Below are 57,671 nucleotides of genomic sequence, written 5' to 3' on the forward strand. Positions count from 1 at the left end.
TCCGGGTAGTTCCCCAGGGTGTTCTTCACTTCACCCGTGGCAGAGAATGCGTATCGCGCCATGGGCGTTACCAGTACAGGAATTCCACCTTCTGCACGCACATACTCCACGAACAATCCCAGGAGTTCTTTGTATTCCGGGACCGGAACGTAGCGCATTCCATTGTGGATCATATGATCCACGCACCCGAAACCAATTAGTACAACATCCCCTTGGACCATTCTGTTGAGCAGTGCGGGAAGACGCTCGGTGAAATACTTGCGAGTCGTCATTGCACTGCGCGCGTAGTTGGCCACTTCGATGGGGCCGACGATCAGCTCCTGGAGTTTCTGTCCCCATCCAGCCATCGGTGCTTCTTCGTCGCTTCGAGGCGCCGGAACAGAATCCCCGAGGACAAATATGGTGCGTTCCATTTGATTACTCATTCGTGGATTGTTCTAGCGGTCGACGACGTTCATGGCCATACCCCCGGACACGGAGCAGTACGGCCGAACCCGGACCGGCTTCGCAGGATGGACGAGAGAGAATTCCGATACTTCGTCCCCCACGAGGGGCACGGCTGGGTAGATATAGGCGCCCTTGACGTCGGGAAAGTCTTCCAGGAGATGGCAGACACGAATCTTGCGCCAGCTGTCCGGAGAGGGCTGGAGCCACCAGTCCCAGTCCTCCCAGCGTTCGAGGCGATGGTCCACGACCGTGCGCAGCGGAACCTCGACGCGGAAGGAGTTGTGGGCCAGAACCTGCACCGGCACCGTGAGGTTCGCCGAGTGCGAGCCACGCCGGCTCACCACGAAGAGCGCACCCGGCTCGATCCGGCTGCCTCCGCAGAGCACCGCGCTCAGCCTGATAGCGTCCTCGCTCACGTCCACGGCCGTGGCCTCGACATGGTCCTGTCTGAGCACCGTGCGCAGCATCAGTTTGCCGTTGGGCTGGGCGTACGGCAGGTTCCAGCCCACCGGTGCGGTCTCGGGTCGCGACAGCAGCACGGACCGGGCACCGATCAGCTTGCGGGTGTCGCGGATGCCCGCCTTCATATGAACGTTCACGGATTTGGCGGAGGACATGGTCACCCTCCACCGCCCGTCACCGAGCTTGTCCAGTGCCGAGGGAGTGAGAGCTGCGGTGTATCGAGTTCCGCCGTTTCCGAGCGGTTTACGGGTGGTGCGCAGCCGCATGTCGGGAAGCCGTTTGCCGTTGGACGGGTTGTGCCGCAGGACGAATTGCCACCGGTCCTTGCCGTCGGCCGGACCGTCCACGGAGAACCGCAGCCAGCAGGCGTCGTCCGCTGCGACATCGACCGTAGCGGCGTTGATGGAGAGCGGGGGCACAGTGTGCTGTACCGACGTTCCGTTCCTCGTCGTCGGACGTCGGTAGTGTTTGTCCGCGGCCGCCCGGCGAGCTGCCGCCTCCTCGAACAGGTCAACGTACCGCTTGGCTACCGCCTCCGGGTCGTACCGCGTGGAGTTCCGCAGCGCTGCCGCGCCCATGTGACGCCTCAGCGCCTCGTCGGACATCAGTAGGCGCAGCCCCTGGGCCACCGCCTCGGCGTCCTCGGTCCTCACGAGAAGTCCGTCCTCACCGTGCCGCAGAATTTCCCGCGGCCCGACCGGACAGTCGGTCGAGACCACGGGCAGGCCGCACCTCATGGCCTCCACCAGGGTCATCCCGAACGACTCCGCGCTGGAGGTGACGGCGGCGATCGATCCCTTGGCCCATTCGGACTCGATCGGCGAGAACCCGCCCATGAGCAGGGCCCGGCCGGCCAGTCCGAGTTCAGTGACCAGGGCACGCAGTCCGGCGGCCTCGCCGCCATCACCGTAGATCCGCAGCTGCCAGTCCGGGAACTCCTCCGCGAGCATGCCAAAGGCCCGGATCAGCAGGTCGTACCGCTTGATGCGATGCATACGCCCCGCGCTGACGATCACTTTGTGCGTACCGTCGGCGGGTTCGACGGACGGGCGCGGCACGCTGTTGGGAATGCCTACGACGGGGATCCCCGGCACCGGCGTGTTCCTGAGGAAGGATTCGGCGTCCGCCTCCGTGACCGTGGTGACGGCATCGAGTCTCGGGTAGACACGCGCCATCTCTGCCCTGACCGCCGGCGGAATGCCCAGGTGCGTCATGTGTTCCTGTGCCACCCGCAGGGTCGACTCACGCGTGTACGCGGCCACGAAGAGGTTCAGGCTGGGGCGGGTTCCGATCACGACGTCGGCGGTCGTACGGCTCAGATCCTGGATGATCCGCCGGTCGGTGAAAAGGCTGTACTGAGCGTAGAACTCCTCCTGGCGTGGCACCACCTCACTGGGCACATCGCTGTCCGGGGCGTTCTTGTCCCCCGAACCGGGGCGCAGGTCCACCAGTGCCCGGACAGCGATACGCGGAGAGATCTCGAACTTCGTCGCTGTCGTCCGCCGGAAGACCGAGACGATCTCCACGTCGTGGTGCAGGGCGAGCGCTTCGGCGAGGTTGATGACCGTACGGTTCGTACCACCGATTCCGTAGATGTTGTTGATCAGGAAGGAGATCTTCATCGAATTCCACTCTCCTTCTGCTCGAACGGACTGGGCACGGGATAGTACGACTCCAGGAAGGAATTGATCATCAGCGTCTGACGATTCACGTCGAACGTGTCGGAAACGGTGTCATTGATGCAGAACGCCTGTCGGTCCCGTCGGGCCAAGAGGATACCCAGCCGTCGCGCGATCTCCGGCCTGGCGAGGTCGAGGTAGGCAAAGCCAATATTCGAGGGAACAGCTCTGCCCGTGAAGTACGCGTAGTAGTGGTAGAGCGATGACGGTATCGAGATGTCGGTGGCGCTACGGAATCTGCTGTGCGAAGTCGCGTGATGCGCTTCGGCGAATTCTTCTTCCATCTCGTAGAGCACGCTTCGCCTCAGGGCGTACGGCGCGTGCCGCAGCTTCTGAATGATGGCGGACCCGAAATTCTCCAGGATGATCCTGCGATTGTTCTTCCCGGCGGCGTCAACAGGCCGGTCCCCGAGGGTGAGTTCAGATCTGGGTACTTGCGAAGGGGAGAAGAAAGTACGCGTCATACCATTGGACAGGAAGAAGTCCTGGGGGGTCACAGGCTTACCGAGGAACATGTCGTCGTTGAAGTAAAGAAAATGCTCGGAGAGCCCGTCGATGTGGTGCAGTTGACTTTCGATGGCATGCGAGTTGTACGTGGGAAGGGCCGCCGGGTCGTCGAAAATCTCCGTGTGGTCGACGACAGTGATACGGGAGCTGCGAAGGCTGAGCCAGTACGGTCGCTGACGGTCAGTCACCAAATAGATATGACGCACCCAGGGTGCGTTCTGCTCCAACGCGCGTAGTGAGTAACGCAGTTCGTCCCTGCTGATGTAGCGGGCCGCGTTCGCCGACTCGGCGTGATAGCCGCCGTGGCCGAACTCGGCACGCCGCCGTTGCCAATCGGGAGCCGACCCGTCCACCCAGGTATAGACGACATCGACGGGGAAACGCACATCCTCGGGCAGCACGTCCGCGCACGCCTCGATCGTCCGCACCGACTGGGTACGGCGGGTATGAAGAGAAGCAAATCCCGTGAGTCGGCTGATGGGTACGGTCACCCGCGGTTCATCGAAGGCGATCTGCTCCATGACCCGGTTGGGGCGGGGTGCCACGAGTTGCCCGTTCTCACTGCGCCAGAACTCGATGTCGCAGCCGTACCGCAGGCCCAGCACCAGTGTGTTTCCCGGATCGCTCCAGACCATTCCGGTCCGCAGAACCGCTGCATCGCCGATGGTGCGGCGGGCTCGCGCGGACCCACAGAGCGCAGCTCTCCCGACGAGCCGCTCGCCCGAACAGACAGCGGCATACACAGGTGCGGTTCGCCTCGTACTGCTGAGTGCGTCCTTCACTCGCTCCCGGTCCGCCTCCGAGACGGCGAGCACCGAGCGGAAATCGGAATTGCCACGGACCGCGAAGTAGTCGATGCCCGCCCCGTCCAGAAGCGAGATGATCAGCTCAAGATTGGCCTCACGCAAGCCCAGTGGAGAGGCGGTGGGCCGCACGAGCGCGATCATCCCGCCCCGTCCCGAGAGCACGGCCAGGCTCTCCGACGCACGGAAGAGGTGCGGCCAACTGCGCCGGGCACGACGTCCACGGACGAACCGCGCTGCCAAGGTGAGGACATGGAGCCGCCGCAAGAACCCCTTGAGGCCACTACGCAGCCGCATCGGCACCCTCCGCGCGACGCGGCGTCTGAGGGATCTGGGGACGAAGGTGCGGTACACCCCGACAACGGCCGACGCCTCGGGATTTCCTGTGCTCACGTGTAGTTGTCCGGGTCCTCTGGGTTCCCGTGCTCGAACGGACTGGCCACGGGGAAATAACGATGCAGGAATGTGATGACGGCGTCGTGGCCGCCACGGCTCAGAGCTTCGTCGCTCCCGAGACCGAAGAGTTGCAGCTGCTGGGTGTCCCTGCGTACCAACAGTCTGTTCAGACTTCGCTGAATGGCGGGCATGGCAGCGTGGAGCGCCACCGTGGTCTCACCGGACGGATCTGCCAGACCGCGCGCGTACGCGAAGTGGTGGACGAGTCCGTCTCCCGGGTGCGCGCCCGGGAGATTCGGGCGGATCTGCCCGTCGGGTGTCGGCTCCGGTACCGAACCGCTCTCGGCGAGTTGATTCAATACCTCGCAACTGTACGGCTGAGGGCCGGGCGCGAAGCTCTGTGTCACGGCGCGGCCAGTGGCCGCGTATGCCGCGACGGTCCACGACGCGAACGACTCGTCGGCAGTCCACAGCCCTCGTCGGGGCCGGGTCGTGCCGTGCGGGGTGAAGTAGTCGAACGGACGACACGGGCGGCCGATCAGGGCACCCGGGCGCAGCAGCAGAAAATGGTCGGCGATGTCCGGCAGCCAATGCAGCCCGGCCTCGGCACCGGGGCCGGCTGCCTGGTGCACGGCGAGCCGTCCGTCGACGCCCCGCAGCCAGTCGGGCACCGGAGGCTGTGCCACCACATGGACGACATCGATCCATGGGGCGTACTGATGGAGCGAACGCAACGAGGCGCGCAGCAGTTCCTCTCCCCAGGCATCGGCGTGCTGCCACAGCAGGACCGCGTCGATCGGGAAGGTGATCTCCTCCAGCCGCGGGATGTCGAACTGCTCCAGGGAGATGGCCGGAGCGAGGTCCCCATCGGTGTCGGCGTAGCCGGAAAGTCGTTCGAATCCGATCTCGATGCCCATCGCATCTCGGGGGACAACCCTCTGAACCCGGTTCGGGCGAGGGCCAACAAGACGTTCGTGCGCCAGTTCGTTGTTCGCGGTCCAGAACTCGATCTCGATGCCGTGGTCCTCACCGACCCAGAGACTCTCGGTGGGCTCGGTGCGCAGCCAGGTGAGCCGGACAACCTTGGCCTTGGCATAGTTCTTCCATGCCTTGAGGTGGCTGCCCGGAATCATCCGGGTATCGCTGTTGGACGGCGACACCGAGATGACATACCCGGTGTGCTCCTCCAACAGGGCCCGCAGCACCCGCCGGACCTGGCCCTTGTCCTGCTGTTCCACCGCGATGCAGTAGTGCCGGTCATCGAGGGCGGGGACCGCGAACCACGCGATGTCCCCCGCGTCGAGCGCCGAGGCGACCAGCCCGAAATCGACCCGGCGCGCAAGGTCGACGCTCAGCCCCTGGTGCACATGGCCGACCCTGCCGTCGGGGGTACGGGTACGGCGTTCGGAGGCACCCACCACGTCCGACTTGCGAACCAGCCGCAGAGCCCGCCGGTGGAGCCTCGCCTCCCGGCGGTCCAGGGTGCGAGCGATTCCACCCTTCACCTTGCGCCGCACACGGGGCGGCACCCGGTTTCCGGCAACGGTGCGTACGGGTTGGGGAACGATGCGTCGGTAGACCCGGCTCGCGGAGCCCAGCGCCGTCGGATCGGCCATATCAGAGTCTCCGCTTCATCGCTCGTAGGGGCTGGCGGCCGGGAAGTACGAGTTGAGGAAGCCGTCGAGCAGCTCCTGTTGGGCCTCGATGTCCTCGGGGGTGGAGAACGCGTCGTTGAGACAGAAGGAATCCTGGTTCCGGCCGTCAAGCAGTCGCTGCAGCCTCTCCGCGAGATCGGGAACGGCCAGCTGAAGGTAGGTGAAGGGCATCGAGGCGGGCTGCGCCCTGCCGGTGAGCGCCGCGTAGTACAGCCCGAACGACGACGTCGTCGACAGGTCGGTCATGGCCCGGAACCGACTGGCCGCCGTACGCGCCCAGGCCTCGGGGAAGTCACGCTCGGCCTCTTCCATCGCGCTGCGCCGCAAGGCGTACGGGATGTGTTCCATGGGTTGGGTGATCACCCTGCCAAAACGTTCCCTCAGTAGGGCGCGGTTGTTCTTGCAGGCTGCGTCCACCGGGGTATCGGTCTCAACGACCGGCCCTTGGGGAATGCGGTTGCGGGAGGGGAAGTAGCGCGCCGTGCCGCTCGGGGTGAAGAAGGCGTGCGGCGTCACAGGACGGCCGATGAACATGTCGTCGTTGAAGTACAGAAAATGTTCGGACAGTCCGTCGATATGGTGCAGTTGGCTCTCGATCGAGTGCGAGTTGAACGTCGGCAGATCCGACGCATCGCGAAAGATCTCACGGTGGCTCACCACCCGGATGCCGGGAACGTCCTCGCGCAGCCACGCGGGTACCTGGTCATCGGTGACGATGTAGATATTGGCGATCCACGGCGCGAACATGTACAACGAGCGGACCGAGTAACGCAGTTCGTCCCGGCTGATGAAGCGGGCATCACTCGCCGACTCGGCGTGATACACCTCGCCCTTGGCCGATGCCTTGCGCTGCTGCCAGGCAGGGTCGTTCCCATCAACCCAGGTGTAGACAGCATCCACCGGGAAGGCGATGTCCTCGATACAACTCACCAGGAATTCGGGGCGGGTTGCCAGCGGCGGCGCATCGCGGTGCGGAGTATGGTCGGAGACGAAACGGCTGAAGAGCCGCGGCGCACCGAGGACGTTCCCGCCCACACCCGACACCGCCCAGACGGCCCGGTTGGCGCGAGGGGCGACGAGATGGGTGCCCTGACGGCGCCAGAATTCGATCGCGCAGCCGTATTCATGGCCGTACGTGATGTGCCGGCCGATATCCGTCCGGTACCAGCTGACGTGCACAGCGCAAGCGGTGCGGACCCCGCGCCACGCCTTCGGGTCGCGCGTGGAACGGGGAGCGGCAGCCCCCCGGGACTGCGGATCGATGACGCTGATGTGGCCCGCGTACTGTCCCATGCCCCGGAAGAGAGCATCCAGCACACGTTCCCGATCGTCCTCGCAGACGGCGACCACGGACCCGTGGTCCGACTCTCCGCGCACCGCGAAACAGCCGACACCCACGGACTGAAGCAGGTCGACGACAGCAGAGCGATTCGCTTCCCTGGCACGCAGGGGCGTGATCCCACGTTCGACGTAGACGTCCTCAGAAGATCCGGCTGCCGCACTCCGCCGCTCCGCCGGAGCCGGTGGAATGCTGGAGACGGGCCTGCGGACGGAGTGGGGGGCAATCTCTGGAACGGGACGTACAGCCGGGCCCGGAATAATCGTCAAGCCCCTTGCCCTCCGTCAAGGCAGGTCGCGTACCGCCACCACACTGCCATCACTCCCGTTCAGCCCGCGGTCGACGACCGGCGGAGCCGTTCCATCAGCAGTCCGCGTTCTCAGCCCACGCGCCGACCCAACAAAAACGCGCCAGACCGAACCAAGCAGAAGAACGTTCAACCTTTACAGCGCAACCACATCTTCATCAGATATAAGGCTCGTGTCAATGTGCGAGACAGAAGGCAAAAAATGCCAATAATGCGGACATGATTCAAACATGAGCTCGATCGCAGGTTGCGTGTGAGTGACGCCGCAGCTTCACACCTCGTTCAAAGGTCCGTCTATATCACAGACATCACGACGGTTCACAGACTAAGGCGCTGCGCGCCGACAAGGAGATCCCGGAGTCGGCGAAGAAGTCGCCGGCGACCGGTGGCGGCAGCACGTCCTGGGTGTTCGCCCGGCCCCAGGGGCCGAGTACGGCGGCGCGTGCGAAGGGTCTCACCCAGTCGGGGAGAGAACCTTCGCAACTGCCGAGGAAGAAGCGTTTCAGCTGATCCGCTCCGCAAGTGCCATCGCCAAACCCGGTTCGGGGCTCTGCCGCGCGATGTACAGCGCCCCGTCCACCCCGATCATGCCGAGCACCACGCGTCCGTGCGCGTCGAGGGCAAGTGCCGGTGTCGCCACGGTCCGTTCGCCAGCCGGCGACCACCACAGGCCGGCGCCCTCGTTCTCCGTACCGCACGCCGCGAGCATGACCTGACCGTCGAGGTCCCGATGGGCGAGCACCGTGCAGTCGTATCCATCAAGCGTCGCTCGCAGCACTGCGACCGGGCCCTCGGCGGGGGTGCCGCCGACCGGGATCAGCCAGGTTCCGGGGCGGTGGGTCACGATGCCAGAGCCGGACGGATCGGTCCAGTAGAAGGTGTGCCGACCGGGGGCGGTCTCCAGTGCGGCGACGCCACCGGGGGCGATCTGTACCGGGATGCTCTGTGCCTGCTCGAACGGTCCGTCCTTCTCCGCCTGGACCCAGCGCATGGCCTGGCCATTGCCCGGAACGAACAGCTCCATGCCGCCGGATGCCGAGACCGACACGGCCATGAAGTCCTGGGACTGACTGCCTTTCAGATCTGTCCAACCCTCCCACTTGCCGCCCTTGCCCTCTCGCCGGAGCATGATGCCGCCACCGGAGTTCCGTACGAAGACATGAGCCGCACCGGACGAGCTGACCGCAAGCACCGGCGGTCCCACCCGAACCGCGCGGTCTTTCTCCTTGTGCGGGTTGCCGAGGGACCGCCACGGGCCGAGCGGGCGGCCTGTCTGGTACTGGATCGCATGGGCGAAGTCGACGGCCGGCGGCCCGTCGCCCTTGGCCACGGACCGGCGTGCCACGATGTGCACATAACCGTCGTCCCTCTGCGCCACGCAAAGGTGCGTCAGATTCGGTACCTCGATGAGCGCCGGTCCCGTCCACTCGGATCCGCCCGGCCTCGACTGGGTCCAGCGCAGCAGTCCGTCCCGGTGACGGGCGTAGGCGGTGAGCCTGCCGTCCTTGCCCCTGGTGATCCATCGTCCGTCAGCCGGGAGCTCGGCCCGGTATCCGCTTGCGGCATGTGCGCCGATGCCCGCAACGGCGTTCTTCCCCCGGGCGGCGCGCCCTGACCTGACCAGCATGTTCTGGGGTCATCCTTCCCTGGTTCCCGACCCCGACCCCGATTCCGCGGTGGCCCGCATCTCCGGCAGCCGATAGGTCTGGCGCGCCCATCATAGAATCCTCGTTCGATCGCCACGGAATCGCCACTGCGATCCCAGGCTGATGTCACCTCGCGGACCTCGACACCCGACTGTGCCCCACCCAAATGTGAAGTAGATGATCACGCCGTTGATCACCCAGATGGCAAACCGCAGCCAGGTCTCGGCCGGCAGATTGAGCATCAGCCACACCGAGGCGGCCACCGAGAGGATCGGGACCAGCGGCACCCACGGGGTCCGGAACGCGCGGTGCAGATCGGGGCGGGTGCGGCGCAGCACCATGACGCCGAGAGCGACGACGACGAACGCGAAGAGCGTGCCAATGTTCACCAGCGTCGCCAGTTCATTGTCGCGTTGTAGGCCGGAACGACCACCGACACGGTGAAGAGAGACGGGTCGACAGGCGGACTCATCGTACGGACCCTTCAATTTCCGCCCAGTAAGGCAGCGTCCTGAGCTGCTGCGTCTCAATGTCCTGAGACCGGAGCGAATACAGCTGAGGATACGGCTGGAAGCCCAGGTCGTCGTCCTGCTCGGGCAGCGGGAACTGCTCGGCCAGGACCGCCCGCTGCTCCTCCACGGCGTCGGGCCCGCGGCGGTGGTGGCCCTTGTGCAGATGCTCGGCGATGACTCCCGCGGTGGACGGCGTGGGCGCGAGCTTCTCCGGATACGGCTGCGCAGCAGTGCTTGGCGGAACCGGGTGTACCAGGGAAACCGGTGGATGCGGTCGAAGACGTGCGGGACAGTGGCTCACATGGGTCGCGGGGTCCAGCGCCCAGTCCCCGCCGAGCGCCTCCTGGTGCCGGCGGACCGCGGCGCATGCGCGGGATCGGGATCGGGATCGGGATCGAGGGTTCGCACCGTCAGGAGGCGCAGCTCGCGCAGCGCGTCGAGCACCAGCGCTGTGATCTTTCCCACCTCCCCGTCGATCATCAGGGATCGCTCGCCACCCGGACGCCTCGCCGGCCGCAGTCCGCCGCGGCGCGGTCGAGCGCCGCACGCTCGTCAGCCGTGCCCGGCCGGGCGCAGACGATGTCGACCACTGGGCCGTGGTCCTCGGTCGCCAGCAGTACCAGGGCATCTCCGGGCGTCGCGACCACGATCGCCGCACCTCCCCGGCCCTCGGCTGGCGCCGTTCCCGCAGGGTCCGGCGCAACCGTGCCGTGCCCCCCTCGGCGGTCCCTTCAGCGTGCCATCCGTCCGGTGATCCCCTCTGAAGTGGAACCAGGGATTCAGGCAACTCCCAGCTTCCAAGAAGATATGCACTCTCCCTTCCCGTCAGGAAATCTGTCTATAGTGCTCCAGCATCCGCTCGATCAGCACGCGTGCGATCAGTCAACACGTGTGCGATCAGTTGGTGCCCGCCTGCGATTCCGTCGTCCGGAGAACCCTCGACGACGCGGTCGGCGGACCCGTACCATCCCCCCTCCTCCGGCTCCGGCAGCCGATCGACAGGGAGGGGCCGACTCGCCTCAGTGGTTACCCCACTGACCCAGGGGCCCAGACGATGACGAGCTGTGTGTATGTCTGACGACTCCGATCTGCAATCCCGCCGCAAGCCCAGGAGCCGCAAGGCCGGGAAGGTGCGCACGCGCGGGCAGCGCATCAGGCGTGGCATCCTCTTCACCCTGCTCGCGCTCGTGGTGGCCGGGGGTGGAACCGCCTACTGGCTGTACAGCCGGCTCGACGGGAACATCACGGGCGTCGACATCGACAAGGCACTCGGCGACGACCGCCCCGAAAAGCTCCCCACCAGCGGCCAGAACCTCCTGGTCCTCGGTTCGGACTCCCGGGCCGGTGCGGAGAACAAGGAGCTGGGCGGCGGCGGTAACGTCAGTGGCGCGCGCTCCGACACCGCGATGGTGGTCCACATACCCGAGGGCCGGACGAAGGCCGTCGCGGTGTCCATACCCCGCGACACCCTGGTGACCCGGCCCGAGTGCACCAAGGCCGACGGTTCGACGACGCCGTCGGCGAACCGCGTGATGTTCAACGGCGTGTACGCCGGTTTCGGTCCGGCCTGCGTGGTCAAGACCGTGGAGAGCATGTCAGGGGTGCGCATCGACCACTACGTGGAGATCAACTTCGCCGGGTTCAAGGACCTGGTCGACGCGATCGGCGGCGTCACGGTCGACGTACCGCAGGACATCCACGACAAGTCGTCCGGGCTGAACCTCACGGCCGGCCCGCACAAGCTCGACGGCACCGAGTCCCTCGCCTACGTCCGTACCCGCCACGGCATCGGGGACGGCAGCGACCTCGGCCGCATCGGGCTCCAGCAGCAGTTCCTGCTGGCCCTGCTGAGCGAGGTGAAGTCCCAGGATCTGCTGGGCAGTCCGACGAACTCGTACAAGATCGCCAACTCGATCACCAAATCGCTGACCACCGATTCCGGGCTGGCCTCGCTGACGTCGCTTGCCGAGTTCGGCCGTTCGATGAACGGTGTGGACCCGGGCTCGATGGAAACGATCATGCTGCCCGTGGCGTACGACAAGCTGGATCCCAACCGGGTCGTGGCGGCGGAGCCGCAGGCCGGTGAGCTGTGGAAGGCGATCCGGAAGGACGCCACCATTCCCGAGTCCGCGAAGAAGTCGCCCGCCACCGGCGGTTGATGGCCCGTTCGGCGACATGCGATGCGGCGATGCCCCGGGGTGAAAACACCCCGGGGCATCGCCGCATCATCCGTTCCGGGCCGCCCTCAGCGACGCGCCTCGGGGTGGTACAGGCACCAGCCCTCCCAGGCCGACGCAACCATCTCGCGCACGTCGTGCCGGGCCGTCCAGCCCAGTTCCTCCCGCATACGGCCGGCCGAGGCCACCACCCGGGCCGGGTCACCCGGGCGCCGGGGGGACACGGTCGGTTCCGCCGCCGGTCCGTATCCCGTGACCTCGCCGATCAGCGAGATCATCTCGCGCACCGAAACCCCCTCACCCAGGCCGACGTTGACCGTCAGGTCGGTCCCGTCACCGCGCTCCCCCAGAGCGCGCGCCACGGTGACGTGGGCGGAGGCCAGGTCCTCGACGTGGATGAAGTCGCGGACGCAGGTACCGTCCGGAGTCGCGTAGTCGTCGCCGAAGACAATCGGAGCACGGCCCTCGGTGAGCTTCTCGAACACCATCGGGATCAGGTTGAAGACGCCCGTGTCGGCGAGCCGCGGTCCGGCCGCACCCGCGACGTTGAAGTAACGGAGCGAAGCGGTCGCCATGCCGTGGGCGGCACCCGCCGCGCGCACCATCCACTCACCGACGAGTTTGGTCTCGCCGTACGGATTGATCGGAGCACATGGAGTCTCCTCGCTGACCAGGTCGACGTCGGGGAGGCCGTACACGGCGGCGGACGAGGAGAAGAGGAAGCGGCGCGCGCCGGCCGCCGTGACGGCTTCGAGGAGGTTCTGCAGCCCGTGCACGTTCTCCCGGTAGTAGTGGAGCGGGCGGGCCACGGACTCGGCGACCTGCTTCTTCGCGGCGAGGTGGACGACTCCGTCGATGCCGAACTCCGCGAGGCTCCGGTCCAGGGCGACACGGTCGAGCGTCGAACCCTTGACGAAGGGCACGCCCTCGGGAACCCGGTTCGGGTCACCCGTGGACAGGTCGTCGTACACGACGGCCTGCTCGCCCGCGTCGAGCATCGCCCTTACGACGTGTGCCCCGATGAAACCCGCACCACCCGTGATCAGCCAAGTCATACGGTCATGGTATCCGCGAGGCAGGACACGCCGGACTCTCCGCGACTACCGGGCATCGCCCCGCGCCAGCCTGCTGTGGCCGCGCCCGTACGCGAAGTAGATGATCACGCCGACGATCATCCAGATGGCAAACCGCAGCCAGGTCTCGGCCGGCAGATTGAGCATCAGCCACACCGAGGCGGCCACCGAGAGGATCGGGACCAGCGGCACCCAGGGGGTCCGGAAGGCGCGGTGCAGATCGGGGCGGGTGCGGCGCAGCACCATGACGCCGAGGGCGACGACGACGAACGCGAAGAGCGTACCGATGTTCACCAGCGTCGCCAGTTCGTTGATGCTCGTGAACCCCGCGACGATCGCGATGATCACGCCGAGCAGGATGGTCGGACGGTACGGGGTGCGGTAGCGCGGGTGCGTCACGGAGAAGAACCGCGGGAGCAGCCCGTCGCGGCTCATCGCGAAGAACACCCGGGTCTGGCCGAGCAGCAGGATCAGACAGACCGTGGTGAGGCCGATCGCGGCGCCGAAGCTGATGAACCCGGCATAGACGGGATGGCCGACGGCCTTGAAGGCATCGGCCAGCGGGGCTTCGACGGACAGTTCGGTGTAGTGCTCCATGCCCGTGACCACCAGCGAAACGGCGACATAGAGCAGGGTGCAGATGAAGAGCGAGGCGAGGATGCCTCGTGGCATGTCACGTTGCGGAGCCTTCGTCTCCTCGGCGGCGGTGGCCACCACGTCGAAGCCGATGAAGGCGAAGAAGACGATGGAGGCGGCGGTGAAGATGCCCATGACGCCGAAGTTCGTGGGCGCGAAACCGAACATCAGCTGGACCAACGGCGCGGTCAGTCCGGAACCGGAGGGCTGTGGCTGAGCCTCGGGGATGAAGGGCGAGTAGTTGGCGGCCTTGATGAAGAACAGTCCGGCGATGATCACGATAAGCACCACGGCGAGCTTGATGGCGACGACAACCGTCGTGACCCGGGCCGAGAGCTTCATGCCGAGCACCAGCACGACGGTCAGGACGAGCACCAGCACGAAGGCCAGGATGTCGAAGCCGAATCCTTTCGCCACATCGGTTCCGGAGAGCGCATCGGGCAAGGTCCAGCCGAAGTTGTCCAGCAGCGAGCGGACATAGCCGGACCAGCCGACCGCCACCACAGCCGTGCCGAGCGCGAACTCCAGCACCAGGTCCCAGCCGATGATCCAGGCGACGAGCTCGCCGAGCGAGGCATAGGAGAAGGTGTACGCGGAGCCGGCGACGGGGACGGTGGAGGCGAACTCGGCGTAGCAGAGCGCGGCCAGGGCGCAGACGGCGCCCGCGACGACGAAGGCGAGTGCGGTCGCGGGGCCGGCGGTCTCCTTGGCGACCTTGCCGGTGAGCACGAAGATGCCGGTGCCGATGATGACGCCCACTCCGAAGACCGTGAGGTCCAGCGCGGAGAGGGACTTCTTGAGCGCGTGCTCCGGCTCCTCGGTATCGCGGATGGACTGTTCGACCGTCTTGGTCCGGAACAGTCCATCACTGCTGGGTGGTGTGTCCTGCTGGGCAGTCACCGGCGTACCTCCACGCACTCGTCGTGTACGCCATGATTGGGACCACGCCTGCCACGGAGGGCTCCGGACCGGGCGATTTCACGCGAATGGGCCCTTCGGACCACCCGTACGGGGTGCTCCGAAGGGCCCATCGGCCGTATCGCGGTTCGCTCGTACGGCCCCGTGGCACCGAGGTCCGGAGGCCGCCCGTGCCCTTGGTCCGCGACCGAGAGCCCGACAGGCTCTCAGTCGCGGACGGGCTCGACGGCGACGGAGGCGTCGTCCGCGCCCGGCTCGTAGCGGCCCTCCAGCCTGGCGACCAGGCCGGTGACCTGGCGGGCGATGTCCGGGGCGGTCAGCCCGATCTCGGCCATGACCTCCTTGCGGGAGGCGTGGTCGAGGAAGCGCGGCGGGATGCCGAAGTCGCGCAGCGGTAGGTCGACCCCGGCGTCGCGCAGGGCCTGGGCGACGGCGGAGCCGACGCCGCCGGCCCTGCTGTTGTCCTCGACGGTGACCACGACCCGGTGCCGCTCGGCGAGCGGGGCCATGGCCTCGTCGACCGGCTTGACCCAGCGCGGGTCGACCACGGTCGTCGAGATGCCCTGGGCGTCCAGCAGACCGGCGATCTCCAGGCACATCGGGGCGAGCGCGCCGACGGAGACGAGGAGGACGTCCGGCCGGGTGGTGCCGGGCTCGCGCAGGACGTCCATGCCGCCGACCCGGCCGACGGCCTTGACCGCCGGGCCGACCGCGCCCTTGGAGAAGCGGACCACGGTCGGCGCGTCGTCGACCTCGACGGCCTCGCGCAGCTGGGCGCGGACCTGGTCGGCGTCGCGCGGGGCGGCGATCCGGAGCGTGGGCACGCACTGCAGGATCGACATGTCCCACATGCCGTTGTGCGAGGCGCCGTCGGTGCCGGTGACGCCGGCCCGGTCCAGGACGAAGGTCACACCGCACTTGTGCAGCGCGACATCCATCAGGACCTGGTCGAAGGCGCGGTTGAGGAAGGTGGCGTACACCGCGAAGACGGGGTGCAGTCCGCCGGTGGCGAGGCCGGCCGCGGAGACCGCGCCGTGCTGCTCGGCGATCCCGACGTCGTAGATCCGGTCCGGGAACGCCTTCTCGAACTTGGTCAGACCGACCGGCTGGAGCATGGCCGCGGTGATCGCGACGATGTCCTTGCGCTCCTTGCCCAGCTTGACCATCTCCTCGCCGAAGACGGAGGTCCAGTCGAGGCCCGAGGTGGCGACGGGGAGGCCGGTGTCGGGGTGGATCTTGCCGACGGCGTGGAAGCGGTCGGCCTCGTCGAGCAGGGCGGGGGTGTAGCCGCGGCCCTTCTCGGTGAGGCAGTGCACGATGACGGGCCCGCCGAAGCGCTTGGCGCGCTGGAGCGCGGACTCCAGGGCCGCGATGTCGTGGCCGTCGATCGGGCCGACGTACTTCAGGCCGAGGTCCTCGAACATGCCCTGCGGGGCGATGAAGTCCTTCAGCCCCTTCTTGGCGCCGTGCAGCGTCTCGTACAGCGGCTTCCCGACGACGGGGGTGCGCTCCAGGATGTCCTTGCCGCGGGCCAGGAAACGCTCGTAGCCGTCGGTGGTGCGCAGCGTCGCGAGGTGGTTGGCGAGGCCGCCGATGGTCGGCGCGTAGGAGCGCTCGTTGTCGTTGACGACGATGACGAGCGGGCGGTCCTTGGCGGCGGCGATGTTGTTCAGCGCCTCCCAGGCCATACCGCCGGTGAGCGCGCCGTCACCGATGACCGCGACGACGTGGTCGTCCTTGCCCAGCACCTCATTGGCCTTGGCGAGGCCGTCGGCCCAGCCGAGCACGGTGGAGGCGTGCGAGTTCTCGATGACGTCGTGCTCGGACTCCGCGCGGGAGGGGTAGCCGGAGAGGCCGCCCTTGCTCTTGAGCTTCGAGAAGTCCTGGCGACCGGTGAGGAGCTTGTGCACATAGCTCTGGTGACCGGTGTCGAACAGCACCTTGTCCTTCGGCGAGTCGAAGACCCGATGCAGGGCGATGGTCAGCTCGACCACACCCAGGTTGGGGCCGAGGTGTCCGCCGGTCTTCGAAACGGCGTCGACGAGGAAGGTCCGGATCTCTTCGGCGAGCTGGTCCAGCTGCTCGGGAGTGAGCCGGTCCAGGTCGCGCGGTCCACCGATGCGGGTCAGCAGAGCCACCCGTTCCTCCTTAGCGTTCGAGCTGGTCGAGCATGCCGATCCGATGAGTCTAGTGTTCCGTCCGCGCGCGAGGTCATCGGGCGGGGGGTGTGCTGCCCCACCCGTCCCGCAGCCGACAGTGCCCGGCGTCTCGATCGGGGCGCCGGGCACTGGGTGGGGCGGCCGCGATGTCAGGCGCGACCTGCGGTCTTCTGGGTGCGACGGGAGACCGAGTCGATGACCACGGCGGCCAGCAGAACTGCGCCGGTGATCATGTACTGAATGGCGTTGGCCATACCGATCATGTTCAGGCCCTGCTGGATCGACTGGATCACGATCATGCCGAGCAGCGCGGACCAGACCTTGCCCCGGCCTCCGAAGAGGCTGGTGCCACCGATGACGGCGGCGGCGATGACCAGCATCAGCGTGTTGCCGCCGCCGACGCTCTTCGTGGCGCCGCCGGAGAGGCTGGCGATGAAGAGGCCGCCGAAGGCGCCCAGCATTCCGGAGAGCGCGAAGACGGTGATCCGGACCCGGTCGACGTTGATACCGGCACGGCGCGCGGCCTCCGGGTTGCCGCCCACCGCGAAGACCTGGCGGCCGAAGGTGGTCCGGCGGGCCACGAAGTCCGCGACGACCAGCACGGCGAGGAAGATCACCAGGGCCAGCGGCAGGCCGCGGGCGCCGGAGGGCTCGTTCAGGACGTACGCGACGGCGAAGCACAGGATCGCGACGATGCCCGTGCGGAGCAGGACCTCAGTGGTGGGACGGGCCGGCAGGCCCGCGGCCCCGCGGCGCCGGCTGTCCATCAGGAGCGAGGCGGCGTAGGCGAGGACGGCGACCAGGGCGACACCGTATGCGACGGCCTTGTCCTCGAAGAAGTAGTTGGTGAGGTTCTCGACGATGCTGCCGGACGGCGTGTTGATAGAGCCCTCACCGCCCATCATCCACTCCTGCAGACCGCTCCAGCCGAGGAAACCGGCCAGGGTGACGACGAAGGCCGGCACCCCGATCTTGGCGAAGAAGAAGCCGTGCAACGCGCCGAGCACCATGCCGGAGAGCACCGCGACGAGGACCGCCGACCAGTCGTTCCAACCGTGGTTGACGTTGAGCACGGCCCAGACGGCCGCGCCGACACCGGCGACCGAGCCGACGGACAGGTCGATCTCGCCGAGCAGCAGCACGAAGACGATGCCGACCGCCATGATGCCGAGGCCGGAGCTGTAGACGGCGACGTTGGCGATGGAGCTGGCGGAGAGGAAGTTGCTGTTCTGGAACTGGAAGACGACCGCGATGACGATCAGGCCGACGAGGACCGGCAGCGAGCCGAGCTCGCCGCCGCGCACCTTGCGGGTGAACTCGGACCAGTAGCCCTTGAAGCCCTCCTCGCGGACGAGCAGGCGCGGGTCCACCGCGGGGGCGGGGGCCGCCGAGGGCTCGGCCGCGGGTGTCGCCGCGGCGGACTCGTCGGTGGCGGTTTCGGGGGTCTTGGCGAGGTCGCTCACTTCGCGTCCTCCTTCGTGGCTGTGCGGGCCTGACGGCGCGTGACGGCGTTGTCCGTGGCACCGGTGATCGCGGAGATGATCTCCTCGTGGGACGTGGTCGCCACGTCGAAGACTCCGTTGTTGCGGCCCAGCCGCAGCACCGCCACCTTGTCGGCGACAGCGCGCACGTCGGCCATGTTGTGGCTGATGAGGATGACGCCGTGGCCGCGCTCGCGCAGCCGCTCGACGAGGTCGAGGACCTGGGCGGTCTGCTCCACGCCGAGAGCGGCGGTCGGCTCGTCGAGGATGACGACCTTGGGGTCACCGATCAGGGCGCGGGCGATGGCCACGACCTGGCGCTGACCGCCGGAGAGCGAGGCGACCGGGATACGGACGCTGGGTATCCGGATGGACAGCGTGTCCAGCAGTTCCTTGGCGCGCTTCTCCATCCCGATCTCGTCGAGGACGGAGGCCTTGCGCAGTTCGCTGCCGAGGAAGAGGTTGGCGACCACATCGAGGTTGTCGCAGAGCGCCAAGTCCTGGTAGACGGTGGCGACTCCGAGCTCCTGGGCGTCGTTCGGCCGGTTGATGCGGACCGGTTCACCCTCCCACTCGATGGTGCCTTCGTCGATCGGGTGAACACCCGAAATGGTCTTGACGAGGGTCGACTTGCCGGCGCCGTTGTCGCCGACCAGGGCGACCACTTCGCCGGAGCGAATCTCCAGGTCCACATCGGTGAGCGCCTGGACGGCGCCGAACCGCTTGGAGATTCCGCGCAACGCCAGCACGGGCGTAGCGGACACGTGAATCATCTCCTTCGCCGCCTGACCGGCGGGGATGGTACTGCTGAGCACAGGGGGCGGTGCCGGTCACCGGGCCGCCGGGAAGACCGGAACGTCTCCGGGGACCGCCTCGGAACGTCGTCGCCGGGGGACGACCACGCGCCGAGACCGCGCCCGGGGAGGGGGTTCCGTGCCGGCCGGGGCTTCGCGCCGCGCCCCTGAGGGCAGCCGCGTGCGGTGACCGGAACCGGTGGGAAGTCCGGCGCCCGCCCCTGCTGCGGGGCATGTGACGGGGCGGGCGCCGGACCGGACCGGGGTGACGTCTGCCGGCGGGTGACTACTTGACGCCGGCGGCGTCGCAGGCCGCCTTGTACTGGGCGGTGCAGATCTCCTCGACCTTGTAGACCTTGTCGGCGACGATCGTGGAGGCGATGTTCTCCTTGGTCACGACCGAGGCGTCGTACAGCTTGGACGGGGTGCCCTTGAACTCGCCCGAGAGGCTGTCGACCTTGACCGGGGCCAGGTCGTCGATCTTCTCGCCCTTGAGCAGCCGGACGGCGATCTCGGCGGTGGTCTCGGCCTCCGGCTTGATCTGCTTGTAGATCGAGAAGGCCTGCTCGCCCGTGAGGATGCGCTGCAGACCGGCGAGCTCGGAGTCCTGACCGCCGACCGGAACCTTCACACCCTGCTTCTTCAGGGCCGTGATGATGCCGCCGGCCATGCCGTCGTTGGCGGAGTAGACGCCCTGGAAGCCGTCCTTGCCCAGGGAGTCGATGGCCGCTCCCATCTTCTTGTTGGCCTCGTCCGCCGACCAGTCCGGGATGTCCTGCTCGTAGACGACCTTCTTGACCTGCTTGTCGAGGACGCTGTGCGCGCCCCTCTTGAAGAAGGGGGCGTTCGGGTCGGTCGGCGAGCCGTTGATCATGACAACGTTGCTGTCCTTGGCCTTGGCGCCCATCGCCTTGACCAACGCCTCGCCCTGGAGCTGGCCGATCTTCTCGTTGTCGTACGACACATAGGCGGAGATCGGGCCCTCGGCGAGACGGTCGTACGCGACGACCTTGACGCCCTTCTTCGCGGCCTGCTGGACCCAGGACTTCGCGGCCTTGTAGTCGACGGTGTCCAGGATGATGACCTTCACGCCCTGCGTGACGAGCGCGTCGAACTGCTTCTTCTGGGTCTCGCTGTCCTGCGCGGCGTTGTTGTACTTGACCTTGCAGTCACCGCACAGCTGCGTGATCTTCGCCTCCATGATGGGGCGGTCGAACGTCTCGTAACGCGTGGTCTTGTTCTCCGGCAGGAGCAGGCCGATGGTCTTGCTGTCGCCGCCGCTGCCGGAGTCCTTGTCGTCGCCGGCCTTGCCACAGGCTGCGAGGGAGACGGCCATGGAAACTGCGGCCGTGCCTATGACGATGCGTCGCGTCGTTGCGTTCATGTGGGGTTGCCTCCCTGACGAGGCCGCGACGGTGCGGCCGAGGTGGCAGGAAGTCAACTCGGCTGCGACGTCAGCGTCAAGGAGTAAATCCTTAACGAGATGACAACGGTGCCATTCGTTATCTAAGTGAAGCCGGGGCGGTTGACGACAAGGTGCTTTCCAAAAGGGTTGAATCCCCCATCTCACTCAGCACCAGGGCGAGCGCACCCAGCACTTCGGCCCGGCCGCCGAGCGCCCCCGGCAGCACCGAGAGCTGCCGGGCCGCGCTGGGAATGGCGTAGCGGGAGACCGAGTCGCGGATCGGTGCGAGCACCAACTCGCCGGCCTCGGCGAGCGAACCGCCGAGCACCACCCGGCTGGGGTTGAGCAGATTGCAGAGGTTGGCCACCCCGCTGCCGATGTGGCGCCCGACGTCCGCGATCACCCGGCGGCAGCCCGGATCGCCCTCGCGGGCCAGCTGGACCACCCGTTCCATGGTGAGATCGGCCCCGTGACCGGGCTGGAGCAGCGGCAGGACGTAGCGTGCGGCGGTGAACGTCTCCAGGCATCCGCGGTTGCCGCAGCGGCAGACCGGGCCCGATTCGTCGATCGTGATGTGCCCGATCTCGCCTGCCGTGCCGCCCGGCCCCCGGTAGATGTTCCCATCGATCACCAGACCGGCGCCGACACCGCTGGCGACCTTGATGTACGCGAGGTCCTTGACCCCGCGGCCGCTCCCCCAGACCAGCTCGCCGAGCGCGCCCAGGTTGGCGTCGTTGTCGACGTGTACCGGCACGCCGAGCCGGCCCGCGAGCTCCTCGCTGGGGTTGATGCCCGTCCAGCCCGGCAGGATCGACGTGGAGCCCAGGGTGCCGGACTCGACGTCGATCGGGCCGGGAACACCGAGGCCCACCCCGATCACCTTGTCCGGGCTGACCCCGGTCGTCTCGATGAGCCGTTTGACCAGGCGCTCCGCCCGTCCGAACCCCTCCGCCGCCGAGGCGTCGACATCCATCGGTTCGGACTCCTCGGCGAGCACCTGGTGGGCGAGGTTGCCAATCGCCACCCGCAGATGCGTATGACCGAAGTCGACGCCGATCACGATGCCGGCCTCGCCGCTGAGCGAGACGCTGCGGGCCCGCCGGCCGCCCGCCGAGGTGGGGGTCACCTCGACCGTGCCGCCGTCCTTCAGTTCGCGAACGATGTTGGAGACGGTGGCCGCTGACAGGCCGGTGCTCCGTGCGATCTCCGCCTGGGTGAGCGAGCCCGCCATGCGTACCGCGCGCACCACCCGCTCAAGGTTGGCGCGATGCAGAGATGTCTGCGAACCCGGAGTCTCCATCGACTCTCTCACTCCTACCGATTTCTCTAACATGTGAACTCTAAGCTGAGCGTTTTGAGGTACTCCCCGTCAAGACCTTGAGCATGCGAAGCCTCGGATGAGCACGGTGCCCTCACCCGGGGCGGCCTCCCGCACACACACGAACCGCCCGCCGGCGCGTGGCCGACGGGCGGTTCGTGTGTGCGGAGGGTACGAGTGCTACTTCACCGCACCCGCGGTGAGCCCGGCGACGACCTGGCGCTGGAAGATGATGTAGGCCGCGAGGACCGGCAGCATCGCCATCACCAGACCGGCGAAGAGACCGGACCAGTCACCCTTGTACCCCTGACTGGTGGCCAGTTCGACCAGACCCTGGGAGAGCACCCGGTGGTTCGGATCGGTGTTGAGCACCGTCGGCAGCATGTACTGGTTCCACTGCCCGAGGAAGTTGAAGATACCGACGCTGATCAGGCCGGGCTTCGCCATCGGCAGCATCACCTGGAAGAACGTCCGGGTGTGCGAGGCCCCGTCGATCATCGCCGCTTCCGCCACCGAGCTCGGCAGTGTCCGGAAGAAAGAGGTGAGGAAGAAGACGGTGAACGGCAGCGAATACGCGATGTAGACCATGATCAGTCCGTGCCGCGTGTTCAGCAGGCCCATGTTGTTCATGACGAAGAACAGCGGGACCAGCGCCAGGATGATCGGGAAGCTCATCCCGCCGATGAACAGGTAGTAGATGAAGCGGTTGCCGGGGAAGTCGAACCGCGCCAGTACGTACGCCGCCATCGACCCGAGCAGCAGGGTTCCGACGAGCGAGCAGCCCACCACCACGACGGTGTTGAAGAAGTAGTCGCTCATGTGCGCCTGGGTCCAGGCGCGCGACCAGTTTTCGAAGTGCAGCTTGTCGGGCAGCGCCCACGGCGTCGACAGGATCGAGTCGTCCGTCTTGAAGGACGCCATCACCGCCCAGAGCAGCGGCAGGACGACCAGGATCGCCCAGATGATCAGCACACCGTGCGAGAAGACATTGAGGACCTGGCCCTCGCCGCTCTTCTCCTTGACGGCGGACGCGGGCGCCTTGGCCACCGGGGCCGGGTCGGCCGCCGGTGCCGCGGGAGGGGTGTCAGTCGTCTTCACGTGTACTCACCTCGTACTTTCGAGCCGGACACGGAGACCGACCTGTGGTGCCTGCCGGTGATCCGGGGGCCGGCCCCCGTCAATCGCAGCATCAGAACTCCAGCCGCTCGCGCCGGCCCAGTCGCATCACGATGGCGGCGAAGGCCATGGTGACGACGAGCAGTCCGACACCGATCGTTGTCGCGTATCCGGCCTGCCCGTCGCGGAAGGCCGTCTGGTACACGTACAGCGGAAGGACCGTGGTCGAGTAGTCGGGACCACCGGGGCCCACGGTCATGACCTGTACGGCGGTGAACGCCTCCACGCCGAGAGCCAGGATCCCCATGTACACCCAGCCCGACTGCACCGTGTCCCAGAGCAACGGAAGCGTGATGCGGAAGAACGTGGTGAAGCGGTTGGCGCCGTCGAGGAGCGCCGCCTCGTAGAAGTCCTTGGGGATGGATGCCATTCCCGCGGAGAACAGGACGACGAAGAATCCGACCGTCGACCAGACCAGCACCGACATGACGCAGACCAGCGCGAGACTCGGATCGCCCAGCCAGTCCGGCTGGATGGACCCCAGACCGATCGCCTTCAGTGTCGAATTCAGCATCCCGCTGGTGGGGTTGAAAGCGAACTGGAAGAGCAGGGCGACGATGACGATCGAGAGCACCTGCGGGAAGAAATAGGCGATCTTGTAGAAGGACGAGCCCCGCACGCCGGAGACCGCGGCGTTCTTGCGCCGCCGGCCTCCGACATTGAGCATGAAGGCGAAGAAGAGCGCCAGGCCCAGCGTCACCAGCGGCAGCAGCAGCACGAGCAACACGCTGTGCTGCAACGACTTCCAGAAGATGTCGTCCTTCAGCATCCTCGTGTAGTTGTCGAACCCGACCATCTTGAAGTCCGGGCTCAGGCCGGTCCAGTCCGTGAACGAGTAGTAGATGGACTGGATGAACGGCCAAATGACGAAGACCGCGTACAACGCCAGTGGGACTGCCAAGAACCCCACGATGAAACGGTACTTGCCATGCTGCATCGTTTACCGACCCCGATCTTTCCGCGGGTGCCGCCGCTGGTGACGGTTGCTCACTGGTGCTTGAAGTGCTTGATGGACTGGTCCTTGGCCGCCGCGTCGGCGAAGGCCTGGATCTTCTTGAGGGTCTCCGCCGGGGTCGCGCGGCCCGCCATCATCTCGCCGATACCGGCGACACCGATCTGCTCCTTCTGGAGCTTCACGTACCAGTCCTGCAGACGCGGGTTGACCACGTTGTCGCCGGCCTTCTTCAGCGAGTCGACTCCGGACTGCATGGCGGTCGACAGGGTCAGACCGTCGGTGCCGCCGTTGAACGCGCTGAGCGACTTGACCTGCTTGGTGAAGTTCTTCGAGGACTCCTCGGAGAGCATGATGCGCAGCTGTTCCATGGCGCCCTCGCTGTTCTTCGCCTTGGCCGGCACGATGAAGGGCTCGCTGCCGGAGGCCCAGATGGTGCCGAACGGCATCTTGTCGGACGAGTCCAGGCCGGACGGCGGCGCGACCATCATCTTGAAGTCCTTGGGCGTGGTCGGCGCCGCCTCGTTCTCCACCCACGAACCGTTCGGGATGAACAGCGCCTTGCCCTTGGTCCACTCGGTCTGCGACTGGATGTGGGTCAGGCCGGGGGTGCCCTTGAGGATGTAGCCCTTCTGGTACAGCTCGTAGTACGCCTCGAACGCCGCCTTCACCGCGGGGTCCATCCAGGCGTTCGGCTCCAAGTTGTCGATCTTGTCGAGTACCTCCCGGCCACCGATCTTGGCGATGAACGGGTAGAGCGAGAACGGCAGGTAGTACGGGTACTTGCCGGGGTACGTCCAGCCGGCGATGCCCTTCTTCTTCGCCTTCGCGCAGAGGGCGAGCATGTCGTCCCAGTTCTCGGGGTACTGCGCGTCGAGGTTGTCGAGGGCGGTCTGCGAGTACCAGACGCCGTACACGGAGTACGCGTAGTACATGATCCAGACGGGGTCGCCGTCGAACTGGCCCATCTCCAGGACACCCGGGCGCAGCGTGTCGCGGACCTTCTTGCTCGGGTCGTCGATGGACGGGGCGTCCATCAGCGGTGTGAGGTCGAGCAGCTGCTTCTTGCCGACCAGGACACCCATGTCCATCTGCTCGGCGCCGGAGTTGTCGATCAGGTCCGGCGGGGTGCCGCCGTTGAAGCGCGGCTGCAGCTGCGACTGGATCTTCTGGGTCGCGGTGTGCTTGACCTTCGGGGCCTTCGGGAACGCGGCGTTGTACTTCTTCTCCGCGTCGAGGGCGTACTGCTGGCCGAGACCACCGTCGAAGATGACTACGTCGAGGGGAGCCGTCTCGTTGACGCCGAGCGGGTTCGCCTTGCTGGTCTTGCCCTTCTCGACCTTCTTGTCGCTGCTGCTGTCGCTGCTTGCACACGCCGACAGGAAGCTCATCGTCGGCACGGCGATCAGACCGAGTGCGGCAGATCGCTTGATCACATCGCGACGGCCAAGGCCCTCATTCTTGTGGGCGGAGGTGGATCCCATGCTCAAGTCCTCGCCTTCTCCAGGACTCAGGCGGTGTGTACCGGTCGCCCGTCGATATTCGCCAGACAGGCGAAGGGCCCCGCCACCGCGGTCAGTTGCGCTTGGGTGGTGCTGATTTCAGGCTAGCCATGTGCAGTGGGGGGTTGAGGGAGTTCGGACATCGGATCGCACCTCTTGTGCCGTCCTCGGCCGTTCCCCCGTGTCCCCCTGTCCGCGTCGCCGGAAACGGCTGTGCAGACGCCGACAGGTATAGTCCACTTGCGACCAACTGAGCAAGATCGAATGCAAGGTTGAGCAGCAGTCTTTCCCGAGTTGAGACCTCGCGGATACCTGGACCCCGTGCGTCCCGATCCGGGTGTAACGATTTCCGCATTACGGTCGATTCCACCGGCGATTCACGCCCAACACTCTTGACACATACCGGCACTTGACTCCCTACTGGACCTTGCGCAACTGCTTGACAACGTTGTCCAAGCGCACTTCCTCGGGAGGAATGGCTCCGCATGCAGCCCCGACATGGTTCTCGCAAGAGACAAAGCCGTACGGCCGCACTGATCGCGGCCTCGCTGGTTCTGGTCGTGACAGCCCCCGCCGCGGCCGCCGCGCAGTCGGCACGGACCGGAGAAAGGAGCCAAAGCGCCCTGGGGGAACGGACATTCAGTTCTTCTTTCGAAGCAGATGAAAAGCAGCCGGACTGGCGCAACACCGTCGAAGAAGGCCCCGACGGAAAGAAGCGGTCATCGGGTGTCGATGGCGGCTTCTCCGCTGGAATACCGGGCAATGTGACCGACAAGGTGACAGACGTCCGCGCCAGCGGCGAGAACACCGGCGGCGGGGAGGTGAAGGAGAACCTGATCGACGGGGAGCCCGGCACCAAATGGCTGGCCTTCGAGCCCACCGGCTGGGTCGAGTTCGATCTCGTCGAACCGGTCAAGGTCGTCACATACGCGCTGACGTCGGCCAATGACCACGACGAGCGCGACCCGAAGGACTGGACCCTGCAAGGGTCGGCCGACGGCAAGACGTGGAAGGACCTGGACTCCCGGACCGGTCAGACCTTCACCGAGCGGTTCCAGACGAAGTCGTACGACATCACGGCCGACACGGCCTACCAGCACTTCCGTCTGGACATCACGAAGAACAACGGCGCCTCGAACATCACCCAGCTCGCCGACGTCCAGTTCTCCGACGGCAACACAAGCACGCCGGCGCCCGCCGAGATGCGCAGCCAGACCGACCGCGGTCCGTCCGGCTCCCCCACGGCCAAGGCCGGCGCGGGCTTCACGGGCAAGAAGGCCCTGCGCTACGCGGGCACGCACAAGGCGGACGGCCGGGCGTACTCGTACAACAAGGTCTTCGACGTCGACACGGCCGTCACCCGGGACACCGAACTCTCCTACCTCGTCTACCCGCAGATGGGCGAGACGGACCTCGCGTACCCAGCCACGCATGTGGCGGTCGACCTCGCGTTCACCGACGGCACGTACCTGAGCGATCTGGGTGCCACCGACAGCCACGGCGGTCCACTGACCCCGCAGGGCCAGGCCGACGCCAAGCGGCTGTACGTCAACCAGTGGAACAAGGTCGCCTCGCGCATCGGCACGGTCGCGGCCGGGAAGACCGTCGACCGGATCCTGGTGGCGTACGACTCCCCCAAGGGCCCGGCGAAGTTCCAGGGCTGGATCGACGACATCAAGATCGCCCCGAAGGCACCCGAGAAGCCCCGCCCGCACCTCTCCGACTACGCGTCGACGGTCCGTGGCACCAACTCCAGCGGTGGTTTCTCGCGCGGCAACAACTTCCCCGCCACCGCGGTCCCGAACGGCTTCAACTTCTGGACGCCGGTCACCAACGCCGGGTCGACCAGTTGGCTGTACGACTACCAGCGCGCCAACAACAGCGACAACCTGCCCACACTCCAGGCGTTCAGCGCGAGCCATGAGCCGAGCCCGTGGATGGGCGACCGGCAGACGTTCCAGCTGATGCCGTCGGTGGCCAAGGACACCCCGGACGCCTCCCGCACGGCGCGCGCGCTGCCGTTCAAGCACGAGAACGAGACGGCGAAGCCGCACTACTACGGGGTGACGTTCGAGAACGGCCTCAAGGCGGAGATGACGCCGACCGACCACGCGGCGCGGATGCGCTTCGCCTACCCCGGTGACGACGCGTCCGTCGTCTTCGACAACATCTCCAACGACGGCGGACTCACCCTCGACCCGGGGACCAGCTCCTTCACCGGCTTCTCCGACGTGAAGAGCGGTCTCTCCACCGGCGCCACCCGGCTCTTCGTCTACGGCGTCTTCGACGCGCCGGTCACCGCGAGCGGCAAGCTCAAGGGCGGCGGCGGTGACGACGTGACGGGCTATCTCCGCTTCGACGCCGGCAAGGACCGTACGGTCAACCTCCGTCTGGCCACCTCGCTGATCAGCATCGACCAGGCGAAGCAGAACCTCGCCGCCGAGATCCCCGCGTCCCGCTCCTTCGGCCGCGTCGAGGACCGGGCGCAGCAGGCCTGGGACGACATCCTGGGAAGGGTGGAGGTCGAGGGCGCGGACGCCGACCAGCTGACGACGCTCTACTCCAGCCTGTACCGGCTGTACCTCTACCCGAACTCGGGCTTCGAGCGGGTCGGCGGCAAGGACCAGTACGCCAGCCCGTTCTCGCCGCAGATCGGCTCCGACACCCCGACCCACACGGGCGCGAAGATCGTCGACGGCAAGGTGTACGTCAACAACGGCTTCTGGGACACCTACCGGACGACATGGCCCGCGTACTCCCTACTGACACCGGGCAGGGCCGGTGAGATGGTGGACGGCTTCGTCCAGCAGTACAAGGACGGCGGCTGGATCTCCCGCTGGTCCTCCCCCGGTTACGCCGACCTGATGACCGGCACCTCCTCGGACGTCGCGTTCGCGGACGCGTACGTCAAGGGCGTGAAGTTCGACGGCGAGGCGGCGTACGACGCGGCGCTGAAGAACGCCACCGTGGTCCCGCCGTCCTCGGGCGTCGGCCGCAAGGGCATGGCGACGTCCCCGTTCGTCGGCTACGCGAACACCGCCACGCACGAGGGCCTGTCCTGGTCGCTGGAGGGCTACCTCAACGACTACGGCATCGCGCAGATGGGCCGGGCGCTCTACAAGAAGACGAAGAAGGAGCGGTACAAGGAGGAGTCGGAGTACTTCCTGAACCGGGCCCGCAGTTACGTCGAGCTGTTCGACTCCAAGGCGGGCTTCTTCCAGGGCAAGGACGCCAAGGGTGACTGGCGGGTCGCCTCCGACACGTACGACCCTCGGATCTGGGGCTACGACTACACGGAGACGAACGGCTGGGGTTACGCCTTCACGGCCCCGCAGGACAGCCGGGGCCTGGCGAACCTTTACGGCGGGCGCGCCGGCCTGGCGAAGAAGCTCGACACGTACTTCTCCACCCCGGAGACGGCCGGCCCCGAGTTCGTCGGCTCGTACGGCGGTGTCATCCACGAGATGACGGAGGCGCGTGACGTACGGATGGGGCAGTACGGCCACAGCAACCAGGTCGCGCACCATGTCACATACATGTACGACGCGGCCTCGCAGCCCTGGAAGACGCAGGAGAAGGTCCGCGAGGTCCTGAGCCGCCTCTACACCGGCAGTGACATCGGCCAGGGCTACCACGGCGACGAGGACAACGGCGAGCAGTCGGCCTGGTACCTCTTCTCCTCGCTCGGCTTCTACCCGCTGGTGATGGGCAGTGGCGAGTACGCCATCGGCTCCCCGCTCTTCAAGAAGACCACGGTCCACCTGGAGAACGGCCACGACCTGGTCGTCAGGGCGCCGAAGAACAGCGCGAAGAACATCTATGTGCAGGGCCTGAAGGTCAACGGCAAGAAGTGGACCTCCACTTCACTGCCGCACGACCTGCTGGCCAAGGGCGGTGTGCTGGAGTTCGACATGGGCGCCGAGCCGTCGTCGTGGGGCACCGGCAAGGACGCGGCACCGACGTCGATCACCAAGGACGGCCAGGTGCCGTCGCCGAAGAAGGACGTGCTGAAGGGTGAAGGCGCGCTGTTCGACAACACGTCGGCCACGACGGCGACGGTCACCTCGGTGGATCTGCCGGTGACCTCCGCCACGGACGCGGTCCAGTACACACTGACATCGAGCGCGGCGGACAAGGCCCCGACGGGCTGGGTCCTCCAGGGCTCGTCGGACGGCACGACATGGAAGGACCTCGACAGGCGCTCGGGGCAGTCGTTCGCCTGGGACAGGCAGACGAGGGTGTTCTCGGTGGGCACACCGGGCTCGTACGCGCACTACCGCATCGTGTTCGCCGGTGAAGCGGCGCTCGCGGAGGTGGAGTTGCTCTCCTGAGACCCAGGTGTTCCGCCCTCGTCACGGCCGACGGCCGGTACCTTGCCCCGAGGTACCGGCCGTCGGTCCACTCGTGGACAGCCGCGCGACGGCACGACCGGGCTCCCGCTCAGTCCCGCTCCGGGCTTTCCGGAACGGGCCGGCGGAACAAGCTCTCGGGCAATGTCACGTTCCACGCCGTCAGAACCGGATTGCCGTGCTCCGTGCCGAGCCGCGAAACCGCCCCCGTGGCGAGCTGGAACAGCGTGCCCTCGGCCGGGGTCAGGCCGAGATAGCGGGCGGTGAGTACGCGCAGGAAATGGGAGTGGGCGACGAGCGCAATGTCCTCGTCCGTATCGCGGCTCGCGTCCCGCACGTCCGCCAGCACCCGGTCGGCACGCGCACCGACCTCGGCGGGCGTCTCGCCGGGATGCGCCTCGGGGCCGGGGGCGACCCCGTCGGTCCACAGATTCCACGCGGGTCGGGTGAGGCGGATCTCCTCGGTGGTCACCCCTTCGTAGCCGCCGTAGTCCCACTCACGCAGCTCGGGTGTGATGCGGGGCGCGGTGAGCCCGGCGAGCTCCGCGGTGCGCCGGGCGCGAACCGAGGGACTGACCAGGGTGAGCGCGATATGCCGGTCGGCGAGCAGCGGAGCCAGGGCGCGGGCCTGGCGTTCGCCGAAGGGGGTCAGAGGCAGATCGGTGTGACTCGTGTGCTGCCCGGACCGCGACCACTCGGTCTCGCCGTGCCGGATCAGGATCAACTCGCCCATGGGTGTCATCCGTTCTCTGTGCCGTTCGTTCCGCGTAGGTCGCAAATCTGCGAACCCGCTGGTCCACCATCGCATTCCGTGCGCCCACGACGAGGTGGGCGGTGGCTCGCTTCCGGGTACGGCAGCCCTATGGTCCGCGACATTCCGTCAAATGCCTCAGACGGAGGAACCCACGGCGAGCGCCGCGCCGGTGTCCACGGCCTCGTGCAGTTCCGCGAGCGCGGCTCGCGTCGCGGTGCCGCGGGCCGCCAGGGACTCGCTGCGGGGCGACGGTTGCGGACCGGGGTTCACACGATCTTTCCGGGGCCTCGCCGGTCAACTCATTCCCGACACCACGTCATCGTGGCCGAACAGCGAGGCCAAGGGGGCCGGACCGTCCGGATCCGGTGGACTGTCGAGTTCGCGCAGGAGTACACGGACCCGCTCCACTTCGGGATTGAGAACATGGAGGTCGAGGTAGATATCGAGGGCCTCGCGCAAGGCGCCCCTGGCCGATTCGACGGCTTCCGTCGCATGGTAGGTCTGGCCCAGGTGGGCCAGCGTCAGGGCCTCGTTGTAGCGGTGATGCAGTGCACGGTTGAGGTGCAGGCTGTGCTGGTAGCAGTCGATGGCCTTTGCGTGTTCGCCGAGTTGGTGGTAGGCGTAGCCGAGGGTGTCCCAGGTGTTGGCCCGGCCTCGTTCGTCGCCCAGTTCCCGCTGGATGGCCAGCGCCTCCTGGCAGCGGCTTACCGACGCGGCATGGTCCCCGAGTTGGCCGTGGTCCCAGGCCACCGCGTTCAGAGCGCGGGCCCGTCCTGGGAGGTTTCCGACCGAGGTGAACTGTTCGACGGCACTCTGATCGTGCCGCAGAGCGGCGTACTTGTCGCCCTCGCGCTCGTACAGCCAGCCCAGGGCGAGGTGGGTGTGGGCGGCGGAGAGGAGATCGCCGTTCGTCTCCGAGAGGGCCAACGCATGGGCCAGTTCCTGGTGTGCTTGCGCGAAGTGGCCGGTCTCCGTGCAGGCCCAGGCGAGCGCGCGATGGGACTCCGCCTGGGCAGCCGGATCCCCGAGGCGAGCCACGGCGGCGAGCACGGTGCTGTGCACGGCGGTGACGTCCGCCCACCGCCCGCGCCGAGCGAGGAAGGTGGTGATCGCCCATGCCATCCGCCATGCCTGGGCATCGCGTCCGGCGCGTACCGCGTGGTTGACCGCCGCTGCCAGCACGGAGTGCTCGCTCGCGAACCACGCCATGGCCTGGTCGGCGTCCGCGAATTCCTCAAGGCGCGTGCCGTCTGCCGGCGATGCCGGCGGGAGCGGGTCGCGGTAGGGCAGCAGGAGTCGGTCGGCTGCGTACGCCGTGTGCGCGTAGTGGTCGAGAACGCGGCTCAGTGCCGCATCCGCTTCACTGGCGAGGGCGACGGTTTCCGTCATCTCAAGGGCGTACGCACGCAGCAGGTCGTGGCAGGTGAAACGGCCGGGGACCCGTTCTTGAACGAGGTGGTGGGCCTGGAGTCGGTGCAGCCGTGTACGGAGGCGGGCAAGGGGCAGACCGGTGAGGCTGGCAGCGGCGGGCAGGCTGATATCGGCACCGGGTGCCTGGGCGATCTGCCGCAGAACCCGGGCGGAATCGGTATCGAGTGCAAGGTAGGAGGAGGCGAAGACGATCCGTACGTCACTGTTCGCCTCGCCCGTCTCCAGGGCGTCCAGCGGAGTCGCCGCTTCTCGCAGTTCGGCCGCCAGCGCGATCAAGGTGAGCATCGGGTTCGTGGTGAGCCGGGCGGCGAGAACGCTGATGGCGATGGGGAGCCCGGCGCAGTGGTGGAGGAGTTCCGTCGCCGCCGCGGGTTCCGCGGCGAGCCGGTCGGAACCCAGGCGGCGGACGAGCAGGTCGCGCGCCTCTGCGCGGTCGAGCGCTTCCAAGGTGAGCTGGACGGTGCCGTGGGAGGCCGCGAGGCCGGGGAGTTGGTGACGGCTTGTGATCAGAACCGTACAGGTGGGGCTGCCTGGTAGCAGCGGCACCACCTGGTCGGTGTCACGAGCATTGTCGAGCATGATGAGCAGTCGTCGGCCTGCCGTGAGACTTCGGTACAGCGCGGCCTGGGACTGGGGGGTAGCGGGAAGGCTCCCGGCATCGGTGCCGAGGGCTTCCAGGAAACCCCGCATGACCGTGTATGGGTCCGCCGGTTCACCGGAGGGGGTGAATCCCTGCAGATCAGCGAACAGCTGACCGTCGGGAAAGCGCTCTTGCCGGCCATCGGCCCAGCGCAGTGCCAGCGAGGTCTTGCCGACGCCGCCGATGCCGCAGATCGCGGCGATCGGCAGGGACCCGTTGTGCGGCTCGCCTTGCGGAGCCAACAGTTTGTCCAACCAGACCAGTTCATTGTCGCGGCCGGAAAACAGAGGCGGCAGGGCGGGCAGTTGTCTGGGGTGTGCTGCCGTGGTACGCACCGGGTTGGGCGTGGCGTCCCGCGCCGGTGGCGCGAGTTGCGGATCCGAGATCAGGATCTGCTGGTGCAACTTCCGCAGCGGCGGCGCCGGGTCGATGCCCAGCTCCTCGGCGAGACGACGACGGAGGTCCTGGTAGTGGTTGAGGGCGTCGGCGGGGCGTCCGCCGCGGTAGAGGGCAAGCATCAGCTGGCCTACAAGCCGTTCGTCCAGAGGGTTGTCCTCGGCGAGGGCGGCCAGCACTGTCACCAACTCGGTCTGGAACCCGCGGCGTAATTGGAGATCACCCCAGTCCAGAACGGCCGCGAGGCGTTCGACTTGCGCCGCCTCGCGCTGGGAGCTGAACCACGGGGTGTCCATGCCAGGACACACTTCGCCCTGCCAGCTCGCGAGGGCCTTCTCGAAGAGGCCCGCCGCCTCGGTCTCGTCCCCTGCGTGCGCGGTGGTTCGAGCCCTGGCAGCGAGACCCCGGAAGCGGTGCAGGTCGACAGCCGTGGCGGCTACGGCCAGTACGTATCCTCCCGACCGCCGCGCGATCTGCGCCTCCTCGGCCACGGTGCGTAACGCGAGGCGCAGCCTGGAGAGGTAGCTGTAAAGCGTCGACCGGGCGCGCTGTGGGGCTCGCTCTCCCCAGACCCGGTCCACGAGTTCGTCCACCGTGACCGCTTGGTCGGCTTCGAGTAGCAGCACCGCCAGAACGCGCTGCTGCCGTGCGGGCCCCAAGTCCAGCCGGTGGCCGTCGACCCGGACCTCGACCCCTCCCAGCACACGGAACTCCACCTCCACACCAACCACCCCCGGGGCGCGATCCTAGACCGAAGCCAGCGGCTCCAAGCAGCTGTTTCAAGCTCTTTTCAAGGTTGGGACACGGTCGGTCGAGCAGGGTGGTGGCCATCCCGTCGGACAGGCCCGGTGACGGGCTGCCGGAGGAGACAACGAAGCCGGCCGACGAGGACCCACCTGCCGAGAAGCAGGACAACATCCCGATCTGAAGGAGCACACATGCGTATTCGCCATGCCCTGGCGACGGCCGGCCTCAGCACCGCGCTCACCCTGGGGGTCACGACATACCCCGCGACCGCGGCCTCGGCCAACGTGATCGGCGACAAGATAGCCACCCAGGCGCTCAGCCAGTACACCAGCACCAACTCCGAGGTGAAGAAGCGCAAGTACGAGGGCGCGGCCAACGGCGTCAACGCCAAGAACAACTGCAACTTCTACACCGGCTTCTGGACGGACCCGCGCAACCGCCGCTTCGACGGGACGAGCGCCCCGCGCACCGGTACCAACGGCGCCACCTGCGGCACGAGCAAGGGCTACATGTACGTCAAGGGAACCAAGACCTGGACCCCCGTGAAGTGGAAGTCCCGCGCCTGGTGCTCCGACTTCGCGAAGTACACCTGGTACTGGGGCGGCGCGAAGGTCACGGGGCTCAACGCGTCCGCCGGTTCCTTCCGCACCTACGGGCTTGCCAACCACACCTGGCACTCTCGCGCCGACGTGGCCAAAAAGGGCGGCTACGTGCCGAAGAAGGGCGACGTCGTCAGCTACGACTTGGACAGGAACGGTGTCATCGACCACGTCGGTGTCCTCACCGCGTACAGCACCAAGTACAAGGCGTACTTCTCCGTCGAGGGCAACTCCAGCGAGAAGCTCAACTACAAGAACACCAAGCAGTCGGCGGTGGCACCGTACGTCGTCGGCTACACCTCGCCCAAGAAGCTCTGACGGTGGCTGCGGAACGGTGAGCCGGTACGGGAAAGGGCCGCACCCCTTCGACGTGCGAAGAGGAGCGGCCCACTGCCCTGCCGGATCGCCTACTTGCGGATCAGGCTGCGGAGCACGTACTGCATGATGCCGCCGTTGCGGTAGTAGTCCGCCTCACCGGGGGTGTCGATGCGGACGACCGCGTCGAACTCCACACCGGTGTCGGTGGTGACCTTGACCGTGCGCGGCGTGGCGCCGTTGTTCAGCTCGGTCACGCCGGTGAAGGAGAAGGTCTCCTCACCGGTCAGGCCGAGGGTCTCGGCGCTCGCGCCCTCCGGGAACTGGAGCGGGAGGACGCCCATGCCGATGAGGTTCGAGCGGTGGATGCGCTCGTAGGACTCGGCGATGACGGCCTTGACGCCGAGGAGCGCGGTGCCCTTGGCCGCCCAGTCGCGGGACGAGCCGGAGCCGTACTCCTTGCCCGCCAGGATGACGAGCGGGATGCCGGCGGCCTGGTAGTTCTGCGAGGCGTCATAGATGAACGACACGGGGGCATCGCCCGCAGATGCAGCCTGGGTGAAGTCGCGGGTGAAGCCACCCTCGGTGCCCGGGGCGATCTGGTTGCGCAGGCGGATGTTCGCGAAGGTGCCGCGAATCATGACCTCGTGGTTACCACGGCGCGAGCCGTAGGAGTTGAAGTCACGGCGCTCGACGCCGTGCTCCGTGAGGTACTTGCCGGCCGGGGTGTCGGCCTTGATCGCACCGGCCGGGGAGATGTGGTCGGTGGTGACCGAGTCGCCCAGCTTGGCGAGCACCCGGGCGCCGGAGATGTCCGCGACCGGGGTCGTCTCCATCGTCATGCCCTCGAAGTACGGGGGCTTGCGCACGTAGGTGGACTGCGGGTCCCACTCGAAGGTGTTGCCGGTCGGGATCGCGAGCGCCTGCCACTGGGCGTCGCCCGCGAAGACGTCCTGGTAGGACTTGTTGAACATGTCCTCGCCGATGGCGTTGGCGACGACGTCGTTCACCTCGGCCTCGGACGGCCAGATGTCCGCGAGGTAGACCGGCTTGCCGTCCTGGTCGATGCCCAGGGCGTCCTTGGTGATGTCCACCTTCATCGAACCGGCGATGGCGTACGCGACGACCAGCGGCGGGGACGCCAGGTAGTTCATCTTGACGTCGGGGTTGATCCGGCCCTCGAAGTTACGGTTGCCGGAGAGCACCGAGGTCACGGCCAGGTCGTGCTCGTTGACCGCCTTGGAGACCTCCTCCGGGAGCGGGCCGGAGTTGCCGATGCAGGTGGTGCAGCCGTAGCCGACGAGGTTGAAGCCGACCTTGTCGAGGTACGGGGTCAGGCCCGCCTTGTCGAAGTAGTCGGTGACGACCTTCGAGCCCGGGGCGAGGGTGGTCTTGACCCACGGCTTGCGGGTCAGGCCCTTCTCGACCGCCTTCTTCGCCACGAGCGCCGCGGCGACCATGACGTACGGGTTCGAGGTGTTGGTGCAGGAGGTGATCGCGGCGACGGTGACGGCGCCGTGGTCGATCTCGTACGTCGTGCCGTCGGGGGCCGTGACCGTGGTCGGGCGCGACGGGACACCGTTGGCGGAGGCCGGGGCGTCGGAGGCCGGGAAGGACTCCTTGCCCGCCTCCTCGTCCTCGGAGACGTAGTTGCGCACGTCCTGGGCGAACTGCTCCTTGGCGTTCGCGAGGACGATGCGGTCCTGCGGGCGCTTCGGGCCGGCGATCGACGGGACGACCGTCGACAGGTCCAGCTCCAGCTTCTCGGAGAAGTCCGGCTCGGCGGCCGGGTCGAGCCAGAGGCCCTGCTCCTTGGCGTACGCCTCGACGAGCGCGACCTGCTGCTCGTCACGGCCGGTCAGGCGCAGGTACTTCAGCGTCTCGTCGTCGATCGGGAAGATCGCGGCGGTGGAGCCGAACTCCGGCGACATGTTGCCGATGGTGGCGCGGTTCGCGAGGGAGGTGGCGGCGACGCCCTCACCGTAGAACTCGACGAACTTGCCGACGACGCCGTGCTTGCGGAGCATCTCCGTGATGGTCAGCACGAGGTCGGTGGCGGTGGTGCCGGGCTTCAGCTCGCCGGTCAGCTTGAAGCCGACGACGCGCGGGATGAGCATGGAGACCGGCTGGCCGAGCATCGCGGCCTCGGCCTCGATGCCGCCGACGCCCCAGCCCAGCACGCCGAGGCCGTTGACCATGGTGGTGTGCGAGTCGGTGCCGACGAGGGTGTCGGGGTACGCCTGGCCACCCCGGACCATGACCGTACGGGCCAGGTGCTCGATGTTGACCTGGTGGACGATGCCGGTGCCCGGGGGGACGACCTTGAACTCGTCGAAGGCGGTCTGGCCCCAGCGCAGGAACTGGTAGCGCTCCTTGTTGCGGCCGTACTCCAGCTCGACGTTCTGCGCGAACGCGTCGTTGGTGCCGAACTTGTCGGCGATGACGGAGTGGTCGATGACCAGCTCGGCCGGGGCGAGGGGGTTGATCTTGGCCGGGTCACCACCCAGCTCCTTGACGGCCTCACGCATGGTGGCGAGGTCCACGACACACGGCACACCGGTGAAGTCCTGCATGATCACGCGGGCCGGCGTGAACTGGATCTCCTGGCTGGGCTGCGCCTGGGAGTCCCAGCCGCCGAGCGCCCGGATGTGGTCGGCGGTGATGTTCGCGCCGTCCTCGGTGCGGAGCAGGTTCTCCAGCAGCACCTTCAGGCTGTAAGGGAGGCGCGCGGAGCCCTCGACCTTGTCCAGCCTGAAGATCTCGTACGACTCGTCGCCCACGCGCAGCGTGCTGCGGGCGTCGAAGCTGTTCGCCGACACGACAGTCTCCTTCATCAATGTGCGCGTACTCCGCGCCGCGCCTCATTACGGCGGGCGCCGCGTGGTGCCGCCTACGGCTCCTCGACCATCCGCTAAGGTAAGGCTTAGTTAGGTAACCCTTACTCGATGGCGGACTGCGGTGCGCCTTCGGCATGTATCTCGATGTCGAGATAACTCTAGTACATCACCGCAGCGCGGTCATGTGCGGGCGCCGCTGTCCGCTGTCATCCAATCGAGGCGTTTGACAGCGAACCCAGTCGTTACGGCTTCCTTGCCGGCGAACCTAGTCGTACGAGGGGACGTACTGGGGGTGCTGGGTGGCCGTACCGGTCGGGGTGGAGTTTGCGGAGCCGTACGTCGACCTGTCGTACGTGGATGCTGCGCGCGAGTGTCGGCGGCGTCCGCTGCTGGACTGCGTGACGGCACGGTTCGAGGATGCGGCCGCGGTACGGCCGTTTCGCTGGTCTCGTGGTGAGCGTCACTTCTCGGGCTGGTACTGGGCGGCGACGACCGGGCGGCATGTCGGTTTCGAGTCGTGGCTGGAGCGGGACCGGCTTGTGCTGATGGACTTCGATCCCGGGGTGGTGGGGATCGCCTCGCAGCCGTTCTGGCTGCACTGGCACGACGGCGAGCGTGAGCGTCGGCATGCTCCGGACTACTTCGTGCGCCGCGCGGACGGCTCGGCGGTGGTCGTGGATGTCCGCGCCGATGAGCGGATCGAGGCGAGGGACGCGGAGGCGTTCGAGGTGACGCGCCGGGCCTGCCGTCAGGCGGGGCGGGGCTTCGAGCGGGTCGGGGTTCCGAAGGAGGTGCTGCTGGCGAACGTGCGGTGGCTGTCGCATTACCGGCATCCCCGGTGCCGACGCGGGCCGGTCGTGGACCGACTCCGGGAGGTCTTCGCGGCACCGGTCCCCCTGATGGCCGGGGCGGATGCGGCCGGTGACCGGCTTGAGACGCTCCCCGTCCTGTTCCATCTCCTCTGGCTGTGCGAGTTGGATGCCGAGGGCCCGAACGCTGGCAGGCGATCAACTCCTACGGCATCCCGATCAACCACCGCACCTACGACGACGCCGAGCTGACCCCGCTGCGCCGACAGCACTCCGGGGTGGCGGAGAAGAAGGGCCTGTGGGAGATCCACTACGACCCCTACGACGTCTCCCGTGTCCGGGTACGCGACCGCCGCAGCGAGCCGGCCCGGTGGATCACGGTGTTCTGGAAACACCTGCACCGCGTCGGCGTCCCGTTCGGCGAGATGGCCTGGGACCACGCCCGCGAACAGGTCCCGGGAGGGACCGAGGAACAGATCGCCGATGCCGCCGCCGACCTGCTGCGGCGGACCCAAGACGGACCTGCCCAGCGGAAGGGCCGTGCGGCAAAACGGTCCCGGCGCGTCGCCGCGCGGACCCGGGCCACTGCCTCCGACCGGCCGGTCCCCGATCCGCCCGCCACCGAAACAGCCCAGGACGACCAGGCGGACACCGAGTCCGCGAAGGTCATCCCGTTGGGCCTGTTCGACCCGCTCGCCAACCCCTGGAGGCGTCCGTGACCATCTCCGAACCAGCGACCGGACGCACATCGCTGAAGGAAGCCGATGCCGAGGCCAACCGGCAACTGACCACCCTGGAGGGGTGGCGGAGGTTCGCCGCCGGCCCGCCCAGCCCCCCGGTCCTGCTGACCCCGGCCGAACTGGACTGTCTGTCTGCGGTCGAGCGGGCGCTCTATGACGAGGACCGGCTCGACCATCACGCCCGCATGCTCGCCGCCACCTCGTTCGTCGAGAAGACGGTGGTCTGCGGGCAGCTGCTGGTCCTGCTCAACCGGCACACGATCAGCGCCCGCCGCGGCCTGATGGTCTCCCGGCTGCCCGGCACCGGGGACCAGTGCCCTCACCCAGCTCGGGCTCGCCCACGAACTCCTCGACCGGGCCCGCCATCCGAACGTCGCCGACCGCATCCCGGTGGTTTACATCACCGTCCCACCCGCGGCGACCGCGCGCATGATCGCGGCCGAGTCCGCTCGCTTCCTGGGCCTGCCGGTCCGGGCCAGGTGGAACATGACCGACATCACCGAAGCGGTGGTCGGCGTCTGCACGGACACCCGCACGGGCCTGGTCCCGGTCGACGAAATCCACAACGTTTCGCAGGTCACACGGGCTGGTGCTGAGGTCTCCGACACTCTGAAGTACTTCTCGGAACGCCTCCCCGCGACGTTCGCCTACGCAGGCATCAACCTCGAAACCAGCGAACTGCTGGCCAGCACTCGCGGCGCCCAGATCGCGAGCCGCTTCACCCTTGTCCCCACCCGCCCCTTCCCCTACGGCGCCGAATGGAAGAGTCTGGTCGCGACCATGGAGGAGACCCTTCTCCTTCACGACCCTCCACCGGGAAATCTGGTCAAGCTGGACCGCTACCTCCACAAACGAACCGACGGCATGATCGGCGCACTCTCCCACGCGATCCGGGGCGCCGCGATCGACGCGATCCTCAACGGCACAGAACGCGTGACCAAGGCAGGCCTCGACGCCGTCCCCCTGGACCATGCCGCGGAAGCCCCGAAGAGGGGCCCTCTGAAGTGACTCCCCCGGTGCTGCCCGAGCTGCCCCGCCCGCTGGCTCCACTGCCCGTTCGACTACGCCCTCACGCCGGTGAGATCACCGACTCCTACGTCCGCCGCCTGGCACGCGCGAACCATCTCAAGCCGAGCTACCTGCACTGTCGATCTGTTCACGTTGGCGCTCTGTCGGTGAGGGCGACAAGCGATCGCCTCTGCCACGGCCTACGATCGGGGCGACATCACTTCGTCGACTCCAGAATGCGGTCGAGTGTCCGGCGCCCCGTTCTGCTCATCGTCGGATTGCTCTCGGCGTAGTACCAGACAAGACCCATCGCCTGTTCGAAGGCCCATGCCTTGCCGCGCTCCCACTCCAGATCGTCGCAGGCCAGTGTCCGCCGGAGCACTTCCCGTGGACCCGGTTGCAACAGGTGCCAGCCGCTGACCAGATCCAGCGCGGGGTCGGCCGGGCCGAAGCCGCCGGTGTCGAGTACGCCGCTGAGCCGGTCTCCCGTGACAAGTACGTTGCCGGGAATCAGGTCACCATGGCTCATCACGTCGGCAGCCGTGCGTGGCAACTTCCGGAGGTGGCTCCACACCTGGCGCAGCCGGGGCACGTCCAGCAGCCCCTTGCTCTCCTCGAAGCACTTCGCCATCCAGTCGTCATGGTGTGCGAGAACGCCGCCACGGTTCTCGCCGCTGAAACGCCGCCCCCGCGTCTCGGCGTCCCGCAGGGCTGCGATGAAGGCCGCAAGGTCCTCGGCGAAAGCGTCCGACCCACTCGGGTCGGCATCGAAGGCGACCGTTCCCGGCAGCCATGTCTGGACCGACCACGGCATGGGGTAACCCGCTCCAGGCTTTCCCAGGGCGACGGGTTCCGGAACGGGGAACCGAGACACCTGTGCCAGCTCCGCGCTCGCCTGGGCTTCCCGTTCCAGAACCGCCAGCGCCTCCGCGGCATCGGTCAGACGCAGCGGGAAACGCGCGGAGAGGCCGTCCCCGATGCGGAAGATCGCGTGGACCGTCCCGGTCGACGACAGGAGTTGGATCGCCTTGCCGCTCCACTGAGGGAACTGTTCTTGGATCAGGGTCGCAACGATGTCGGTGGTCACGTCCACTTGGTCATCGTGCATGGTCAATCTCGCAGGCCCTTCCACTGGTCCAGTTCGAAACGACGGAAGCAGTCCAGATCAACTGAGACGACTGCCAGTATTCAGACGCCAGGTTCCAGATCAACTGAGATTTTTTCGGCCACCCAGGTGTCTCAACCGTTCTGGTCGCTCCAGGTCGCAGCCGCAGCTTCGGACCAGATCACTTGAGACGGAAAACGAGAGGCACCCACCGAGAGCGATCGTTTGCCATCGACCCTAGTCGCTCAAGGTCAGGGCATCGCAACCGACTAACTTCGCTGTCAAAGGACACCCTTGATCTCTCGCAGTGAAGGTTGATCGTTTCTCAGCGAAGGCAGGTGACCGCCGCGGCGACCACCGGCGGGCATGTGGGGTACGAGTCATGGCTGGAGCGGGACCGGCTGATCCTGCTCGACTTCGACCCGGCCGTGGCCGGGATCGCTTCCCAGCCACGTTCTGGCTGCACTGGCGTGAGGACGGGAAGAAGCGGCGTCACACCCCGGACTGCTTCATACGGCGCTGACGGGCACGCCCAGGTGGTCGATGTCCGTGCCGAGGATCAGGTCGATGAGCGGACCGCGGAGACGTTCGCCGCGACTGAGCGGGCCTGCACTGCGGCGGCCTGGGAGTTTCGGCACGTCGGCGACCCTTCCGGCAGCCGCGTGGGCTGCGGGCGGGGCGGAAACGCTGCAGCCATGCGGCCTGCATACGCCGCCGGATCGACAGAGGATAGTCCCCTCTGCCATCACGGACCCCGCCGCCCCACCCAGACAACAACCGACGACCTGCGCTGCATGCTCAGGCCCTCTGAAGCCAGGACGCATGAACCAAATACGTCTGACGTGCTGAGCCGCCTGCCGCCCCCAGTTCTACCTCCAGCGCAAGAGGGCCCGGCTCGCTCAAGATCACTCGAGGTGACTGATTCCCGATCGTCGTTGTCAAGCAGTCGGAGTGTCGTGCGGAAGGGCGGGTTCGTGGTCAGGGACGTGCGCCGCGGAAATCCTCTGCGCCACCGCCAAGAGCGGCTCGGGCCGCAGCCAGACGCTCCCTGGATTCGGCTAAGCCGTGCTCGGGCTCCACCGGGAGCCACAGTTCGGCGTCGGCCTCGGTCTTCTCCGGCGACAGGCGGGTGCGCAGGATCTCAGGGCCGGTGCGGGTGCGGTACGGGTTCGACGGGAACCACTCGGTGAACACGTCTCGCCACAGCTCCTGGATGGCCTTCGGCGCCGGCCCGGAGGTGGTGAAGACCGCCCAGGTGCCGGCCGGGACGGCCAACGTGGTCGTGTCCTCCGGAGCGGCCGCGGAGGTGATCACGCCGTGGTGGTAGTCGAGTTCGGTGCCCTCGGCGCGGCTGGGGTCCAGGTCGTCACAGACCGCGACGATGCCGTGCGGCTCCTGGTCCGACAGTTTCTCCAGGCGCTCCAGGGTTTGCGGGTCGATCCCGCGGACAAAGTCCATGATCGCCTGGTTCGGCCCCGCATGCACCAGCGGTACCCGGGTCTTGAGCCCGACGACGGTGAAGTCCGCCTTGCCCACAACGCGGTATCGCATACTGCTACTCCCTTCGATGGTGAGGCGGAAGGCCATCCGGGACTGGGAGTTGAGCGCGGCGCCGGTACGCCGGGCCTCGCCCGGTCCGATGCCGTGCATGGCACGGAACGCCCGCGCGAACGCCTCGCCGGAGCTGTAGCCATAGCGCACCGCGATCTCCAGCAGCGTCTCACGTCCCGCGAGTACTTCGGCGCCCGCGAGGGTGAGCCGACGGCGCCGGATGTACTCCGACAGCGGTATGCCCGCGAGCGCGGAGAACATCCGACGCAGGTGGTACTCCGAGGTGGCCGCGATGCGTGCCAGCTCCGCCACCTCGACGGCCTGGTCGAGATGGCGCTCGATGTACTCCATAGCCTGGTTCAGCCGCTCCAGCATGCCCGGTCTCCTTCCTCTTGACGACCACCACGCCAGGCAGCGCCCACCATGCCGGACCCGACATTGACGGCGCTCCTTCCTGTGATCTTGTCCGGCATGTCGTCGTGAGGCTGGTGTGTTGTGGACAGCACTCGCCCGATGGCCGATATCGGCTGGCACGGCGCTGCCGGACGTGCCGCTGCCCGGGCACTGGCTCTCCGCCCGGTTCCAGAAACGGATGAAGCATGTCTACCCGGCACTGCAGTCGGCGCCGTCCCCGTCCGGACCGGGCGTGTCCTGTCCCAGGCCCCGACGGATCGCGATCTCCACGGGTGAGTACGCGCCGTCGGCCCGCTCCAGTTCGTACGGCGCGGCCGGCATCAGCGGCGGCTGGGCCATGAAGCGCGGCCGCACCCCATGGTGCGGTTGCGCCGCGTGCACCAGGAACGGATGGCACAGGAAGACGTCGCCCGGGGACCCGTTGGCGAGGGCGAGTGGCCGGTGGTCGGACGCCGCCACCAGATCGGGCGCAAGGGCCAGCCCGCTCGCCCCGCCCTCCCCGTACTTCTCCAGCACCTTCGGCACGTCGAGGTGTGAGCCGACCCGGATCCGGGTCGGGGCGTCCTCCTCACCGACCTCGCTGAACAGGAACAGCATCAGCAACGCCCGGCCCCGGGAGCGCAGATTCGTGAAGTACCAGCTCTCGCCCTCCGGCAGATAGCTCCCCTCGATGTGCCAGCCCGCGTCGTCCGGCTCCTCCTCGTGCGGGAAGCGAAGCGGGAACGTGCCCAGCGAGTAGCGCGGCTCCCAGCATCCCGCGCCGACGAGCAGGTCGTACGCGCGCTGCAGGGACGGGGAGTTGGGCGCGGCGGCGAACGGCCCCTGCGCCATGCCGGCCACCCAGTGCACGGGCTGCGTCCACGTCGCTGGATCGTCCGGGTCGCATCCCGTCTCTCGCCACAGCAGCCGCGCGCAGTCCGCGGCCACGCGCGGCGCGACGACGCCCTCCAACTTCACGAAGCCGTCACGGAGGAATCGGGATACCAAAGTCGTGTCATCCATGCCCCCATCGTGCGGCGACACCGGTCCCGATCACCCGACATTCTCCGCACCGCCTTTGTCGGGTGTTCACCGAGCCCCTTCTTGCCCCTCTGAGGCCGGAGGCAACCGCCCTGCGGTCACAGGACCACATTGCCGACGACGGGCAAACACTCCGCGTCCTCCTGCCCGATCAAGTCGGGTGCACGAGGCAGCCCGGAAAGTCGAGCGGCAGCGGTCGGCCCGGCTCGCTCTCCCTTTGAAGAGCAGCAGCCGGTTGCCACTTCTCGTCGGCCACGCCCGGCACTCAGACGGGCCAACTGCTCAGAGGCCGGCTGGGCGCAGTCACACTCGAACCGCGAAGCCCCCAACCAACCACTCAACCTTCAGTGAGAATCGCTCGATCTTCACTGCGAGAGGTCAGCCCTGGCCGACCGCCTTTCGCGGCGGGGCGCCGCCACCGGCTCACCTGCCGAGCCACGCGAGGGCGGCGACCGTCAGCGCGCTGACGCCGGTGTCCAGGGTCGGCCGGACGACCGGGGCAAAGGCGGGGCTGTGGTTGACCGGGATGTCCTGGGCGACGGTCCCGTTCCTGGCGGCCTCGGCGTACAGGCCGGGGTCGATGCCCCCGATGCCCCAGTAGGTGAACGGCGCACCGAACGCCTTGGGGATCTCGCTCATGTCCTCGCTGGCGGTCTGCAGGTCGATGGTGTGCGCGGCGTCGCCGAAGTGGGCGGCGAACGCCTCGGCGACGCGCCGGGTCGGCGCCTCGTCATTGACCGTGGGCGGGAAGGTGACGGTTTTCTCGATCTCGGGTGGCCTCGGGGATCGGGATGCCTTGCTCTCGGCCTCGACGATCCGCTCGATCGCGTTCAGGACCTGGGTGCGCGAGGCGTCGTCGTAGGTACGGACATTGAGCTGGATGACCGCACGGTCGGGGATGACGTTGGGGCCGGTGCCGGCATGGATGCTGCCCACGGTGACGACGGCCGGGGTGGTGGCAGCCAGTTCCCGGGAGACGATGGTCTGCAGGCGTACGACGATCATCGCGGCCATCACCACGGGGTCGACCGCGGCCTGGGGCATGGAGCCGTGCGCGCCCCGGCCGTACACGGTGATGCGCAGGCTGTCGGCGGCCGACAGGAACGATCCGGAGCGGGTGCCGACATAGCCGGCCGGATAGGGCAGGACGTGTTGGGCGAGTACCACGTCGGGTCGGGGGGCCTTCGACGTCAAACCGTCGTTGATCATGGCATCGGCGCCGTCGCCGTTCTCCTCCGAGGGCTGGAAGAGCGCCACGAAGGTGCCTCGCCAGGCGCCCCTGGCCTGGGCCATCAGCCGTGCGCAGCCGATCAGACAGGTCACGTGCACATCGTGCCCACAGGCGTGCATCACGGGCTGCTCGGTGCCGTCGTCGCCGGTCACCGTGGCCGTGGAGGCGTAGGGCAGACCGGTCCGCTCAAGTACCGGGAGGGCGTCCATGTCGGCGCGGGCCATGACGATCGGGCCCTCGCCGTTGACCAGGATGCCGATCACCCCGGTTCCGCCGATCCCTTCGGCGACTTCGTAGCCGAAGTTCCGCAAGGCGCCGGACGCCTTCCTCGCCGTGCGGTGCTCCCGAAAGCCCAGTTCGGGGTGTCTGTGCAGGTCCTTGTAGATGACCTCCAGATCGGAGCCGATGCGGTCGAGGCCTGCCAGCACGGTGTGGGCACGGTCGGTCATGGAGGCTCCTTGCGCGAGCGGGACTCTCCCCCGCGGCACGTCCCGCCGAATAAATCGACATCACGGACATCGTGGATACAGGGCGAGCCTAGTCCGGGCCTCCGTAGCCGTCAGTCCGGTGACCGCCGAACCTGTGCGCCCCGACCGGTCGGACAGTTCGGCGTTCTCACCGCCGCACTCCTCTTCGAGGGCTGACCCGGCGCCGGGCCTGGGCGGGGTACGTCCACCCCGGACGGACGCACACCGCGCGCCGTCGCGACGAGCCCGGTGGACCATGGAACGCACGGCGCATCCGTGACTCGCACCGTTCGTCACGCGCTCGCGGCCGGACAACTGCCACGCCTGCACACGACCGTCACCCGAACGGCGTACCCCGCCCCAGGGCCCATCTCATATCTGAGATAACCTTTCGTCATGTCAGACGATTACCTCGTACGCATCGGCAAGCTCATCCGTGACGCACGTCAGCATCGCGGCTGGACACAGAGTCAGCTCGCCGAGGCGCTCTCCACCAGTCAGAGCGCCGTCAATCGCATCGAGCGCGGCAACCAGAACATCAGCCTTGAGATGATCGCGCGCATCGGTGAAGCACTCGACAGCGAGATCGTCTCGCTCGGCTACGCCGGGCCCATGCACCTGCGAGTGGTTGGCGGGCGCCGACTGTCGGGCTCCATCGACGTCAAGACGAGCAAGAACGCGTGCGTGGCGCTGCTCTGCGCCTCTCTGCTCAACAGGGGCCGTACGGTGCTGCGCCGCGTGGCCCGCATCGAGGAGGTCTACCGCCTCCTGGAGGTGCTGAACTCCATCGGCGTGCGGACCCGGTGGATCAACGAGGGAATCGATCTGGAGATCGTCCCGCCCGCCCGGCTCGACCTGGACGCCATCGACGCGGACGCCGCCCGCCGGACCCGTTCCATCATCATGTTCCTCGGCCCGCTGCTGCACCGGATGGACTCGTTCAAGCTTCCGTACGCGGGCGGCTGCGACCTCGGTACGCGGACCATCGAGCCGCACATGATCGCGCTGCGCCGGTTCGGGCTGGAGATCGCCGCGACCGAGGGGCTCTACCACGCGCAGATAGACCACTCGGTCACGCCCGACCGTCCCATCGTGCTCACCGAGCGCGGGGACACCGTGACCGAGAACGCACTGCTGGCCGCCGCCCGGCACGACGGCACGACCGTCATCCGTAACGCATCCTCCAACTACATGGTCCAGGACCTGTGCTTCTTCCTGGAGGCTCTGGGCATACGCGTGGACGGCATAGGCACGACCACCCTGACCGTGCACGGCGCTCCGCACATAGATGTGGACGTCGACTACTCCCCCTCCGAAGACCCGGTCGAGGCGATGAGTCTGCTCGCCGCCGCCGTGGTGACGGAGTCCGAGCTGACGATCCGCCGGGCACCGATCGAGTTCCTGGAGATCGAGCTCGCGGTGCTGGAAGAGATGGGCGTCGACTGCGAACGTACGACGGAGTACGCCGCCGACAACGGCCGTACCAGGCTGGTCGACCTCACGGTCCGCCCCTCCAAACTGGAGGCGCCGATCGACAAGATCCACCCCATGCCGTTCCCCGGGCTCAACATCGACAATGTGCCCTTCTTCGCGGCCATCGCCGCCTCGGCCCAGGGCCAGACCCTCATCCACGACTGGGTCTACGACAACCGGGCCATCTACCTCACCGACCTGAACCGCCTCGGCGGCAGGCTGCAGCTCCTCGACCCGCACCGGGTACTCGTCGAGGGCCCGACCCGCTGGCGCGCCGCCGAGATGATGTGCCCGCCCGCGCTGCGGCCCGCCGTGGTGGTGCTGCTCGCCATGATGGCGGCGGAGGGCACGTCCGTACTGCGCAACGTGTATGTCATCAACCGCGGTTACGAGGAGCTGGCGGAGCGACTCAACTCCGTGGGCGCGCAGATCGAGATCTTCCGGGACATCTGACCGGCGCGGCGTCGTGCCCCTTGGGCCCAAGGGGCACGACAACACAACATGCCAGCTGACCTGCGAATACTTACCTTCACGGCCCTTCAGTGATCACTGTTGCTTTTCAGCACCTTGTGCAACGCATGTGCAAGATGATCTTGAATGGTCGACGATACGCCAGAGGGTCCTGAGTATCCGTCAGCCTTCACTGAGGGTTGTCACTGAAGTGGCCTCGCAACGTCCGATGTCGGTCGTGTCACGCCGACCGCATCTGGTCGACCATCGGCACCCAGGTCGAATGCGGCGAACAGGCTGGTAACGCCGTGCCGCAGGCAGCCGCGGGTGCAGCGCTCGGGCATCTCCGGCAGCACGGGCTGCGACCGGTCCAGGGCCTGCACCTGGGACTTCTCGTCGACACAGAGCACCACCGCAGGCACGCTGGCACGGTGCCGAGGGATCCGACGACGCGGCGGCGGCCCAGCTGGCGCACGTGCTGGCGGCCCAGGAGCGGGTCCTCGCCGCCGATCACCCCGACACCCTTGAAATCCGCCACTTCCTGGCCTGGTTCCGCGCCGAGATGGCCATGTCGCCACGGCAGTACGGGAGTTCACTCACCTCAGCGAACGCCTCGCCGAGAGCGCGGGCCCCGCACGCCGTCGCCGCCCGCCGTGCCCGCGAGGTCCTCACCCAGTGGCAGGGCCAGCGCCGTAAATGAGAGCAGGTGGGTGGGTGGTTGGGTGGGGTCGGGTCATGTACCGGTGTGGGTGTGGGCGGCCCACAGGCTGGGGACATGGGGGTACCTGCTGCGGAGGCGTGTAGTGGCGAGGTGAAGGGCGAGGGCGCTTCGGTCGGCCTGGGGCGGGGCCGTGCCGTTGTCGGTGAGGTGTGCGTAGAAGTCGCTGCCGAGTTGGGCAGCGGTGCGGTCGTCGACGGGCCACAGCGTGCCGATGACGTGCCGGTAGCCGGCGAGGTGGAAGGCGCCGGTGATGTGGAGGGACTCGTCGGCCAGGCGGGGGGCGGTGTTGCTGGTGTCGCAGGCGGAGAGGTAGGCCAGCTCGGCAGTCAGGTCCAGGGCGGTGATGTCGGCGATGGTCAGGGGGGTGGTGGCGTGGTCGGTGAGGACCAGGTGGCTCCGGGCGGGGGCGGTCCAGTCCGCTTCGCCGTGGCAGGAGAAGTGGGCGATGCCATGGCTGGGCAGCGCGTTGAGAACCGTGTCGCGCGTGGGGGTGGCCAGGAGGCGGGCGTCCGGGATCAGGGACGTGATGGCGGCGGTCTCGACACGGACGCCGGGCAGCGGCGGGGTGCCCGGGGCGTTGGCGGCGGCGACGACCAGGGTGCTGGGGGTGGACTGTCCGGACTGGCGGGTTCTGGCGTGGGCGAGGGCGCGCACGGTCGTGGTGTAGGAGGAGACGACACGGTCGAGGACGGTCCGCGGTCCGCCCTCCCGCTGGAGGCCGTCGGTGTGGTGGCCGGCCGCGTGGAGGGGGAGGTAGGCGAGGATGCCGACCGGGCACCACCACAGACGGGGCCAGGGCTCACCGGGCTGATGGGCGGTCGTGTGGCCGAGGTCGGTCAGAACAGGCTCAGCGACGGTGTCCCACAGCCAGGCCAGAACGGCGAGGATCTCCTGCTGGGCTTCGACACGTGCCCTGGGGGCGATCTTGTGGTCGGTGGTGGCGTGCAGGGCGGCCAGGAGTCGTTCCCCCTGGTCGAAGGCGGCACCCTGGGTCAGCGTGGGCAAGGGCACGACCCGGACAGGGGCGTCGGCGGAATCAGTGAGGACGAGGGCGTCGCAGCGGCGGGGGCTGGCGGTGACGAAGACGACGGGCCCCTCGTGCGCATGGCGGGCGAGCTCGTTGATCGGGGGCGCGTGGAGGAAGTCCTCGAAGCCCGGGAGGCCGGAGATGCGCGCGAGGAGGCTCTGCCAGGCGTCGTGGGCCTCGCGCCGGTGCTCTGCTAGGCGCTGGTTCGCCTCCCGGAGCGCTTCCGGGGCCTCCGCCGATGACGTGGGGCGGGGGTGGTTCAGGGCGTCGAGGCGGGCCCGCAGTTGGCGCAGCTCGTCCGCCAGGTGGGGGGCGTGCTCGCGCAGGCGGACGGAATCACGGCTGCGCAGACCGAGGGTGTCGGCGGCGAGGATTCCGCGGGCGTTCTCCAACAGCTCCACGGCCCGCGCCGGCCGGCCTGCGGCGAGCGCGGCGGCGGCGGCCTCCGCCGGTAGACCTGGCAGGCGGCCGAGCTGGTACTCGCGGTCCGCGCGGCTCAGACTGCCCGGGGCGAGGGACGCCGTCAGGCCAATGGCCTCCTCCACGGCTTCCAGCCCCGCCTGGGGGGCGTCGGGGCCGGAGGCCAGGAGCGCGAAGCGCCGATACGCCTTAATGCGGGTGACCGTGTCACCTGTCGTGCTGCCCGCGGCCTCGCCGAAGTAGCGGCATGCGTCCTCCCGCGCTTGCGTCCCGCCCGTGACCTCGAACAGGTTTGCCAGCTTGCCGCCGAGGCTGTTGAGGTACACGGCGCGGTGGGGGTGGTCGTGGGGGGTGGCGCTGACGGCCTCCCGGCTGACCCGTATGGCTTCTTCCAGTACCTCGATGTCGGTGACGCGTTCGAACAGGGTCTGCAGGGTGTTTCCGAGGTTGTAGAGGTGCATGGCGTGGCTGGGGTGGTCGTGGGGGGTGGCGGCCACTGCTTTCCGCTGGACCTTTACGGCTTCCTTCAGTACCTCGATGTCACCGACGCGCTCGAAGAGGGCTGCCAGCGTGCCTGTGAGGTTGTTGAGGTGCACAGCGCGGTTGGGGTGGTTGCGGGGTGTGGTGGCCACGGCTTTCCGGCCGACCTGTGCGGCTTCTTCCAGCACCTCGATGTCACCGGTGCGTTCGAACAGGGTCTGCAGGATGCTTCCGAGGTTGCTGAGGTGTACGGCGTGGTTGGGGTGGTTGTGGGGTGTGATGGCCATGGCTTCCCGGCCGACCTGTACCGCCTCTTTCAGTACCTCGATCTCACCGATGTGCTCGAACAGGGTCAGTAGCTTGCCTGCGAGGTTGTTGAGGTACGCAGCGTTGTGGGGGTGGTTGTGGGGGGTGGCGGCCACGGCTTCCCGGTTGACCTGTGCGGCTTCCTTCAGTACCTCGATGTCACCGGTGCGTTCGGACAGGGTCTGCAGGGCGTTCCCGAGGTTGTTGAGGGAGATCGCGTGGTGGGGGTGGTTGTGGGGGACGGTTGCCACGGCTTCCCGGTTGACCTGTACTGCTTCCCTCAGTACCTCGATTTCACCGACGCGCTCGAACAGGCGCTGGAGAGTGACCCCCAACGAGGTCAGGTACCCGGCGCGGTTGGGGTGGTTGTGGGGGGTGGCGGCCACTACTTCCCGGCCGGCTTGTACTGCTTCCTCCAGTGCCTCTGTCCGCCCCGTGCGTTCGGACAGCGTCTGCAGCGCGTTCACAAGGGAGTTGAGGTGCATGGCGCGGTTGGGGTGGCCTTGAGGGGTGGCGGCCACTGCTTTCCGGCTGATCTGTGCGGCTTCTTTCAGTACCTTGATGTCGCCGACGCGCCCGAACAGTGCCTGCAGCGTGTTCCCGAGGTTGTGCAGGTACCCGGCTCGGCCGGGGTTGTCGCGGGGGGTGGTGGCCACAGCCTCCCGGCCAAGCTGTACTGCTTCTTCCAGTACCGCAAGGTCACCGACGCGCTCGAAGTGGGTTCGCAGCGTGTTCCCGAGGTCGTTGAGGTACCCGGCTCGGCCGGGGTTGTCGCGGGGGGTGGTGGCCACAGCCTCCCGGCCAAGCTGTACTGCTTCTTCCAGTACCGCAAGGTCACCGATGCGCTCGAAGTGGGTTCGCAGCGAGTTCCCGAGGTTATTGAGGTAAATGGCGCGGTAGGGGTGGCCTTGGGAGCTGGCGGCCACTGCTTCCCGCTGGACCTTTACGGCTTCTTTCAGTACCTCGATGTCACCGACGCGCTCGAACAGCCGAAAGAGAGCGGCCCCCAATGAGTTCAGGTACCCGGCGCGGTCGGGGTGGCCCTGGGGGGTGGCGGCCACGGCCCCCCGGCCGGCCTGCACGGCTTCCTCCAGTACCTCGATCTCGCCGACGCGGTCGGACAGGAACTGCAAGGCGGTCCCGAGGTTGTGCAGACCGGCAGCATGGCTGGGGTGGCCCTCGGGAAGCATGGTGCGCACCGTGCGGAACGCGGCGACGGCCCGCTCGAGTACGTCCCGTTGCCCCGTGCGCTCGTATGCGGTGAGCAGATCGACGGCACGAGCCTGCGCGGTGGCCATGGCGCGCGGATCGAACTCCGGCACGGGGGTCCCGACGGCAGATTCTTGCAGCGTGCGGCGCAAAGGCTCGGGAACTGACTGAGGGCTCACTCGATGGACGGGGGCAAAGAACCGGGTAGCAGCTGCCAGATCATCCTGGCCGTGGCCCTCGGAAAGGGCGAGGTGGCGCAGCCAGTGGTACCAGCCCAGGACCTGCGCGGCGGACAGGTCGTGCTCGGGGTCGGTGACACGCTCCAAGTCGCGGGCAGCACGGCGGACCTCAGGTTCGAGGATGTGGGTGGAGTCGCCGGCGTTGAGGGCGAGGTGGCTGTTGAGGGCGGCGAGTGCCGCATCGCGGTCCGGCATGGCAGATATCCCCCGAAGGAACAGCATCACTGTCGGGGCCCGATTTGCATGCCCAGGCAAGCCGCGACTGCACGCGCAACATGGGCGTTGCGCCTTAAGTGGATGCTAACCACGGCACAAGCCACACAACCTATACTTTGGTCAACTCTGGGGAACAGGGCCCCGTTTGCTGGCGCAGGCCCCACGAGTACCAGCCAGGTGGAACCGTGCAGAGGGGGCAGCATGCAAGACGTGGTGGGCGAGCGCGTGGCGGCGCTGTGCGGTGAGCTCAGCCGCTGGCCGGAGCTGGCGACGATGATCCGCGACGCCGGGGCGCTGCCGCAGCTGAGCGAGTTGCTGGCGCTGCTCGCCAACCGGGCCGAGCCCGACGAGCGGCACGTGGCCGCGCTGATCGACGTGATCGAGGACGCCTGCGCCCGGCAGGGCCTGCCCGCGCTGACCCGTCGTGTCCCGTCCCTGCCGCCGGGCATGGGAGCGGACACAGCGGGGATTGCCGGGTGGACCTGCCCACTGGGCAGGTGCAGCCGGGTGGTCCTTCAGGACGAGACCCCGCACCCGCCGACCTGTGCAGCATCCCTGGGCGAGGACGGACGGATGAAGCCCTACTCGCCCGGCCTGCGGTGACGAGCACCTTTCTGGCCGGGATCGGCACGAAACTCGCCGATCGGTGGCTCAACGCGCTGCTGCTGCCCGGCCTGTTGTGGACCGCGCTGCTCGCAACAAGCCTGCACCTGGGCCAGGACCACCCCTTCGCCGCCGACCGATTGGGCGACTGGCTCGACCAGCTCTCCGCCCGCCCCGCCGCCCACGCCCCCGGCACGGTCGCACTCGCCGCATCCACGATCCTGCTGGCCAGCACCGGTGTGGGACTCCTCGCCGGCACTCTCGGCGGCCTGGTCGAGCAGTTGTGGGCGCTGCCCGGCGACCTCCCACCTGCTTCCTGGATACGGGCCTGGCGCCAAAGACGTTGGGACACGGCAGGCGAGCAATTGAAGACCGCGATCCGGCACGCCGCCCGGGCCACAGACTACGGGGCCGCCCGGACCCGCGCCGCCCAGGTGCGCGCCCGGCAGCGCCGACGGGCCCGTCTCGGCCCCGCCCGGCCGGGCCACACCACCCGCATCGGCGACCGGTTCGCGCTCGCTACGCTCCATGCCGCCCAAAACAACGGCCTCGACGACCTGGCCCTGGCCTGGCCACGCCTGTGGACTGTGCTGTCCGCTGAGCTCCGCACCGACCTCGCCGCCGCCCGCGACACCTACGCCGCCACCGCCCGCCTCGCCGCCTGGGGGCTGCTCTACTTCACCCTCACCGCCGCCTGGTGGCCTGCCGCCCTGATCGGCGCCGCAGTCCTGACCACTGCCGCAGTACGCGCCTTTGCCGCCGCGGATGTCCTGGCCGACCTGCTCGAGACCGCCTGCGACCTGCACCTCAATGATCTGGCCGACCGCCTTGGCATCCCCACCACCACGCCCGCCCCGGACACCGGACACGCGATCACCGGACGCCTGCGTACCACCGCCCCAAGCACCTCGGACAGGGCCTTGTAGGGGCCGTGGTCAGAGGGCGGTCTGCAGCCAGTGGACCGCGAGGGCAACAACGAGCACGCTTCCGGACGCCTGGGCAGCACCACCGTCGCCCGGGTCGACCTGGCAGCCGGGACCGTGACCGGCGACGGCTCCACCTCCGCGTGCAGCCACGGCATCGGCTCCGACGACGCCGGCACCTTGTACAACGTGTCGGCGACCGCGATCAGCGTGAACATCACTCCCTCGGGGGTGCTGAGCTCGCTCGACGAGGCGACCGGCGAACCCACCGGCGACGGGACCACCCTGCGGATCGGCAAGCCGTCGTCCCTCGCCGTGGACGGTGCCCACAAGATCGCCGTGTTGTCCGTCAGTCCCCGGACCGGCACCCCGTACTTCGACGCGGGGATGTACGTCCCGGACAACAACGCCACCAGCCAGTTGTCCGTCGGGGACCTGACCACCGGCACGGTGCCGAAGACCCTCGCCGGATTCGCCATCGGCAACCACGGCGGCGCCGACAACGCCATCCAGCTCGATCCCACACCGCGGACCGGCTGAACGTATGGGCCGGGCGACGCACAGATCCAGCAGGTCGCTGCTGACCCCGGAACTCCCAGGAAGATGCGCGTAAAGGACGTGAACGCGTCGTCTTTGCTGGACTGGTTGCACGATCGTCGTCGGCTGCCGCTTCGGACGGGTTCGTTTGCGCAGGTCAGATACGTCGTATAGGAGTTCCGGGACATCTGACCGGCGAGTGCCGCCGCACCTGCTCCGACCTGCGTTAATGCAAGCCTGGAGGGGGCGCGGCGGCATCCGTGGGACTTCTCTGGGACTTTGCGCCTCCAGCCGGGGGGAGTTGCGTTTGGACAATGAATGCAGATCTAGACGATTCTGCTAGACACGGTTACCTTGCTCTTGGAAGACTGGGCCAAGTACCCGGAGCCCGCCCCCTGTGGTGCCCGCCTGACGATCCAGCGAGGGGATGCATGGACCACGTCACAGAAACCACGGAACAGGACCGGCACACGGACCGGGCCCTGCCCACCCCGGCCGAAACGGACGAGCACCTGATCCGCGAGGCGGAGAAGATCGCTGTCGCCCTGGGACGCATGTTCCCTGGCCTGTGCGAGGTGGTCCTGCACGACCTGCGTGACCCGCAGCACGCGATCCGCGCCATCGAGAACAACCTCTCCGACCGTCAAGTCGGAGATTCCGCAACCGAATTGGGCCTGGCCCGCATCGCCGATCCCCAGTACCCGAGCGTGATCCAGAACTACCCCAACCAGTTCCCCGACGGCCGCCCCGCGAAGAGCACCTCCATCGGCATCAAGAACGCTGCGGGCGAGTACATCGCGGCGTTGTGCCTGAACCTCGACGTCTCCGTGCTGTCACCAGTCACGCTCGCGTTGTCGAACCTGGTCGCCACGGACACCGACAACCGGCAACAGCCTCTGGAGACGCTCCGGGACCGCAACGCGCGTGAGCTGCACGAGACGGTCGAGGCTCTGGCCGCGGAGCGCGCCGGCACCCCGAGGTCGCTCAGCCGGGCGAACAAGAAGGAGCTCGTGCAGCAACTGCACCGTGACGGCTACTTCGACTCGCACCACGCTGCCCAGGCCATCGCCGACCTGCTCGGCGTCTCCCGGGCGACCGTCTACAACTACACCAAGGACTCTTCATGACCGCCGGTTCGACCGATCCCGCGCGCGTCTCCGGCTGGTGACCTGCCGCCCGTAAGACATCTCCCAACGTTCACCCGCGCAAGGACCCGCCATGGCCGCTGCACTGCCCGTTTCCTTCGACGACGTCCGCCAGGCCGCCGCACGTCTCGAAGGCATCGCCCACCGCACCCCCGTCCTCACCTCCCGCGCCCTGAACGCCCTGGTCGGCGCCGAGGTGTTCATCAAGTGCGAGAATTTCCAGCGCATCGGAGCCTTCAAATTCCGCGGCGCCTACAACGCCGCCGCCCAACTGCCCGCCGGGCAACTGGCCAAGGGCATCGCCGCCTACTCGTCCGGCAACCACGCCCAGGCCACCGCCCTGGCCGCCCGCGAACTGGGCACCACCGCGGTCATCCTCATGCCCGAGGACGCCCCCCGCTCCAAGATGGAAGCCACCGCCGGCTACGGCGCGGAGATCGTCACCTACGACCGCTACACCCAGGACCGCACCGCCCTCGGCGAAGCCCTCGCCGCCGACCGCGGCCTCGCCCTCATCCCGCCCTACGACCACCCGCACGTCATCGCCGGACAGGGAACCGCCGTCCTCGAACTCTTCGAGGAGACCGGCCCGCTCGACGCCCTCGTCGTGCCCGTCGGAGGCGGCGGCCTCATCGCCGGCTCCGCCACCACCGCCAAGGCACTCCACCCCGCCACCACGATCATCGGCGTCGAACCCGAAGCAGGCGACGACACCAAGCGCTCCCTGGAACGCGGCGAACGCGTCACCATCCCCGTGCCCCGGACCATTGCCGACGGCCAGGCGCTGCCCACACCAGGCGAGATCACCTTCGCCATCAACCAGCGTCTGATCGACGGCGTCTCCCTCGTCAGCGACGCGGAAATCATCACCGCCATGCGTTTCGCCTTCGAACGCCTGAAGATCGTCCTCGAACCCAGCGGAGCCACCGCCCTGGCTGCCCTGATGGCAGGGCGCCTCGAAGGTGCGCCCCGCAGGATCGGCATCATCGCTTCCGGCGGCAACATCGACACCCAGCGGTTCACAGAACTCATCACTGGCTGACGCCTCCGACGCCCTGCTATGGCGGGCTCGCTCAAGGACTCGCGCAGGAAGGCGCAGAAGGAGACCATCCATCGGTCCTCGGGGCGGCCCGGTTTTGATGCCGGGTCACTGCCAATCCGTAGGTCGACGGTTCGAATCCATCCCGGCCCATGACTCCGGGCCCGGGCTCCAGCCCCATGGCTCCGGCTATGGTGATCCGATGGCCACTTTCATCGCCAATGAGGTCGCCCTCGGCATCGAGTCCTTCGGTCGCGACGACGCACCGCTCGTCCTGCTCGCGGGCGGGACGACGATGCTCTCCTGGCCCGACGCGCTCTGCGAGCGCCTCGCCGCCGCCGGGCGCCACGTGGTGCGCTACGACCTGCGCGACAGCGGCGAGTCGACGACGGCGGACCCGGAGGCGCCCGCCTACACCCTGCGCGACCTCGCCGCCGACGCGGCGGCCCTCGCCGACGCGCTCGGCGTCGGGCCCGCGCACCTCGCGGGCATCGGCGTCGGCGGAATGGTCGCCCAGGTGGCCGCGCTCGACCATCCGGGCGCGTTCTCGGCGCTCACCCTGGCCGGCACCCGCGCGGTCGCGCCCGGGCTGATCGACGATGACCTCCCCGACCACGACCAGGCGACGATGAGCCGGCTGTTCGCGCATCCGATGCCCGATTGGACCGACCGCGAGGCGGTGGCGGAGTTCGCCGCCACCGGCGCGGAGATCCTCGGCGACGACCCCGTCGCCGCGCGCGCGATCGCCGCGCGCATCTGGGACCGCACGCCCGGCACCGCACCCCCGGTCCAGATGGCCAACCAGATGGGCATGGTGTTCTCCAAGCTCGACTGCAGACCCCGCTGGCGCGAGCGCCTGCCCGAGATCGACGTCCCCACGCTCGTCGTCCACGGCCGCCGCGACCCGTTCTTCCCCGTCGGCAACGGCGAGGCGATCGCGCGCGAGATCCCCGGGGCGCGGCTGCTCGTCCTCGAGGAGGCCGCCACTGCGATCCCCGATGCGGCGGCCGGCGAGGTCGCCGACGCAATGCTCGCGCTCGGGTAGCGGACGCGGCGACCGGCGGACATGGTGCAGAGGTTCAACACCAATACCCGGCAGAACGCCGCGCGTCTCGGCGTGTCCGGC

At 67.8% G+C, this 57,671-nt stretch carries 42 protein-coding genes and 3 pseudogenes (2 of these 45 only partly in view); 15 read left to right on the top strand and 30 right to left on the bottom strand.

Annotated elements, in window-relative coordinates; translation table 11 throughout:
* From ACZ7L9_RS16995 to ACZ7L9_RS17035, 9 genes and pseudogenes are all read right to left on the bottom strand, one after another.
* Positions 1 to 413, bottom strand: the 5' end (the start) of a protein-coding gene (locus tag ACZ7L9_RS16995) for a GDSL-type esterase/lipase family protein (RefSeq protein ID WP_471415935.1). 982 nt of this gene lie to the left of the window's left edge; 413 of the gene's 1,395 nt are visible here — the first part of the coding sequence; its start codon is at positions 411 to 413; the stop codon falls past the left edge of the window.
* A gap of 24 nt (positions 414 to 437) precedes the next feature.
* Positions 438 to 2,531 (bottom strand): glycosyltransferase family 4 protein, encoded by a 2,094-nt coding sequence (locus ACZ7L9_RS17000; protein WP_471415936.1) that lies wholly within the window; start codon positions 2,529 to 2,531, stop codon positions 438 to 440.
* Entirely contained in the window at positions 2,528 to 4,195 is a 1,668-nt protein-coding gene (locus ACZ7L9_RS17005; protein WP_471415937.1) for a stealth family protein, read from the bottom strand. Before ACZ7L9_RS17005 ends, ACZ7L9_RS17000 begins: the two co-directional genes overlap by 4 nt.
* A gap of 92 nt (positions 4,196 to 4,287) precedes the next feature.
* Entirely contained in the window at positions 4,288 to 5,910 is a 1,623-nt protein-coding gene (locus ACZ7L9_RS17010) for a sugar phosphotransferase (protein ID WP_471415938.1), read from the bottom strand.
* A 15-nt stretch (positions 5,911 to 5,925) separates the two neighbouring features.
* On the bottom strand, positions 5,926 to 7,242 hold the full coding sequence (locus ACZ7L9_RS17015) for a stealth family protein (RefSeq protein WP_471415939.1): 1,317 nt from the start codon (positions 7,240 to 7,242) through the stop codon (positions 5,926 to 5,928).
* Between the two features lie 661 nt (positions 7,243 to 7,903).
* Complete coding sequence (locus tag ACZ7L9_RS17020) at positions 7,904 to 8,053, bottom strand: hypothetical protein (protein ID WP_471415940.1); 150 nt, start codon at positions 8,051 to 8,053, stop codon at positions 7,904 to 7,906.
* Positions 8,054 to 8,097: 44 nt separating this feature from the next.
* Positions 8,098 to 9,222 carry a PLL family lectin gene (locus tag ACZ7L9_RS17025; RefSeq protein WP_471415941.1) on the bottom strand — a complete coding sequence of 375 codons (1,125 nt, stop codon included), beginning with the start codon at positions 9,220 to 9,222 and terminating at the stop codon, positions 8,098 to 8,100.
* Positions 9,223 to 9,367: 145 nt separating this feature from the next.
* A pseudogene (locus ACZ7L9_RS17030) lies at positions 9,368 to 9,654 on the bottom strand (amino acid permease C-terminal domain-containing protein); the annotation flags it as partial.
* 578 nt (positions 9,655 to 10,232) lie between these two features.
* A complete protein-coding gene (locus ACZ7L9_RS17035) occupies positions 10,233 to 10,400 on the bottom strand; it encodes a hypothetical protein (protein ID WP_471415942.1) in 168 nt (55 codons plus the stop codon).
* A gap of 423 nt (positions 10,401 to 10,823) precedes the next feature.
* Here ACZ7L9_RS17035 and ACZ7L9_RS17040 point away from each other — a divergent pair, with 423 nt between their 5' ends.
* Positions 10,824 to 11,912: an LCP family protein gene (locus tag ACZ7L9_RS17040; RefSeq protein WP_471415943.1), complete on the top strand. Its 1,089-nt coding sequence runs from the start codon at positions 10,824 to 10,826 to the stop codon at positions 11,910 to 11,912.
* A gap of 86 nt (positions 11,913 to 11,998) precedes the next feature.
* Here ACZ7L9_RS17040 and galE read toward each other — a convergent pair whose 3' ends face one another.
* The 10 genes from galE to ngcE form a co-directional block, all read right to left on the bottom strand.
* Positions 11,999 to 12,985: a UDP-glucose 4-epimerase GalE gene (gene galE / locus ACZ7L9_RS17045; RefSeq protein WP_471415944.1), complete on the bottom strand. Its 987-nt coding sequence runs from the start codon at positions 12,983 to 12,985 to the stop codon at positions 11,999 to 12,001.
* A gap of 45 nt (positions 12,986 to 13,030) precedes the next feature.
* Complete coding sequence (locus ACZ7L9_RS17050) at positions 13,031 to 14,539, bottom strand: amino acid permease (RefSeq protein ID WP_471415945.1); 1,509 nt, start codon at positions 14,537 to 14,539, stop codon at positions 13,031 to 13,033.
* A 224-nt stretch (positions 14,540 to 14,763) separates the two neighbouring features.
* The gene (dxs, locus tag ACZ7L9_RS17055; RefSeq protein WP_471415946.1) at positions 14,764 to 16,695 is read right to left on the bottom strand and encodes a 1-deoxy-D-xylulose-5-phosphate synthase; all 1,932 of its coding nucleotides are present in this window, start codon (positions 16,693 to 16,695) and stop codon (positions 14,764 to 14,766) included.
* Positions 16,696 to 16,865: 170 nt separating this feature from the next.
* Complete coding sequence (locus ACZ7L9_RS17060; protein ID WP_471415947.1) at positions 16,866 to 18,179, bottom strand: sugar ABC transporter permease; 1,314 nt, start codon at positions 18,177 to 18,179, stop codon at positions 16,866 to 16,868.
* On the bottom strand, positions 18,176 to 18,970 hold the full coding sequence (locus tag ACZ7L9_RS17065; RefSeq protein ID WP_471415948.1) for an ATP-binding cassette domain-containing protein: 795 nt from the start codon (positions 18,968 to 18,970) through the stop codon (positions 18,176 to 18,178). The genes ACZ7L9_RS17060 and ACZ7L9_RS17065 overlap by 4 nt, the downstream gene beginning before the upstream one ends.
* A 307-nt stretch (positions 18,971 to 19,277) precedes the next feature.
* Positions 19,278 to 20,375: a substrate-binding domain-containing protein gene (locus ACZ7L9_RS17070; protein WP_471415949.1), complete on the bottom strand. Its 1,098-nt coding sequence runs from the start codon at positions 20,373 to 20,375 to the stop codon at positions 19,278 to 19,280.
* Between the two features lie 118 nt (positions 20,376 to 20,493).
* Entirely contained in the window at positions 20,494 to 21,696 is a 1,203-nt protein-coding gene (locus tag ACZ7L9_RS17075; protein ID WP_471415950.1) for an ROK family transcriptional regulator, read from the bottom strand.
* A gap of 198 nt (positions 21,697 to 21,894) precedes the next feature.
* Positions 21,895 to 22,812 carry a carbohydrate ABC transporter permease gene (locus ACZ7L9_RS17080; RefSeq protein ID WP_471415951.1) on the bottom strand — a complete coding sequence of 306 codons (918 nt, stop codon included), beginning with the start codon at positions 22,810 to 22,812 and terminating at the stop codon, positions 21,895 to 21,897.
* A gap of 91 nt (positions 22,813 to 22,903) precedes the next feature.
* A complete protein-coding gene (locus tag ACZ7L9_RS17085; RefSeq protein WP_471415952.1) occupies positions 22,904 to 23,827 on the bottom strand; it encodes a carbohydrate ABC transporter permease in 924 nt (307 codons plus the stop codon).
* Between the two features lie 50 nt (positions 23,828 to 23,877).
* Positions 23,878 to 25,326 (bottom strand): N-acetylglucosamine/diacetylchitobiose ABC transporter substrate-binding protein, encoded by a 1,449-nt coding sequence (gene ngcE, locus ACZ7L9_RS17090; RefSeq protein ID WP_471415953.1) that lies wholly within the window; start codon positions 25,324 to 25,326, stop codon positions 23,878 to 23,880.
* 503 nt (positions 25,327 to 25,829) lie between these two features.
* On the opposite strand from ngcE, the gene ACZ7L9_RS17095 reads away from it, so the two are divergent.
* Positions 25,830 to 29,675, top strand: a complete 3,846-nt coding sequence (locus ACZ7L9_RS17095; protein WP_471415954.1) for a GH92 family glycosyl hydrolase — start codon at positions 25,830 to 25,832, stop codon at positions 29,673 to 29,675.
* A gap of 109 nt (positions 29,676 to 29,784) precedes the next feature.
* Here the strand turns inward: ACZ7L9_RS17095 and ACZ7L9_RS17100 are convergent, their stop codons facing one another.
* From ACZ7L9_RS17100 to ACZ7L9_RS17110, 3 genes are all read right to left on the bottom strand, one after another.
* Positions 29,785 to 30,426 carry a histidine phosphatase family protein gene (locus tag ACZ7L9_RS17100; protein WP_471415955.1) on the bottom strand — a complete coding sequence of 214 codons (642 nt, stop codon included), beginning with the start codon at positions 30,424 to 30,426 and terminating at the stop codon, positions 29,785 to 29,787.
* 156 nt (positions 30,427 to 30,582) lie between these two features.
* A complete protein-coding gene (locus tag ACZ7L9_RS17105) occupies positions 30,583 to 30,717 on the bottom strand; it encodes a hypothetical protein (RefSeq protein WP_471415956.1) in 135 nt (44 codons plus the stop codon).
* A 24-nt stretch (positions 30,718 to 30,741) separates the two neighbouring features.
* The gene (locus tag ACZ7L9_RS17110) at positions 30,742 to 33,618 is read right to left on the bottom strand and encodes an AfsR/SARP family transcriptional regulator (RefSeq protein WP_471415957.1); all 2,877 of its coding nucleotides are present in this window, start codon (positions 33,616 to 33,618) and stop codon (positions 30,742 to 30,744) included.
* A 234-nt stretch (positions 33,619 to 33,852) separates the two neighbouring features.
* Between ACZ7L9_RS17110 and ACZ7L9_RS17115 the strand changes: the two genes are divergently transcribed.
* Positions 33,853 to 34,578 carry a hypothetical protein gene (locus ACZ7L9_RS17115; RefSeq protein WP_471415958.1) on the top strand — a complete coding sequence of 242 codons (726 nt, stop codon included), beginning with the start codon at positions 33,853 to 33,855 and terminating at the stop codon, positions 34,576 to 34,578.
* 89 nt (positions 34,579 to 34,667) lie between these two features.
* On the opposite strand, the gene acnA is transcribed toward ACZ7L9_RS17115, so the two are convergent.
* Positions 34,668 to 37,394: an aconitate hydratase AcnA gene (acnA, locus tag ACZ7L9_RS17120; protein ID WP_471415959.1), complete on the bottom strand. Its 2,727-nt coding sequence runs from the start codon at positions 37,392 to 37,394 to the stop codon at positions 34,668 to 34,670.
* Between the two features lie 317 nt (positions 37,395 to 37,711).
* On the opposite strand from acnA, the gene ACZ7L9_RS17125 reads away from it, so the two are divergent.
* From ACZ7L9_RS17125 to ACZ7L9_RS17135, 3 genes and pseudogenes are all read left to right on the top strand, one after another.
* Positions 37,712 to 38,473, top strand: coding sequence for a TnsA-like heteromeric transposase endonuclease subunit (locus ACZ7L9_RS17125; protein WP_471415960.1), 762 nt, complete (start codon positions 37,712 to 37,714; stop codon positions 38,471 to 38,473).
* Positions 38,380 to 38,940, top strand: a complete 561-nt coding sequence (locus ACZ7L9_RS17130) for a hypothetical protein (RefSeq protein ID WP_471415961.1) — start codon at positions 38,380 to 38,382, stop codon at positions 38,938 to 38,940. The genes ACZ7L9_RS17125 and ACZ7L9_RS17130 overlap by 94 nt, the downstream gene beginning before the upstream one ends.
* Positions 38,941 to 38,972: 32 nt before the next feature.
* Positions 38,973 to 39,969, top strand: a pseudogene (locus ACZ7L9_RS17135) (TniB family NTP-binding protein).
* A gap of 217 nt (positions 39,970 to 40,186) precedes the next feature.
* Here the strand turns inward: ACZ7L9_RS17135 and ACZ7L9_RS17140 are convergent.
* The 5 genes from ACZ7L9_RS17140 to ACZ7L9_RS17160 all read right to left on the bottom strand — a co-directional run bounded on the left by ACZ7L9_RS17140 (position 40,187) and on the right by ACZ7L9_RS17160 (position 45,739).
* Positions 40,187 to 41,077, bottom strand: a complete 891-nt coding sequence (locus tag ACZ7L9_RS17140) for an aminoglycoside phosphotransferase family protein (protein WP_471415962.1) — start codon at positions 41,075 to 41,077, stop codon at positions 40,187 to 40,189.
* A gap of 506 nt (positions 41,078 to 41,583) precedes the next feature.
* Complete coding sequence (locus ACZ7L9_RS17145; protein WP_471415963.1) at positions 41,584 to 41,712, bottom strand: hypothetical protein; 129 nt, start codon at positions 41,710 to 41,712, stop codon at positions 41,584 to 41,586.
* 340 nt (positions 41,713 to 42,052) lie between these two features.
* The gene (locus ACZ7L9_RS17150) at positions 42,053 to 43,000 is read right to left on the bottom strand and encodes an AraC family transcriptional regulator (protein WP_471415964.1); all 948 of its coding nucleotides are present in this window, start codon (positions 42,998 to 43,000) and stop codon (positions 42,053 to 42,055) included.
* A 228-nt stretch (positions 43,001 to 43,228) separates the two neighbouring features.
* Positions 43,229 to 44,041 (bottom strand): phytanoyl-CoA dioxygenase family protein, encoded by an 813-nt coding sequence (locus tag ACZ7L9_RS17155; RefSeq protein WP_471415965.1) that lies wholly within the window; start codon positions 44,039 to 44,041, stop codon positions 43,229 to 43,231.
* 441 nt (positions 44,042 to 44,482) lie between these two features.
* Entirely contained in the window at positions 44,483 to 45,739 is a 1,257-nt protein-coding gene (locus tag ACZ7L9_RS17160; protein ID WP_471415966.1) for an amidohydrolase, read from the bottom strand.
* A gap of 414 nt (positions 45,740 to 46,153) precedes the next feature.
* Between ACZ7L9_RS17160 and ACZ7L9_RS17165 the strand changes: the two genes are divergently transcribed.
* On the top strand, positions 46,154 to 47,683 hold the full coding sequence (locus tag ACZ7L9_RS17165) for a helix-turn-helix domain-containing protein (RefSeq protein WP_471415967.1): 1,530 nt from the start codon (positions 46,154 to 46,156) through the stop codon (positions 47,681 to 47,683).
* A 272-nt stretch (positions 47,684 to 47,955) separates the two neighbouring features.
* Here the strand turns inward: ACZ7L9_RS17165 and ACZ7L9_RS17170 are convergent.
* Positions 47,956 to 48,096: pseudogene (locus ACZ7L9_RS17170) on the bottom strand (IS630 family transposase); the annotation flags it as partial.
* Positions 48,097 to 48,155: 59 nt separating this feature from the next.
* Between ACZ7L9_RS17170 and ACZ7L9_RS17175 the strand changes: the two are divergent.
* A complete protein-coding gene (locus tag ACZ7L9_RS17175) occupies positions 48,156 to 48,380 on the top strand; it encodes a hypothetical protein (protein WP_471415968.1) in 225 nt (74 codons plus the stop codon).
* A gap of 33 nt (positions 48,381 to 48,413) precedes the next feature.
* On the opposite strand, the gene ACZ7L9_RS17180 is transcribed toward ACZ7L9_RS17175, so the two are convergent.
* Positions 48,414 to 52,277, bottom strand: coding sequence for a CHAT domain-containing protein (locus ACZ7L9_RS17180; RefSeq protein WP_471415969.1), 3,864 nt, complete (start codon positions 52,275 to 52,277; stop codon positions 48,414 to 48,416).
* A gap of 222 nt (positions 52,278 to 52,499) precedes the next feature.
* On the opposite strand from ACZ7L9_RS17180, the gene ACZ7L9_RS17185 reads away from it, so the two are divergent.
* The 7 genes from ACZ7L9_RS17185 to ACZ7L9_RS17215 form a co-directional block, all read left to right on the top strand.
* Positions 52,500 to 52,901, top strand: coding sequence for a hypothetical protein (locus tag ACZ7L9_RS17185; RefSeq protein WP_471415970.1), 402 nt, complete (start codon positions 52,500 to 52,502; stop codon positions 52,899 to 52,901).
* The gene (locus ACZ7L9_RS17190) at positions 52,898 to 53,827 is read left to right on the top strand and encodes a hypothetical protein (protein ID WP_471415971.1); all 930 of its coding nucleotides are present in this window, start codon (positions 52,898 to 52,900) and stop codon (positions 53,825 to 53,827) included. The genes ACZ7L9_RS17185 and ACZ7L9_RS17190 overlap by 4 nt, the downstream gene beginning before the upstream one ends.
* A 30-nt stretch (positions 53,828 to 53,857) precedes the next feature.
* Positions 53,858 to 54,364 (top strand): hypothetical protein, encoded by a 507-nt coding sequence (locus ACZ7L9_RS17195; RefSeq protein ID WP_471415972.1) that lies wholly within the window; start codon positions 53,858 to 53,860, stop codon positions 54,362 to 54,364.
* Positions 54,365 to 54,792: 428 nt separating this feature from the next.
* Entirely contained in the window at positions 54,793 to 55,488 is a 696-nt protein-coding gene (locus tag ACZ7L9_RS17200; protein WP_471415973.1) for a helix-turn-helix transcriptional regulator, read from the top strand.
* Positions 55,489 to 55,579: 91 nt separating this feature from the next.
* Positions 55,580 to 56,548, top strand: a complete 969-nt coding sequence (locus tag ACZ7L9_RS17205; RefSeq protein ID WP_471415974.1) for a threo-3-hydroxy-L-aspartate ammonia-lyase — start codon at positions 55,580 to 55,582, stop codon at positions 56,546 to 56,548.
* Positions 56,549 to 56,747: 199 nt separating this feature from the next.
* Complete coding sequence (locus ACZ7L9_RS17210; RefSeq protein ID WP_471415975.1) at positions 56,748 to 57,590, top strand: alpha/beta fold hydrolase; 843 nt, start codon at positions 56,748 to 56,750, stop codon at positions 57,588 to 57,590.
* A gap of 21 nt (positions 57,591 to 57,611) precedes the next feature.
* Positions 57,612 to 57,671 carry the 5' portion of a hypothetical protein gene (locus tag ACZ7L9_RS17215; protein WP_471415976.1) on the top strand. It continues 231 nt past the right edge of the window, so 60 of the gene's 291 nt are visible here — the first part of the coding sequence; it begins with the start codon at positions 57,612 to 57,614; the stop codon falls past the right edge of the window.

The organism is Streptomyces sp. NPDC111516 (genome assembly GCF_055635345.1).

Excerpts from the sequence above, each read along its gene's own strand:
- ACZ7L9_RS17000 (WP_471415936.1), bottom strand. The coding sequence starts at position 2,531 with ATGAAGATCTCCTTCCTGATCAACAACATCTACGGAATCGGTGGTACG.
- ACZ7L9_RS17005 (WP_471415937.1), bottom strand. The coding sequence starts at position 4,195 with ATGCGGCTGCGTAGTGGCCTCAAGGGGTTCTTGCGGCGGCTCCATGTC.
- ACZ7L9_RS17010 (WP_471415938.1), bottom strand. The coding sequence starts at position 5,910 with ATGGCCGATCCGACGGCGCTGGGCTCCGCGAGCCGGGTCTACCGACGC.
- ACZ7L9_RS17015 (WP_471415939.1), bottom strand. The coding sequence starts at position 7,242 with ATGGGACAGTACGCGGGCCACATCAGCGTCATCGATCCGCAGTCCCGG.
- ACZ7L9_RS17025 (WP_471415941.1), bottom strand. The coding sequence starts at position 9,222 with ATGCTGGTCAGGTCAGGGCGCGCCGCCCGGGGGAAGAACGCCGTTGCG.
- ACZ7L9_RS17040 (WP_471415943.1), top strand. The coding sequence starts at position 10,824 with ATGTCTGACGACTCCGATCTGCAATCCCGCCGCAAGCCCAGGAGCCGC.
- galE (WP_471415944.1), bottom strand. The coding sequence starts at position 12,985 with ATGACTTGGCTGATCACGGGTGGTGCGGGTTTCATCGGGGCACACGTC.
- ACZ7L9_RS17065 (WP_471415948.1), bottom strand. The coding sequence starts at position 18,970 with ATGATTCACGTGTCCGCTACGCCCGTGCTGGCGTTGCGCGGAATCTCC.
- ACZ7L9_RS17070 (WP_471415949.1), bottom strand. The coding sequence starts at position 20,375 with ATGAACGCAACGACGCGACGCATCGTCATAGGCACGGCCGCAGTTTCC.
- ACZ7L9_RS17075 (WP_471415950.1), bottom strand. The coding sequence starts at position 21,696 with ATGGAGACTCCGGGTTCGCAGACATCTCTGCATCGCGCCAACCTTGAG.
- ACZ7L9_RS17085 (WP_471415952.1), bottom strand. The coding sequence starts at position 23,827 with ATGCAGCATGGCAAGTACCGTTTCATCGTGGGGTTCTTGGCAGTCCCA.
- ngcE (WP_471415953.1), bottom strand. The coding sequence starts at position 25,326 with ATGGGATCCACCTCCGCCCACAAGAATGAGGGCCTTGGCCGTCGCGAT.
- ACZ7L9_RS17095 (WP_471415954.1), top strand. The coding sequence starts at position 25,830 with ATGCAGCCCCGACATGGTTCTCGCAAGAGACAAAGCCGTACGGCCGCA.
- ACZ7L9_RS17100 (WP_471415955.1), bottom strand. The coding sequence starts at position 30,426 with ATGGGCGAGTTGATCCTGATCCGGCACGGCGAGACCGAGTGGTCGCGG.
- ACZ7L9_RS17115 (WP_471415958.1), top strand. The coding sequence starts at position 33,853 with ATGCGTATTCGCCATGCCCTGGCGACGGCCGGCCTCAGCACCGCGCTC.
- ACZ7L9_RS17140 (WP_471415962.1), bottom strand. The coding sequence starts at position 41,077 with ATGCACGATGACCAAGTGGACGTGACCACCGACATCGTTGCGACCCTG.
- ACZ7L9_RS17150 (WP_471415964.1), bottom strand. The coding sequence starts at position 43,000 with ATGCTGGAGCGGCTGAACCAGGCTATGGAGTACATCGAGCGCCATCTC.
- ACZ7L9_RS17155 (WP_471415965.1), bottom strand. The coding sequence starts at position 44,041 with ATGGATGACACGACTTTGGTATCCCGATTCCTCCGTGACGGCTTCGTG.
- ACZ7L9_RS17160 (WP_471415966.1), bottom strand. The coding sequence starts at position 45,739 with ATGACCGACCGTGCCCACACCGTGCTGGCAGGCCTCGACCGCATCGGC.
- ACZ7L9_RS17165 (WP_471415967.1), top strand. The coding sequence starts at position 46,154 with ATGTCAGACGATTACCTCGTACGCATCGGCAAGCTCATCCGTGACGCA.
- ACZ7L9_RS17180 (WP_471415969.1), bottom strand. The coding sequence starts at position 52,277 with ATGCCGGACCGCGATGCGGCACTCGCCGCCCTCAACAGCCACCTCGCC.
- ACZ7L9_RS17185 (WP_471415970.1), top strand. The coding sequence starts at position 52,500 with ATGCAAGACGTGGTGGGCGAGCGCGTGGCGGCGCTGTGCGGTGAGCTC.
- ACZ7L9_RS17200 (WP_471415973.1), top strand. The coding sequence starts at position 54,793 with ATGGACCACGTCACAGAAACCACGGAACAGGACCGGCACACGGACCGG.
- ACZ7L9_RS17205 (WP_471415974.1), top strand. The coding sequence starts at position 55,580 with ATGGCCGCTGCACTGCCCGTTTCCTTCGACGACGTCCGCCAGGCCGCC.
- ACZ7L9_RS17210 (WP_471415975.1), top strand. The coding sequence starts at position 56,748 with ATGGCCACTTTCATCGCCAATGAGGTCGCCCTCGGCATCGAGTCCTTC.